At 38.2% G+C, this 57,671-nt stretch carries 55 protein-coding genes, 1 pseudogene and 1 riboswitch; of the genes and pseudogenes, 5 read left to right on the top strand and 51 right to left on the bottom strand.

The genetic code is table 11. The features are described from left to right. Positions 1-93: 93 nt before the first annotated feature. The 5 genes and pseudogenes from J2Z40_RS14530 to J2Z40_RS14550 all read right to left on the bottom strand — a co-directional run. Positions 94-567 (bottom strand): annotated as a pseudogene (locus J2Z40_RS14530) (SulP family inorganic anion transporter); the annotation flags it as partial. 444 nt (positions 568-1,011) lie between these two features. Further along, entirely contained in the window at positions 1,012-1,422 is a 411-nt protein-coding gene (locus tag J2Z40_RS14535; protein ID WP_066400384.1) for a VOC family protein, read from the bottom strand. A 127-nt stretch (positions 1,423-1,549) separates the two neighbouring features. After that, positions 1,550-2,413: an AraC family transcriptional regulator gene (locus J2Z40_RS14540; RefSeq protein ID WP_066400381.1), complete on the bottom strand. Its 864-nt coding sequence runs from the start codon at positions 2,411-2,413 to the stop codon at positions 1,550-1,552. A 77-nt stretch (positions 2,414-2,490) separates the two neighbouring features. Next, positions 2,491-2,913, bottom strand: a complete 423-nt coding sequence (gene fosM / locus J2Z40_RS14545) for a FosM family fosfomycin resistance protein (protein ID WP_066400379.1) — start codon at positions 2,911-2,913, stop codon at positions 2,491-2,493. Positions 2,914-2,916: 3 nt separating this feature from the next. Continuing rightward, complete coding sequence (locus J2Z40_RS14550) at positions 2,917-3,390, bottom strand: GNAT family N-acetyltransferase (RefSeq protein WP_066400373.1); 474 nt, start codon at positions 3,388-3,390, stop codon at positions 2,917-2,919. 133 nt (positions 3,391-3,523) lie between these two features. On the opposite strand from J2Z40_RS14550, the gene J2Z40_RS14555 reads away from it, so the two are divergent. Next, entirely contained in the window at positions 3,524-4,084 is a 561-nt protein-coding gene (locus tag J2Z40_RS14555) for a GNAT family N-acetyltransferase (protein WP_066400370.1), read from the top strand. A 397-nt stretch (positions 4,085-4,481) separates the two neighbouring features. Here J2Z40_RS14555 and J2Z40_RS14560 read toward each other — a convergent pair whose 3' ends face one another. The 16 genes from J2Z40_RS14560 to J2Z40_RS19855 all read right to left on the bottom strand — a co-directional run bounded on the left by J2Z40_RS14560 (position 4,482) and on the right by J2Z40_RS19855 (position 18,173). Then, complete coding sequence (locus J2Z40_RS14560; RefSeq protein ID WP_157087899.1) at positions 4,482-4,655, bottom strand: hypothetical protein; 174 nt, start codon at positions 4,653-4,655, stop codon at positions 4,482-4,484. 141 nt (positions 4,656-4,796) lie between these two features. Further along, the gene (locus J2Z40_RS14565) at positions 4,797-5,405 is read right to left on the bottom strand and encodes a histidine phosphatase family protein (RefSeq protein ID WP_066400368.1); all 609 of its coding nucleotides are present in this window, start codon (positions 5,403-5,405) and stop codon (positions 4,797-4,799) included. Position 5,406: 1 nt separating this feature from the next. Beyond that, positions 5,407-6,117 (bottom strand): ATP-binding protein, encoded by a 711-nt coding sequence (locus tag J2Z40_RS14570; protein ID WP_066400364.1) that lies wholly within the window; start codon positions 6,115-6,117, stop codon positions 5,407-5,409. Next, on the bottom strand, positions 6,114-6,608 hold the full coding sequence (locus tag J2Z40_RS14575; protein ID WP_066400362.1) for an ECF transporter S component: 495 nt from the start codon (positions 6,606-6,608) through the stop codon (positions 6,114-6,116). The genes J2Z40_RS14570 and J2Z40_RS14575 overlap by 4 nt, the downstream gene beginning before the upstream one ends. After that, on the bottom strand, positions 6,609-7,193 hold the full coding sequence (locus J2Z40_RS14580; RefSeq protein ID WP_066400358.1) for a cob(I)yrinic acid a,c-diamide adenosyltransferase: 585 nt from the start codon (positions 7,191-7,193) through the stop codon (positions 6,609-6,611). A 15-nt stretch (positions 7,194-7,208) separates the two neighbouring features. Next, positions 7,209-7,643 (bottom strand): bifunctional adenosylcobinamide kinase/adenosylcobinamide-phosphate guanylyltransferase, encoded by a 435-nt coding sequence (locus J2Z40_RS14585; protein ID WP_066400355.1) that lies wholly within the window; start codon positions 7,641-7,643, stop codon positions 7,209-7,211. Beyond that, positions 7,595-8,209: a histidine phosphatase family protein gene (locus J2Z40_RS14590; RefSeq protein WP_066400353.1), complete on the bottom strand. Its 615-nt coding sequence runs from the start codon at positions 8,207-8,209 to the stop codon at positions 7,595-7,597. The genes J2Z40_RS14585 and J2Z40_RS14590 overlap by 49 nt, the downstream gene beginning before the upstream one ends. Then, positions 8,167-8,958: an adenosylcobinamide-GDP ribazoletransferase gene (gene cobS / locus J2Z40_RS14595; protein ID WP_066400349.1), complete on the bottom strand. Its 792-nt coding sequence runs from the start codon at positions 8,956-8,958 to the stop codon at positions 8,167-8,169. The genes J2Z40_RS14590 and cobS overlap by 43 nt, the downstream gene beginning before the upstream one ends. Continuing rightward, positions 8,945-10,459 (bottom strand): cobyric acid synthase, encoded by a 1,515-nt coding sequence (locus J2Z40_RS14600; RefSeq protein ID WP_066400347.1) that lies wholly within the window; start codon positions 10,457-10,459, stop codon positions 8,945-8,947. The genes cobS and J2Z40_RS14600 overlap by 14 nt, the downstream gene beginning before the upstream one ends. Then, positions 10,453-11,040, bottom strand: coding sequence for a bifunctional adenosylcobinamide kinase/adenosylcobinamide-phosphate guanylyltransferase (locus tag J2Z40_RS14605; RefSeq protein WP_066400346.1), 588 nt, complete (start codon positions 11,038-11,040; stop codon positions 10,453-10,455). Before J2Z40_RS14605 ends, J2Z40_RS14600 begins: the two co-directional genes overlap by 7 nt. Next, on the bottom strand, positions 11,007-12,098 hold the full coding sequence (cobD, locus tag J2Z40_RS14610; protein ID WP_066400344.1) for a threonine-phosphate decarboxylase CobD: 1,092 nt from the start codon (positions 12,096-12,098) through the stop codon (positions 11,007-11,009). The genes J2Z40_RS14605 and cobD overlap by 34 nt, the downstream gene beginning before the upstream one ends. Next, positions 12,073-13,038 (bottom strand): adenosylcobinamide-phosphate synthase CbiB, encoded by a 966-nt coding sequence (cbiB, locus tag J2Z40_RS14615; RefSeq protein WP_066400341.1) that lies wholly within the window; start codon positions 13,036-13,038, stop codon positions 12,073-12,075. Before cbiB ends, cobD begins: the two co-directional genes overlap by 26 nt. Next, on the bottom strand, positions 13,035-14,507 hold the full coding sequence (locus J2Z40_RS14620; protein ID WP_066400337.1) for an adenosylcobinamide amidohydrolase: 1,473 nt from the start codon (positions 14,505-14,507) through the stop codon (positions 13,035-13,037). The genes cbiB and J2Z40_RS14620 overlap by 4 nt, the downstream gene beginning before the upstream one ends. Positions 14,508-14,510: 3 nt before the next feature. Further along, positions 14,511-15,488: a FecCD family ABC transporter permease gene (locus J2Z40_RS14625; RefSeq protein ID WP_425351422.1), complete on the bottom strand. Its 978-nt coding sequence runs from the start codon at positions 15,486-15,488 to the stop codon at positions 14,511-14,513. Between the two features lie 46 nt (positions 15,489-15,534). Further along, positions 15,535-16,512, bottom strand: coding sequence for an ABC transporter substrate-binding protein (locus tag J2Z40_RS14630; protein ID WP_066400330.1), 978 nt, complete (start codon positions 16,510-16,512; stop codon positions 15,535-15,537). Positions 16,513-16,628: 116 nt separating this feature from the next. Beyond that, positions 16,629-16,826, bottom strand: a riboswitch (cobalamin riboswitch). Positions 16,827-17,396: 570 nt separating this feature from the next. Beyond that, the gene (locus tag J2Z40_RS19855) at positions 17,397-18,173 is read right to left on the bottom strand and encodes a hypothetical protein (RefSeq protein ID WP_066400328.1); all 777 of its coding nucleotides are present in this window, start codon (positions 18,171-18,173) and stop codon (positions 17,397-17,399) included. Positions 18,174-18,381: 208 nt separating this feature from the next. Here J2Z40_RS19855 and mgtE point away from each other — a divergent pair, with 208 nt between their 5' ends. Further along, the gene (gene mgtE / locus J2Z40_RS14640; protein ID WP_157087898.1) at positions 18,382-19,740 is read left to right on the top strand and encodes a magnesium transporter; all 1,359 of its coding nucleotides are present in this window, start codon (positions 18,382-18,384) and stop codon (positions 19,738-19,740) included. 147 nt (positions 19,741-19,887) lie between these two features. Next, positions 19,888-21,072 (top strand): FtsW/RodA/SpoVE family cell cycle protein, encoded by a 1,185-nt coding sequence (locus J2Z40_RS14645; RefSeq protein ID WP_066400326.1) that lies wholly within the window; start codon positions 19,888-19,890, stop codon positions 21,070-21,072. 57 nt (positions 21,073-21,129) lie between these two features. Here the strand turns inward: J2Z40_RS14645 and J2Z40_RS14650 are convergent, their stop codons facing one another. Further along, complete coding sequence (locus J2Z40_RS14650; protein ID WP_066400324.1) at positions 21,130-21,999, bottom strand: sulfite exporter TauE/SafE family protein; 870 nt, start codon at positions 21,997-21,999, stop codon at positions 21,130-21,132. A gap of 181 nt (positions 22,000-22,180) precedes the next feature. Between J2Z40_RS14650 and J2Z40_RS14655 the strand changes: the two genes are divergently transcribed. Both J2Z40_RS14655 and J2Z40_RS14660 read left to right on the top strand, forming a co-directional pair. Further along, positions 22,181-22,618 (top strand): Dps family protein, encoded by a 438-nt coding sequence (locus J2Z40_RS14655; protein ID WP_066400321.1) that lies wholly within the window; start codon positions 22,181-22,183, stop codon positions 22,616-22,618. Between the two features lie 152 nt (positions 22,619-22,770). Further along, positions 22,771-23,397, top strand: coding sequence for a pyridoxamine 5'-phosphate oxidase family protein (locus J2Z40_RS14660; RefSeq protein WP_066400315.1), 627 nt, complete (start codon positions 22,771-22,773; stop codon positions 23,395-23,397). A gap of 426 nt (positions 23,398-23,823) precedes the next feature. On the opposite strand, the gene J2Z40_RS14665 is transcribed toward J2Z40_RS14660, so the two are convergent. The 29 genes from J2Z40_RS14665 to J2Z40_RS14805 all read right to left on the bottom strand — a co-directional run bounded on the left by J2Z40_RS14665 (position 23,824) and on the right by J2Z40_RS14805 (position 57,344). Continuing rightward, a complete protein-coding gene (locus tag J2Z40_RS14665) occupies positions 23,824-24,051 on the bottom strand; it encodes a hypothetical protein (RefSeq protein WP_066400312.1) in 228 nt (75 codons plus the stop codon). Between the two features lie 321 nt (positions 24,052-24,372). Next, positions 24,373-25,410 carry a siderophore ABC transporter substrate-binding protein gene (locus J2Z40_RS14670; RefSeq protein WP_066400309.1) on the bottom strand — a complete coding sequence of 346 codons (1,038 nt, stop codon included), beginning with the start codon at positions 25,408-25,410 and terminating at the stop codon, positions 24,373-24,375. A 272-nt stretch (positions 25,411-25,682) separates the two neighbouring features. Next, positions 25,683-26,450, bottom strand: coding sequence for an iron ABC transporter ATP-binding protein (locus J2Z40_RS14675; RefSeq protein ID WP_066400307.1), 768 nt, complete (start codon positions 26,448-26,450; stop codon positions 25,683-25,685). Further along, entirely contained in the window at positions 26,447-27,403 is a 957-nt protein-coding gene (locus tag J2Z40_RS14680; RefSeq protein ID WP_066400303.1) for an iron chelate uptake ABC transporter family permease subunit, read from the bottom strand. Before J2Z40_RS14680 ends, J2Z40_RS14675 begins: the two co-directional genes overlap by 4 nt. Continuing rightward, the gene (locus J2Z40_RS14685; RefSeq protein ID WP_066400300.1) at positions 27,390-28,346 is read right to left on the bottom strand and encodes an ABC transporter permease; all 957 of its coding nucleotides are present in this window, start codon (positions 28,344-28,346) and stop codon (positions 27,390-27,392) included. Before J2Z40_RS14685 ends, J2Z40_RS14680 begins: the two co-directional genes overlap by 14 nt. Positions 28,347-28,616: 270 nt before the next feature. Next, positions 28,617-29,405 (bottom strand): serine hydrolase, encoded by a 789-nt coding sequence (locus J2Z40_RS14690; protein WP_245350115.1) that lies wholly within the window; start codon positions 29,403-29,405, stop codon positions 28,617-28,619. Between the two features lies 1 nt (position 29,406). Next, positions 29,407-30,417 (bottom strand): ABC transporter ATP-binding protein, encoded by a 1,011-nt coding sequence (locus J2Z40_RS14695; protein WP_066400299.1) that lies wholly within the window; start codon positions 30,415-30,417, stop codon positions 29,407-29,409. A gap of 17 nt (positions 30,418-30,434) precedes the next feature. Beyond that, complete coding sequence (locus J2Z40_RS14700; protein WP_066400297.1) at positions 30,435-31,349, bottom strand: C40 family peptidase; 915 nt, start codon at positions 31,347-31,349, stop codon at positions 30,435-30,437. 60 nt (positions 31,350-31,409) lie between these two features. Next, positions 31,410-32,489, bottom strand: coding sequence for a dipeptide epimerase (locus J2Z40_RS14705; RefSeq protein ID WP_066400296.1), 1,080 nt, complete (start codon positions 32,487-32,489; stop codon positions 31,410-31,412). Positions 32,490-32,511: 22 nt separating this feature from the next. After that, the gene (locus J2Z40_RS14710; RefSeq protein WP_066400294.1) at positions 32,512-33,432 is read right to left on the bottom strand and encodes a S66 peptidase family protein; all 921 of its coding nucleotides are present in this window, start codon (positions 33,430-33,432) and stop codon (positions 32,512-32,514) included. A gap of 58 nt (positions 33,433-33,490) precedes the next feature. Then, positions 33,491-35,131 (bottom strand): ABC transporter substrate-binding protein, encoded by a 1,641-nt coding sequence (locus J2Z40_RS14715; RefSeq protein ID WP_066400291.1) that lies wholly within the window; start codon positions 35,129-35,131, stop codon positions 33,491-33,493. Positions 35,132-35,199: 68 nt separating this feature from the next. Next, entirely contained in the window at positions 35,200-36,198 is a 999-nt protein-coding gene (locus J2Z40_RS14720) for an ABC transporter ATP-binding protein (RefSeq protein ID WP_066400289.1), read from the bottom strand. Between the two features lie 5 nt (positions 36,199-36,203). Further along, a complete protein-coding gene (locus J2Z40_RS14725; protein WP_066400286.1) occupies positions 36,204-37,157 on the bottom strand; it encodes an ABC transporter permease in 954 nt (317 codons plus the stop codon). Then, a complete protein-coding gene (locus tag J2Z40_RS14730) occupies positions 37,157-38,089 on the bottom strand; it encodes an ABC transporter permease (protein WP_066400284.1) in 933 nt (310 codons plus the stop codon). The genes J2Z40_RS14725 and J2Z40_RS14730 overlap by 1 nt, the downstream gene beginning before the upstream one ends. Before the next feature lie 13 nt (positions 38,090-38,102). Further along, positions 38,103-38,927 (bottom strand): M55 family metallopeptidase, encoded by an 825-nt coding sequence (locus tag J2Z40_RS14735; RefSeq protein WP_066400281.1) that lies wholly within the window; start codon positions 38,925-38,927, stop codon positions 38,103-38,105. Positions 38,928-39,163: 236 nt separating this feature from the next. After that, complete coding sequence (locus J2Z40_RS14740; RefSeq protein WP_066400279.1) at positions 39,164-39,475, bottom strand: DUF3870 domain-containing protein; 312 nt, start codon at positions 39,473-39,475, stop codon at positions 39,164-39,166. Between the two features lie 147 nt (positions 39,476-39,622). Then, on the bottom strand, positions 39,623-40,822 hold the full coding sequence (locus tag J2Z40_RS14745) for an alanine--tRNA ligase-related protein (RefSeq protein WP_066400276.1): 1,200 nt from the start codon (positions 40,820-40,822) through the stop codon (positions 39,623-39,625). Further along, on the bottom strand, positions 40,812-42,167 hold the full coding sequence (locus J2Z40_RS14750) for a D-serine ammonia-lyase (RefSeq protein WP_066400274.1): 1,356 nt from the start codon (positions 42,165-42,167) through the stop codon (positions 40,812-40,814). The genes J2Z40_RS14745 and J2Z40_RS14750 overlap by 11 nt, the downstream gene beginning before the upstream one ends. Positions 42,168-42,444: 277 nt before the next feature. Continuing rightward, complete coding sequence (locus J2Z40_RS14755; protein ID WP_066400271.1) at positions 42,445-44,145, bottom strand: methyl-accepting chemotaxis protein; 1,701 nt, start codon at positions 44,143-44,145, stop codon at positions 42,445-42,447. A 440-nt stretch (positions 44,146-44,585) separates the two neighbouring features. Next, positions 44,586-45,554 (bottom strand): agmatinase family protein, encoded by a 969-nt coding sequence (locus tag J2Z40_RS14760; RefSeq protein ID WP_066400269.1) that lies wholly within the window; start codon positions 45,552-45,554, stop codon positions 44,586-44,588. Positions 45,555-45,556: 2 nt separating this feature from the next. Continuing rightward, a complete protein-coding gene (hutI, locus tag J2Z40_RS14765; protein WP_066400266.1) occupies positions 45,557-46,816 on the bottom strand; it encodes an imidazolonepropionase in 1,260 nt (419 codons plus the stop codon). Positions 46,817-46,819: 3 nt separating this feature from the next. Then, entirely contained in the window at positions 46,820-48,493 is a 1,674-nt protein-coding gene (gene hutU / locus J2Z40_RS14770; RefSeq protein ID WP_066400263.1) for a urocanate hydratase, read from the bottom strand. Between the two features lie 354 nt (positions 48,494-48,847). Beyond that, a complete protein-coding gene (locus J2Z40_RS14775) occupies positions 48,848-50,338 on the bottom strand; it encodes a response regulator transcription factor (protein ID WP_066400261.1) in 1,491 nt (496 codons plus the stop codon). 195 nt (positions 50,339-50,533) lie between these two features. Continuing rightward, positions 50,534-51,790 (bottom strand): murein hydrolase activator EnvC family protein, encoded by a 1,257-nt coding sequence (locus tag J2Z40_RS14780; protein WP_083954049.1) that lies wholly within the window; start codon positions 51,788-51,790, stop codon positions 50,534-50,536. A gap of 355 nt (positions 51,791-52,145) precedes the next feature. After that, on the bottom strand, positions 52,146-52,457 hold the full coding sequence (locus tag J2Z40_RS14785; RefSeq protein WP_066400258.1) for a hypothetical protein: 312 nt from the start codon (positions 52,455-52,457) through the stop codon (positions 52,146-52,148). A gap of 28 nt (positions 52,458-52,485) precedes the next feature. After that, a complete protein-coding gene (cuyB, locus tag J2Z40_RS14790; protein WP_066400256.1) occupies positions 52,486-53,193 on the bottom strand; it encodes a cysteate racemase in 708 nt (235 codons plus the stop codon). Positions 53,194-53,268: 75 nt separating this feature from the next. Next, the gene (locus tag J2Z40_RS14795) at positions 53,269-54,774 is read right to left on the bottom strand and encodes a Mur ligase family protein (RefSeq protein ID WP_066400252.1); all 1,506 of its coding nucleotides are present in this window, start codon (positions 54,772-54,774) and stop codon (positions 53,269-53,271) included. Positions 54,775-54,805: 31 nt separating this feature from the next. Next, positions 54,806-55,969: a carboxylate--amine ligase gene (locus J2Z40_RS14800; RefSeq protein WP_066400251.1), complete on the bottom strand. Its 1,164-nt coding sequence runs from the start codon at positions 55,967-55,969 to the stop codon at positions 54,806-54,808. A 484-nt stretch (positions 55,970-56,453) separates the two neighbouring features. Further along, positions 56,454-57,344 carry a helix-turn-helix domain-containing protein gene (locus J2Z40_RS14805; RefSeq protein ID WP_066400249.1) on the bottom strand — a complete coding sequence of 297 codons (891 nt, stop codon included), beginning with the start codon at positions 57,342-57,344 and terminating at the stop codon, positions 56,454-56,456. Positions 57,345-57,671: the final 327 nt, after the last annotated feature.

Below are 57,671 nucleotides of genomic sequence, written 5' to 3' on the forward strand. Positions count from 1 at the left end.
CAACTTTATCCTACCATATGAAGTGAGGTTTTTTTAATACCACGCTTGAAGCTCTTTAGAACCCCCGGCATAGCCAGGGGTTTTCGAACCCATAATAATAGCTAACGCGCCGGCTACCATTGCATACATTCCCCAAGTCGCATCAACAAACTGCTCAAGCTGCGCCATGAAAATTAAAATAGCTAATGCATTTACGAAACCGACCATGACAGATCTCGGTATAAACTTCATAAATCTAGCAAATTTAAAAACACCAAACAAAATTTGTAGTATTCCTGTTAAGATTGTAGCTGCAAATAAATATTGTAAGCCATAATCTGCTACAAGTGTCACCATTAGCAAAGCCATTGCTCCTGTAGCAGCTGAAATCATACCCGGTCTACCGCCCACGATGGCAATTGTAACAGCAATACAGAATGATGCATACAACCCGATCATCGGATCCACACCAGCAATAATCGAAAAAGCAATTGCCTCTGGAATAAGCGCTAGCGCAACGACAATTCCTGCAAGAATATCTCCTCTTATATTGCCGAACCATTGTTCTTTCGTTGTCAGTACTCTCAAATGAACACCTCTATTTATTATTTTTCTCCGATATACGCCGAAACCGAAACTGCAAATAAGTAATTTCCCCATAAAAAAACGACTTCGAACTCTCATCAAAGTCAGTGGCCGTGAAAAACATATAGAATCATAACATATTTACTAAGAATAGCAAGATTCGATGAAAGCGCTTATTTTATTCCTTTTTTCCATTTTCCTTTGTTTTTCTCCCTCATACTATATAAACAATGTAAATCGAAGACAAAAAAAGACACTTAATCGTGTCTCATTAGAAATAATTTAAGTAAGTGTTTAACTAGCTTGTTGAACTGCCTATTAATCCGTCAGCAGATTACTGAGAGAAACCACTCAAACAAAACTTACAAATGCTTTATTCCGAGCCTTAAAGTAACAATCGATTATCTCTTCAATGTATTGGATTCTTCCCTCTCCGCCCACTAACGTTCAAATGTTAAATTTCTTTTTAAACTCAGAACTTAACTCACTCCAAACATCAAATCGATTGCCATCTAAATCACTAAATACAAAGTTCTTTCCTGTATGGCCACGATCCACTATATCTTCAACCTTTATTCCACTTTTAATAAATGCCCGATGTAATTCCTCTAAAGCAGATATCCCATTGACTTCGAACGTAAGAGAAAATCGTTCCTGATTATTATGATCAAAGAAATTAGCCGTTTCATTTGCTTTTGCCTTTATTAGAAAAAAACTTTGGTTAGCAAAATTAAGAATAGCTTTATCTTCATCTTTAAAACTAAGCTCAGCCCCTAATTTACTAACATACCAACAGGATGAGCGTTCAACATTACTAACTGGAATATAGGTTGTGCCTACTCTTAAAATTTCCCCCATCCATCTAAATCCTCCTATTAAGATTGACCTCTTTCATAGTTCTCTATTTGAAACACAAAAACCTTTTTTAGTCATATAAAAAGACTGCACTGTACACCAGGCAGCCTCTTTATAGCTCTAGTAATAATTATTTTAAAGGGATCCAAATCTCAGAATATAAATCTAGACTTGAAGGATCTTCATCTGTATACACCTCTAACTCAGGGGTACCAGCATGCTCATATTGATTTGAAGGGAACCATTCTGAAAATATTTGTTTCCATACCTTAGGCATTGCGTCTGGCATTGGTCCATGAACTTCAAATACGCCCCATTTCGATGCTGGAATTTCTAGTGTAAGAAAATCCTCCGTTCCCTCTCCTTTATGTTCTGTAGCTACCCAGTAATCAATGGACTGCACGGATTGATTGATTCTTTTATCTACACAAACACCCAGAATCCCATTTATTTCTCCATTGTTCAGCTTGGCTAAACGGTCAATCGTGCCATCTCCATTCACCATATCCCACATTTTAGGAATTCCCTTTACATTTTCCTCATTTTTAAGAGAGAACTCCTGTTTAATTCCTACTACTTGAAAACGATCTCGTTCCACAATTTTATACCTCATTGGTTCCGCTCCTTTCAAATTCACCTGGATGACCAGGCGATTATAACAATTTAATTTTCCAATATTCTTTCTCGCCTCACTAGGTGTAATCCCATGCTGTTTTCGAAATGCCTTTGAAAAAGCCTCAGGAGTGTCATAGCCATACTTATAGGCAAGGTCAATGATTTTATGATCTGTATTAGATAATTCTTGTGCAGCTAATGATAGTCGTCTTCGTCGAAGATATTCACCAACAGAAACATCTGTTAAAATCGCAAAGGTACGCTGAAAGTGAAATTCGGACGTGCTTGCCTGCCTTGCAATTCTTTCTATTGATAGATCATCTAATATGAATTCCTCCATAAAATCGATTGCCTTCTGCAATGATTCAACCCACCCCATATCGCTCACTCCCTAATGAAATAATACCAATCGTACTTTATTACATCCTGTCAATTTATGCTTTATTAAAACTGTTTTCAATCGAAAAACTCCATATGCTTTTTTTCCTGCCGATAATAAGCCAATCGATCTTGTAATGTGCCTGTATGCAATTCAAATTTATGACCATCTGGATCCGTAAAATAGATCGATTTCTTATCTTTTATATCTCTTTTACGACCTGAAAGAATATTTACGTGGAACCGTTTTAATTTTTCATGCATTTTCTCAAAATCACCTTCGTCTATCGAAAAAGCAATATGTGTATAGGAATGGTGAATTTCATTGCGAGGAATATCCTTTTCTTCATTCAGCGCAAGCCACATCCCATTTAGATCAAAATAGGCCGTACTTCTTCCTTTTACAAGTAGCTTTGCTTGAAAAACATTTTCGTAAAATTTGATCGATTTTTCTAAATTTGAAACTGAAAACAAAAAATGGTTTAAACCTTTAATATTCACTAATCACCTCGTAACCGGAAAGCTGAAAATCAATTGTTCCCCGATCCTCCCCATCTTTCTACGGCCAGTATCATTGTAACCAACCTTTTCATACAGCTTTTGGGCAGCAATATTTCTTTTATTTACCGCTAGTACAATTTCATTACACGATGGAAATGTCTCAGTCACAAAGTCTTTTATTTGCTCCATTCCCTTTTTAGCAAATCCTTTTCTCTGATGAGAGTGATTAATTGATAATGCTGTTAGTAACATCGCCTTTCGATTATCTGAATACTCCTTTACCCGGTCACTTGAATGGAGAACAAAAAATCCAACCGGTCCATTATTGTTTAGAATCACAATCGGATGCCTTTCATGTGTTATTTCTAGCGAATGAATTGGTAAGGCGGTATATTGTTCCTGATCTTCAGGTAATTCAAATTGATTTAATGACTCGAAGTGTTCAGATTGATAAAGCTGCAAATTAATCTCATTCATAAAAAATCCTCCTACATCTATCCTATACTCCTTATTTTATCATGGGAATGTTTGTTCGGGAAGTGATTTTAATACAAATATTTATAACATTCAAATAAAAGTTGATACAATAGGTACAGATAGGAGTGATAATATGACCAACATACTTATAGGCAGAAAAGTTACTATCCGTCCGATTTTGGATGAGGATTTAAAAACAATATGGGACTACGTTTATGGAACGAAAAATCCTGAATGGAAAAAGTGGGATGCACCCTATTTCCCTCTTGAATTTAAAGAATATGGAGATTTTAAAAAGGATTTTGTTAAGCATCCTGACAATGATGATCCAGTATCAAGAATGGCAATAGAAGCCGATGGAAATATAATCGGAACAATCGGTTACTATTGGGAGCATCGGGAGTCCAATTGGCTAGAGGTGGGAATTGTTATCTATGATCCACAGTATTGGAATGGCGGCTACGGAACGGATGCCCTTTCTCTTTGGGTTCAACATCTCTTCGCTTCACTTCCACTAGTAAGAGTCGGGTTGACAACATGGTCGGGCAACAAAAGAATGATGCGTGCTGCTGAAAAAATAGGGATGAAGCTCGAAGCCCGCTTGCGAAAATGCCGTTTGTATAATGGAGAATACTATGATTCTATTCGGATGGGGATTTTGAGGGAGGAATGGGAAGAGCAAATAGATAAGTAAAGGATAGATCCTGATAATTTTCCAAATTACTTCTTTTTTTAATTTCCAATCAATGGTCATCATGAACTACTAGCTATGACTACTTTTTCTATTATTTGCTATTACAAACTTCCAAAACACCGTAAGGCAATCGTTTTTTTATTACTGAAATTTTGTGTGCCTTGACTGCCTCTTGGCTACCGATTTTTGCTTTTTACGACTTTTCGGGCGTCATGAACGCTTCATAGCTACTGATTTTTCTTCCTTTTGAAATTTCGGGCGTCATGAATGCTTCTTGGCTACCGGTTTTTCTTCTTTTTGAAATTTCGGGCCTCATGAACGCTTCATAGCTACTGATTTTTCTTCCTTTTGAAATTTCGGGCGTCATGACTGCTTCTTGGCTACCGGTTTTTGCTTTTTACAACATTTCGGGCGTCATGAACGCTTCATAGCTACCGATTTTTCTTCTTTTTGAAATTTCGGGCGTCATGACTGCTTCTTGGCTACCGATTTTTCTTCCTTTTGAAATTTCGGGCGTCATGAACGCTTCTTGGCTACCGATCTTTCTTCTTTTTGAAATTTCGGGCGTCATGAACGCCTCTTGGCTACCGATTTTTCCTCTTTACTAGATTTCGGGCGCCTTGAACAGTTCTTAGCAACCAATTTTCCCTTCTCCGCTTAAACAGTCCTAACCTTTTATATAAAAAGAAGCTCGCCCGAATTACGAGCGAGCCTACTGACAATGGGCCATGCAGCCTTCCAACAGAAGCTCCTTTTCACCATCATGGAACTTCACTATTGTCAGGCTTGTTCCATGCATAAAGGGAGGGTCCCATAATTGATCAATTACCGTATTCCTGCAGATTAGGTAGAGTGTTTTTAGGACAACCCCATGAGTAACAACAAGCACATTACCAGATGGAGTTGAATCTATTAGCCCTTCTAAAAAGCTTTCAACCCGATCCATCACGTCTATAAATCTTTCTCCTTCTAGATTTTCATACATCGAAGGATGGTGCCAGTATAAATCGTACTGTACAGGAAATAGTGCCTTGATTTCATCCTCTGTTTTCCCTTGCCAAGCTCCTAAAGCAATTTCCATTAAGCGCTCATCCGTTTCTATCGGAATGGGCCTTTTTCCACGAACAAGATCAGCAGTATCAACCGCTCGCTGACTTGGCGAGGATATAATCCGCTCGAAAGTTGTATCTTTCAGCCTCTCACTTAATCGCATTGCATCCTTCTTGCCCTTATCCGTTAACTCCGAATCGAACCGACCTTGCATTCTTTTTTCTGTATTCCATTCTGTTTCGCCATGTCTAATAAAATATAAATTCAGCATACTATCTTACCCTAATCTCATAAAAATATCGACCCGCCAGTGACATCACTTCAGCCATTTTCCCTTCAGAGAAAGCCACAATAAAACAAGTAGACGGACCAGACGACTTAAGAAGATCCACGCTCGTATGAATTTCAGATGCACTAAACTGTTTATTCGAAAACAAACCATTCAATTCGGATAAAATGCCCTTTGAACCAACTGGAATCGTAACGACATCTGGCAAGTCGCAAATTTGCTTAAACAAAGATAACGGTGCAGCTTCGATTTCCCTTTCAACCAATTCATTTCCTACTAATGGAACACCGATTACAGCTAGCTTCATTTGATCTGAGAACATAGGAATGTCCACTTCTCTCTTCATTTTTCCTAGAACTGTCATGCCTATTGCTGACTGGTTCAAGCAGAAATTACTTTCTGTACTTCCATTAATTGGAACCCCATCCAGTTCAAGTTCAGCTAATCCTTTCTTAATTCCATCCACTAACGCTCGCCAAGCCTCATCCCCACAAAAATTCTGCAATGTAACAGCAAACGGATCCGCTCCAACCGCCATACATTCCATCACTGCCACTCGAAATGAATAATAGGAAACCATCTCATAAGGAACCTTAACAGCGTCATCCATTTTCATCCCAATAGCCCCGCTATTATCATTTGCAATCACAATGGATTCTTCTTGATTAAACGGGATATGCAGAACATCCCTCATTGGCTCATTCGCTCCTTAGAAATCATTAACTCTATTATCGGAGATAGCCTTGGAATAATAACTAAAGCGATGACCGTATTTACAGCAGAGCCAATAAATAGGGATGGAACGATTGATAAATAAAAAGCTTTACTTATCAAAAATAAAAATGGCAGTGGTGCAGCAAATGTATTTCCTAAAATAAAGAGAATCCCCGCTTGCCATCTTTTTCCGGTTCGATAAAGATAAGCAAAGACAATCGATAAGAATGCCATTTCAATAGCAACTACAAAATGAAGCGGACCAAGCGGCATTCCGCCCAGCAATGCAGATAACAAATGCCCCATTCCTCCAACAACCGCTCCAGCTGGACCTCCTAAAAGAGCAGCCGCAAGTAAAGCTGGGAATGCATCTAATGCAATACTACCAATGGGAGCAGGAATCTTTATAGCAGCCCCAATAGCAGTCAGCGCAACGAGCAGGCTGATAAAAGCCATTTTCTTTGCTCTCATTTATTTATCCTCCTTACGCTTCCCCTCACGAAAAACCTTAGCGCTGCGGATGTACTCGACATCTTTTTGATTCATACGAAAGTTAATCACTCGCGCTAGAGCAAAGAAGTAATCAGATAAGCGATTGATATACTTTAACGATGTTTCTGAAACTTCAGGATCAGCCTTTACTAGGGAAACAATTAATCTTTCTGCTCTTCTTGTCACTGTTCTAGCTATATGAATGGAAGCAGATGCAGGAGTCCCTCCTGGAAGAATAAATCTTTCAATCTTTGGTGCCTCTTCAGTAAAAACGTCAATTCTTTTCTCTAAATACTCCACTGCTTCCATCGTTAACTTCAGTTGGCGATTTTTTGTTACATTCGCTAAATCACCGCCACAATCAAATAGCTCATGTTGGATTTTTTCTAAATCAGCCAAAACATCCTGGAAAATAGCTGGATCTAATTGTGCCATCGCTTGCCCAACAAAACAATTTGCTTCATCAACGGTCCCGTATGCTTCTACCCGAATATCATCCTTATCTACTCTTCCGCCTATAATGCTTGTTTTTCCTTTATCCCCAGTTCGTGTATAAATTTTCATTCGTCTTATCCCCTTTTATTTTATTTTTTGGCTGATTCCATACCAGATTAAGTCGAATTTCTCTGCTGACGCTGCCACATCCTGATAAACCCAGCCAGTTACATCCCGCCATTTACGTTCTTCGGCAATCATCGGGACAATTCCTTTTGATAGATCCGTTCCAATCAAAATTAATTTTCTCTGCTCGGATTCCTTCTCCCATTTCAGCCAAATTTGCAAGAAGCTTCGCCAATTCTCCCTTACCTCATGACTACTTAACTGACTGCTCCATTCCTGTATCCATTTTTCAAGCCCTTCAAGAATGACAATATCTATCCAATTATCTGTATGTGCAGGAATGGACATGCCCTCATAAGCGGAAATCCACAAATAGGTTGGATCATTTAGCTCATAATGTTCGATCACCCATCTGGATTTTCCGTTAAAGGCACCTCCCGTAATAAAGTGCATCGCTCACCCCTCCTCAACCGATCAAGATGCCAAATCAACTCATACCCCGTATCGTGTGGAACCTTCCATTCCCAGAAATCTTTCATTTGAGGGGCATACTTTGTTAATAAATATCGGATCACTCCCCCATGAGATATTACTGCAGCCTTCTGTATTTTCCCCACTAGTAATCGATCGACTACCTTTTCCCAGCCACTATCCACTCTTCGTGAAAATTGTGCAAAGGACTCCCCATTTGGCGGTTTTACTATGAAGGGGGAAGTCAGCCACTTCTGATATATGGGATCTTCCTTCAATTGATCAAAGGTTTTCCCTTCCCATTCGCCAAAATGCATCTCACGCAGTTCACTTATGGGTTCTAGATCATTATTCGGAAAAAGAATCTCAGCCGTCCTAAGGCATCTGCCAAGATCACTCGAAAACATATGCTCATAGCTTCCTTGAAGAGCTAACTCCATCTTTTCACTAAAATAAAGCGGTGAATCTGTCCAGCCGAGATAGGCATGCCGCTTATTGGCTTCTGTTAGCCCATGGCGAAATAATGCAAGAACCACAGTGTCATCCATAGCAAAAGTTCCATCCCTTCTACACTTGCACCAAGTACATCTCCTGTCAGTCCGCCAAACCAGCTAATGATTTTTCGCTGCACAATGAGTAGAGCAAATACAGAAACGATCATAAAAATAATGATCCCTAATAGCACTTGATTCCACCATATGCCAGCTGCAGCAAAAAGCAAGATAATATATACAGGATAAACAATAAGCGTTCGCTCATTTGATGCATTTTTAAATAACGTGCCAAGCCCTTCCTTTTTAGCTGCCTTCACCTTTAATAACAGAACACCCATAACCATTTTGCTGAAAAAGGGGATGAGCGCAATATAAAGGTATGTAGAAGGATGAATCATTTGAGTGATTTCATATATTAAGAAAAACTTCATCGCGAGCAAGACAATGACTGATAAAACACCAAATGCACCTGTTCGCGGGTCCTTCATAATTTCTAACCTTTTTTCCCGATCCTGATAAGAGAAAAAAGCATCACTCGCATCCATCCAGCCATCAAGATGAATCCCGCCTGTTAAAATGATGCTTGAAAGCCAAAGCACAAGCGCCGCTGTTAAAGCAGAGAATGGAGTCCAGTGAAGAAATGCATAGAAAAGAAATGCGTATATTCCTCCTTGAACGATGCCTAGGAGCGGAAAGGTTTTAATTGCCTTTTCTAGGTGACTTTTATCCATCGGTAATGCTACCGGAATGGGAATTGAAGTGAAAAACTGAAAATTAATGAATAACCCTTTAATCCATTTCATGATGGACTCCCCAATTAAAAATAATCTCTTTCAGCTTTTTCCAATCCAGATGTGCTACTAGTTGTGTTGCCAGCTCATCATACTTTCGATCCTTTAATTGGCTAATATGAACCGTTTCCTTTAATGGTAGCCCTCTAACTTGACGCAGTCTATTCAACCACTCGCCTCTCCACTCATCATTATGAAAAAGATGATGCAAATACGTGCCGATGATTTTGCCATCCTTTCCATAGTAACCTTCTGCTTTGCCATTGTTTAAGAGGAGAAAATGTCGATCCTTCCCATCATCCATAACCGTTTCACCTAAATGAATTTCATAGCCTTTAATCGGTTGCTGAATGCCTATCTCTGGATGCAATATCCCTTCAACTCGAATTGTAACCTTTTCACGATGAAAAGTAGTTGTGGCCGGAATGAGACCGAGTCCTTCTTCTTCCGTATTTAGAATGCCGGTATCTGAACCTTCCTGATCAACTAATTGCTGACCAAGCATTTGGTACCCACCGCATATCCCAACAATATGACCGCCTTTATCCGCATATGTACGCAGCCATTCACCCAATCCCGCCTTTTTAAAAAACTGCAAATCTCGAATCGTACTTTTAGTACCAGGCAAGATAACGGCATCCGGCTCTCCCATTTCTGATAGCTGGCTACCCCACCGAACAGAGACATCCTCTTCATAGTAAAAAGGCTCAATATCGCTATAATTCGAGAGATAGGGCGGCTTAATGACAACAAGATCAAGAAGGCTCTCGCCCTCTTTTTTTGATGAAGCCGGAATAGATAATGAGTCCTCCCCATCAATCATATGATTGTCTATATGAGGAAGGACACCAAGTACCGGAATCCCCGTCCGCTCTTCAATCCACTTGACCCCATCTTCAAACAAGGAAAGATCGCCACGAAATTTATTAATAATTAGTCCCTTTACTCGCTCCCTTTCCTCAAGGGCCAATAGCTCCAATGTACCGATAATGCTAGCAAACACACCGCCTCTATCAATATCGGCTACAAGAATAACAGGTATATCCGCCATTTGGGCAACCTTCATATTCACAAGCTCTTTCTCTTTTAAATTTATCTCTACCGGACTCCCTGCACCTTCCATTATAACCACATCAAATTCCTGATCTAATTGATCGAGAGCTGATTGAATCGCTTCCAGCCCCTTCTCATAAAAGGAATCTCGGTATCCTTTTCCTGAAAGTGTTTCAGTCGCTCTCCCGAATAAAACTACTTCTGAATGCTGATCAGACGTCGGCTTTAGCAAAATGGGATTCATCCATACGGTTGCTGCTGTTTTTGCTGCCTCTGCTTGAATCCCTTGTGCTCGGCCAATTTCCTTTCCATCGATCGTGACATAGGAATTATTAGACATATTTTGTGACTTAAACGGCGCAACTTGAATTCCTTCATTAGCAAAAGCGCGGCAAATAGCGGTAGCAACCAAGCTTTTCCCTACATCAGATGCCGTCCCTTGTATCATGACTCCTAGCATATCGCATCCACTTCCTTCATTAATATAGGAACCCCTGCCTCAACGAGATAAGCTTGCTTTGCAATTGCTACTACATGCTGATGGAGCTCCCCTAGCATTTTGCTGTATGTAACCACAAGCTCATTCTCCCCAATCGATTCATTAAGGACTTCATTGCTAACTACAATGAAAGCTCGGCAGCATGTAGTGATTTCTTCTATTCCATTCATAATGGAATCCATCACCCGCTCCTGAAAGCTAGCATTCTTCCATTGTCCATCTACAGCAAAAAATTCATTGTTTAATAGGGTTGTTAAACAATCAAGCAATACAATATCTTTTGTCTGAAAGGCTCCAGAAAGTGCCTTTATATTTATAGGCTGCTCCCATGTTGTCCAATTAAGGCCACTCGCTAAGCGATCCTTTTGGTGACGGATAATTCGTTCCTTCATTTCTGGATCACTTGCTTGTCCAGCAGCTATATAATGAAGATTTCCTGCCGTCCGCCTTGCAATGTCTATAGCCAGCCTTTCTGCGAAACTGCTCTTCCCGCTTCGTACGCCTCCACTTATAAAGATGAGAGACGATTGTTCTTCCGCCATTCCATCAACGCCTCCATTAATTGATCATTCGCATCTGGCCCCTTAACGGCAAACCGCAGCCACTCGCCTTCAAGCCCTGGAAAGTTCATTGTATGCCTCGGAATGATGCCCCCTTCAATTAAAAATTGAAATAATGGGAGCTGATCTTTTAAAGAAAGATCCTTTAATAAATAAAAGTTAATCTTGGATGGTGAAACTTCGAAATGCCATTCTTTATAGAAAGCAAATAGCCTTTCTCTTTCTGTTTGAATAAGTTCCCTTGTTTCATTTATATATGTTCCACTTTCGAGACACCATTCACCAGCTTTTAATGCAAGGGCATTGATGCTCCAATGAGGCTGGAGAGTCGAAAGCTGTTCGATAATTAAAGGATGAGCCATTATATAGCCAAGCCGCAGCCCTGGGATGGCAAACATTTTTGTCATTGATCGAAGAATGATTAAATGGGGATTCTTCTCTATATATGGAACGATTGATTCATAGTTTAGAAGAAAATCATAAAATGCCTCATCCATAATAAAGAGACAATTGGTTCGCTCACATTCCTTGATTAAATGTAATACTCGTGTTTTTGAATAAAAAATCCCTGTTGGATTGCTCGGATTACAGAAAAATAGGACATCTGCCTTTTGTAGCTTAGCTAGAAAGCCATCATCATCCCATTCCCAGCTGTTTGACTCCAATTGGTGATAATCAATTTCACAACCATTCATTCGGCACACTTCTTCATATTCTGAAAAGGCAGGCTGGACTATCAAGACATTTTTTCCTGCTAGCATTCTGCCAAGGAGGGAAATCAACTCCGATCCGCCATTTCCGATTAAGATTTGATTTTTATGAATTCCTTCCCTTTCAGCAAGCTTTTGCTTTAAGAGGTCACCTTTTGGATCTGGATAATCTGAGACCACATCCATAAGCTGATGCCAATTCTTCTTCAATAGTGGCGGTGGCCCTAACGGATTAATATTCGCACTGAAATCAACCTTCGTGTCAGGCATCGTTATTTCCATTGCTTCATATAAATATTGCGGATTAGATCCATGTACTGGCCATTTCAATGAGCATACCTCCTAACCAAAGCAATAATAGAAAAATAAGTATCGTACGAGTCACAATTTTATTCATTTTAAGAATATGACCTTTATCTAGTTGAATGAGCGGATCACCCATCGTCGCCCGATTGGAAACCATGCCTTTATAATAATTAACACCGCCAAGCTGCACACCAAGAATAGCGGCTACAGCTGCTTCCCCCCAGCCACTATTCGGACTTGGGTGCTTCTTCGCATCTCGGAAAACGATGCGGCTCGCCTTAGAAAGGCTTATATATTCAGGTCGATTCCCTATTAGCATACAAAGAGCAGTCAATCTACTCGGAATCCAATTCACAACATCATCCACTCGAGCAGATGCCCAGCCAAATTGTTCATATCGCTCATTTCGATAACCAACAATTGAATCACAAGTATTGATCACTCGATACATCAATGCCAACGGTGCTCCACCGACAAGCGCCCAGAAAAGTGGAGCAGTAATTCCATCACTCGTATTTTCAGCAACCGTTTCTACCGCTCCTCTGACGATTTCCTGTTCATCCAGCTGATCTGTATCTCTCCCAACAATATAAGATAGCTTTCTCCTCGCCTCTTCCATTTCCCCCTGTTCTAAAGGGATGTAAACAGTAAGTCCAGCTTCCTTTAAGCTTTTCTGTGCAATTGCTGTCGAGATCAAAATCCCCTCTGCGAAGATACCAGCCACTGGATGAATTAGGTAAAACAGATCAACAATCAGAACAGAAATTCCTCCGACCACAGCTAATACGGTTAGTAGCATACACATTCCCTTGGATTTCTTAGAATTTCCTTTATTCCAGCTTTTTTCAAGCTTATAAATTAGTGAACCCATCCAGCGAACAGGATGTGGCCAATTCTCAGGATCTCCAATAATCTGATCTAGTACATAGGCGAGTGTAATAGCAATGAGATGATGGATAATCATCGCTTTATCCTTTTTCTAGACTTTTGGATCGATGCCTTCGTACATTCATAAACACCTTTACCGATGACTTTTCCGAGCGGAGTAATCGTTCCAGCATAATCAAGCTTTTGTCCTTTTTGAGTCGCTGCGATTAGAATGCTGTCAGTCGAAGTGCCCGTTGCAATCGTTCCCGTAACCGCATCCTTAACATCAAGGTCGTACATCGCCTTTGTCTTTGCTTCAGTAGCAGTCATAATACTTTGAATGAAGGACTCTTCATTTAATTCTCCACTAATAAATACCCATGTGTTAATTGTCCCAGGCGTCATCTGAAAGGAATGCTCCTCACTTCTTGAAGCATCAATCGCATTTCCTACACCAGCTGTGACAACAATAAAGACAGAGAAACCTTCTTCTTTATAAAGTTGAAAGCTCACATCCTCAAGCACTACTGCCGTCATCATTCCAACTGTTTCACCTGGTTCAAAGCCTTGAGTTTTTAAGTAATCCACCATTTCCTTGCGATGGTCACTGCAATCATAATTCTTATTTACATGCCGATTCACAAAAATCTGATGCCAGCCTGTTCCTGGACCAACAACACCTGAGGACATTGTCCGAAGTGGAATTGGGCAATGGAGAGCAATATATTCATCAGTGAATGTTAAGAGGGATTGGTCAATTGTTAAATTCTCTGTCTCCTCCTCATCAATTGCTTCTGGTAGAAGGACCATCTGTGGTGCTGGCACTTTTGGATGGGGCTGCTTTTGAATGTTCGTCTGATAGACCTCTCTAATCCTATCCTCACGCAGGACTTCATTCGGAACATGATTGATGTTAATTTCGCCATTTTCCAAAAGAAGCAGCCGATCACAATACAAGCCTGCTAAATTTAGATCATGAAAAATCGAGATTACAGTCAGTCCCTTTCCTCGTGTCCAGCTTTTCAACAAATCGAGTAACTCTTTCTGAAAAGATAAATCTAGATGGTTAGTTGGCTCATCTAACAGCAAGATCTCTGGTTCCTGTGCAAGTGCCTGTGCAAGAAATACCCGCTGCCTTTCTCCTCCAGACAATTCATGTATCGAATGATTTTCAAAATGAGCGACTCCTGTTTGTTCCATTGTTTGCATGACGATCCTGTCATCTTCATCAGACCATGTTTGAAACCAGCCTTTTTGATGAGCATATCGACCGAGTGCTACCGTTTCCTTCACGGTATAAGAAAATGACTGTGAGGAGTGCTGGGATAAGACTGCAATGATCGTTGCCATTTCCTTCGGTGTATACATTTTTAGGGATTTTCCTTTTAAAAAAACATCGCCACTAGAGAACGGAAGGATCCCGCTGAGCATTTTCAATAAGGTTGTCTTTCCACTGCCATTTGGGCCTAATATGCCGAAGAGCTCTCCTTTTTCTAATTCAAAGGAGACATTCTTTAGAACAGCTTCCCCAGAATATCCACCTGTTAATTCCTGTACACTTAGCATGATTTATCCTCTTCTTTCCTTTCTTCTATTGATTAAAATAAGTCCAAATACCGGCGCACCAATTAAAGCAGTTATCACACCTATTGGTAATTCAGTAGGTGAAATAAGCGTACGGGCAACTAAGTCAGCCAAAATAAGAAAGCCTCCTCCAGTTAAAATGGAAAGCGGCAATAAATGTCGATGATCTGGTCCCCATAAAAGCCTCGTTAAATGCGGAATAACAAGCCCTACAAAGCCAATCGTTCCAGATACGGCAACCGCTGCCCCTGTCAAAATAGAACCAGCAATGAGAATAATCATCTTTCGCTTTTGGACATTCACACCGATATGCTGTGCCCTTTCTTCACCAAAAGACATCGCATTTAATTCCCTTGAGTTGATAAGCAGGAGAAATGAGCCAATGATAAAGAATGGAAGAATGATTTTGATATATGCCCAGCCCCTCATTGATACACTGCCGAGAAGCCAGCCAATAATCTGTCTTAGCTCTTCTCCTGTAAGAGCAATAATCATCGAGATGATTGATCCTAAAAAGGAGCTAAAGATGATCCCTGTTAATATAATCGTTTCTACTTTCATTGATCGATCGATTTGACGGGCAAATAGCATAACGACAAAGATCGTAATAAAAGCAAATAAAATACTAAGCAATGGTAAGGTTAACAGCCCAACAAAAGGAATCGAAATACCGAAAAACATCGTTAATACCGCACCAACAGATGCACCAGAAGAGACGCCTAGTGTATAGGGATCTGCGAGCGGATTCCTTAATAAACCTTGAAAGGCGGCTCCCGCAATTGCGAGAGACGCCCCAACTAATCCTGCTAAAATAACCCTTGGCAGCCGAATATTTAAGACAATATTCGTATACATGGGATCAATCTGTTCATTTGGTGACAGGCGAAAAATTTCTGCGCCAATTATTTTCAGAATATCTATAACAGGAACGGAAACCGTTCCAATTGATATCCCGAGCAGCATCGCAACCAATAGAAAGATAGCGGCAATTAAATAGGCGATCCCTTTTTTATTTAAATATTTCAGGGTAAATAGCTTTTGCAAGTTCCTCTACTCCTTCAACAAGCCTTGGGCCTGTACGGGTAACCATATCAGAGTCTACATCGACCACTTGCTTATTTTTCACAGCAGTGATGTCTTGCCATCCATCTCTGCCCAGAACATTTCCAATCGGATCTTCTGTATAAAACCCATGAGTCGTAATAATAACATCTGGATTCCGCTCAATAACTGCTTCTGAGTCCAACTGCATCCATCCAGCTTCAGTAACAACGTTATCAGCATGAATGATGTGAAGCATTTCATTCATAAAAGTATCAGATCCAACTGCAAAGATTTCCGGTGCTGGTGATACTTCAACAAAAACCTTTTTACGTTCTTCTGTTGTAATATCTGCTGCTTTGGCTATAATCGCTTCCAGCTTTTCTTTCATGTTCGCTGCAAGCCTCTCAGCCTCCTCTTTCTTTCCTGTTGCCATACCAATCATAATGATTGTTTCAAATACTTGATCAAAGTTTTCCACATCATTTACGATGACTACAGCAATTCCTGCATCTCTTAGCTGCTGCAGCCCTACTTCCACAGCATCAGCAGTTGATTCATGTGCAAGAACAAGATTCGGGCTTAATGAAATCACTTTCTCAACATTAAATTCCTGTCCGCCGACTTTTTCCTTTTCAGCCGCTTCAGCAGGATAATTATCAAAATCATTTACACCGACAATTTGCTCACCTAATCCCAATTCAAATGCAATCTCCGTATTACTTGGAATAAGAGAAACAATTTTCTCCGGTTTTGCATCGATGATGACCTCATTATCGAGAGCGTCCTTTATCGTAACGGGAAAAGCAGACTCTTCCTTGACTTGTTGCGTTTCTTTATCTTTCGTATTCGCATTTTCATTTGGCTCTTCCGTATTTCCACCACAGCCTGTCAATACACCGGCAGCTAGAAACAGTGCGAATAATACTGAATATAATTTTTTCATCTTATCTTTCCTCCCTAAATTAAAAAAACATCCCCACAGTTGATATGGAAATGTTTGAATAGGCATACTTTCAAAAAATATGAATCCAGTCAAACACCCCCTATCCTCGTAGGCTTGTGGTGCGCAAAGATTCGGCAGGTTTCCTGGCTTATGATCATTGCTTTCCTGCGCCTTCCCATACAAAACATGCTTGTACAGTGGCAATTGCAGTAAGCTCCCATTTACAGTGGCGGGACCGCGTTGGAATTTCACCAACTTCGCTTTTTAAGTCTTCAAAAAAGTTTTTGAAAGACACCTAATCTTCGTATGTATGAAATTTTCCGCTAATTCCGATTATACACGATTATGTTCAAAATGGAGTATTCATATTTATTATTTTCTGGATTGGCGAATAAATGTAGATTTTGTCCAATATCTGCTTGAGGACGGCGAATATATGCAGATTTTGTCCAATATCTGCTTGAGGACGGCGAATATATGCAGATTTTGTCCAATATCTGCTTGAGGACGGCGAATATATGCAGGTTTTGTCCAATATCTGCTTGAGGACGGCGAATATATGCAGGTTTTGTCCAATATCTGCTTGAGAACGGCGAATATATGCAGGTTTTGTCCAATATCTGCTTGAGGACGGCGAATATATGCAGATTTTGTCCAATATCTGCTTGAGGGCGGCGAATATATGCAGGTTTTGTTCAATATCTGCTTGAGGACGGCGAATATATGCAGATTTTGTCCAATATCTGCTTGAGAACGGCGAATATATGCAAATTTTGTCCAATATCTGCTTGAGAACGGCGAATATATGCAGATTTTTGTGAATTTAGTTAATAAGTTCAGCGGGTAGCGTGGGATCGAAACAAAAAAAGCCGATAATTTAGCATTTACCGGCCGTAAACTTTCCATTCTCGTGACTTTTTATCAAAAACCAGCTTTGCCTCACATGGATCATTAACAATATTTTTATATTCCTCGTACATATCATCCATATCAGAAAAGTCACCAATTACCCAAATTGGGATTTCCATTCTCGCCCGATTTTGCTCGATATCTTTAATTGAAATGAGAATGCCTTCTTTCATCAATGGCTTCAAATGTCTCAGGATCTCACTCGCGATATTTGGATATGTCCTTTTTTTCTTTAAACCAAGTAATGATTTCTCAACCTTTGTCTGTCCCATCTTTACAGGAATAACCTCCCCTAGCATTCTGTAAAGATCATTAAAGTCCCGATAATAGGTCTTGTTAAACCAGCCATCATCATGAGCCAAATATACATAGCGGTTGCTTAAGTGATTATAGAATGGAAGCTTTAAGTGCTCCTTCAAATGACCAAGATAGAGCAGCTCTGCAATCGCTTGACTTGGAAGCTCATTTAATGCCTCTTCCTCTTCAAAATCGATCCAGCAAAAATTCCCATATCCATACACATTTTCGTTCATTACTTTCTCGAGTTTGTCATTAGGAACAAACTCATGTAACGTATGCATATTAAAGTCGCCATCTTCGAATTGATGCTTTAATAAGAGAAGATGATTGATTGTATCAAACAAAGCCTGAGTAAACTCAAAAAATTCAATGCCATAAGTGATTGTATAGTGTTCGCGCTCATTTATATGAAGGTAAATAATATCACGAATTCCTTGATTCTTTCTTTTCAATGGTGAACCCTCCGAATAGTAATAACTATAATAAATATATCAAAGTATTGTACATTAGAAATAATTATACAGTTAAAACAGTCACTAATTATAAAATAATTTTTCTCTACTTTCACCTTAACACATTCCAATCAATCATAAAATTTTTTATAATGATCGTGGCATTATAATATAGAGATTCATTTTCAATGAAGGGAGTGAAAGACATTTGATTCAAAACATGACAGAAAATCAGATAACTCTTCACATTATAAAAACATTAAAAGAAAATAAAAAGCCTGATTTTGAACTAACTTTAGATGAGTTACAACCTTATGATATTGCTCAAATATACGAAAACCTACCAGAGAAGCACAAAACACGCTTTTTACTTTTTATGAATCCCGATCAATTAGCAGACTTACTTGAGGAGTTAAACAAGGATATTCAGCTAGAGGTACTAAATAAATTAGGCATTGAAAGAACAGGGAAAGTCCTTGATCTAATGGATAACGATGATTTAGCTGTTCTCCTAGAGGAGCTGTCACCAGAAAAGATTACCTCCCTCCTTTCTGGGATGAAAAAAACTGAATCTGCCATTGTACAGGATATTATGAAGTATCCGCCAGAAACGGCAGGTAGATTAATGACAAACCGTTTTGTATGGATAAGGGATTACTTCACAGTCATTGAAGCTGTTGGAAAACTGAAGTCCTTTGCAGAATTCGCAGAAACAATCAATTATCTTTATGTGATTGATCAAGATCGTAAGCTCGTTGGGGTCGTTTCCTATCGAGACCTCCTTATCGCAGAACCTAATGAAACGATCCGTCATGTCATGTATGAGCGTGTCATCGCCGTTTCCGTTACAACAGACCAAGAAGAAGTAGCAAGACTCGTTGAAAAGTATGATTTCCTCGCCATTCCAGTTGTGAATGAGGAGAACGTTTTAATGGGGATTGCAACCGTTGACGATATCATTGATGTTGTCATACAGGAAGCAAATGAAGATATCGAAAAGCTTTCAGCAACTGGAAAATCGATTGATTTTGAAACAAAGGCTTTAGTCGCTGCCTACCGAAGACTGCCTTGGTTAATTCTACTATTATTCATCGGTTTAATTTCAGGAAGTATTATTGATGGATATAAAGAAACGGTCCAAAAAGTTGTAGCACTTACATTTTTCATGCCAATGATCTCAGGGATGACCGGAAACACCGGAACACAATCTTTAGCGGTCGTTGTTAGAGGGCTTGTATCCAATGATATAGATAAGAAAGTCATACTCAAGCTGATCATGAGAGAATTTGGTGTAAGCTTAATTATCGGAACCATCTGCGGAATATTAATTTCACTTATTGCTTTCTTCTGGCAAGGAAACGCCATATTAGGTCTTGTCGTTGGAAGTTCCCTATTCCTTACATTAATTATTGGCACATTAGCTGGAACGATTATTCCGCTTATTCTATATCGTCTTAAGATTGACCCAGCAGTTGCATCTGGCCCGCTAATTACAACTTTAAATGATATCTTTTCACTTATTATCTATTTCGGAATTGCAACGATGTTCATCAATCAATTGATGTAATATTTATTGTTTATTGGAAACTATTTCTCTTTACATTACGTCTTATATTCGATGTTTCATTTCTCTCAATGAAATACATTGAAAGGGCCATTTTTCTTTGTTACGATGAAAATATAAAGGAAATGAACGAAAATAGGTGCATGGAAGATGAATAAACCGAAAAAAGTTGCCGAACGATTTGATTGGACATTGTGTTTGCTGTTATTTTTATTTTTTCTCATTAGTTGTGTGGCCATTTATAGTGGGCATTCAGGACAATATGAAGGAAACTTCGTTCTGAGCCAAATAAAAAATTATGCAATCGGAATCTTTATTGTTGCTGTTATGATGTATTTTGACAGCGAACAAATTAAAAAGCTATCTTGGATTTTTTATGGATTAGGGATCCTTTTGCTTATTGGATTATTTGTTCTGCCGGAATCCATTGTCCCCGAAAAAAAGGGGGCATCCTTATGGTATGTCATACCAAAAATTGGACAAATTCAACCATCTGAGTTTGTAAAGGTCTTTCTCATCATTGCACTAAGTAAAGTGATTGTTCAACATTATGAGAAATATGTAAATAAAACAATCAAAAGTGATATTTTTCTATTGATTAAGCTCGGCATTGTGACAGTCGTTCCCTTAGGACTGATTATCGTTGATGATCTTGGCACTGCTCTTGTGATCATTGCTATCTTTGCTGGAATAACATTGGCTTCGGGCATCACATGGAAGGTGATTGTTCCTATTTTCGGAACAGGTGGAATTCTCGCAGGAGCTATTCTTTTTCTAGTCCTCCGTGCACCAGAATTTATCGAGAAATATGTTGATACGTACCAATTACTACGTATTTACTCATGGCTTGATCCCGTTGGACATAAGCAAGGTGCAGGATTACAGCTCTATAATTCATTATTGGCTGTTGGATCGGGCTTAATTACGGGAAAAGGCTTCGGAGATCGTCAAGTATACATTCCTGATAGTCATACAGATTTTATTTTCAGTGTAATCGGAGAAGAATATGGCTTTATTGGTGGCAGTATCGTTATTAGTTTATATTTTATCCTCATTTACCATTTAACAAAGATCGCACTTGATACAAAAGAGCCTTTTAATACGTATATTTGTGTAGGAATCATCAGCATGATTACCTTCCACGTTTTCCAAAATATTGGGATGACGATTCAAGTGCTTCCGATAACCGGCATTCCCCTTCCTTTTATTAGTTATGGGGGAAGTTCATTAATGGGAAACATGATGGCAATGGGGCTTATCTTTGGAATTAAATATCATCAGAAAAACTATATGTTTTCTTCGGAGTCACAATATGTTGCTAAAAAGTCCAGTTAAAAAGGAGAGGGGATCCCCTCTCCTTTTTACTATTTGATATAAGTCCCTACGATATGTCTAATTATCTGTTACTTTACTTTTCGCCATTCTCATTTTCATAATAGCTCGAATAAAGAAGAATAGAACAAATAATCCGATTAGAGTAAGCCCAACGTAACTTAAATTAAATAGCTTTAAAGCGACACTAGTTAATGTAGCAATGTATAAACAACCTAGCATCATACTGATCTCCTTATTTTCAAAGAAGCGAGTCAATCGAGCACCGAATTGTGAGCCAATCAATCCACCAGCTACTAATAATAATCCAATTCGATAATCAATCGTAACTGTGAAGGCGTATGAAAGGAAGCCAACAGAAACGATAAGTAACACTGCAAATAAACTTGTGCCCACTGCTTTTTTAGGCATGATCCTTAAGAAAGCAATGGACAGAGGAACGATAATAAATCCGCCTCCAACACCTAATGTCGTTGAAATAAAACCAGCAAATAGACCAATTAGAATCATTTGAATGACTGATGGCGAGGATTCAGATGATTGTTCATTTGCTTGCTGTTTTTTCCCTTGTTTAAACATAGTCACTGCAAAATATGAAAGAAGAATAATATAGAAAATCGGAATAGCCACTTCATCCCAACCTCTATTTTCTAAAAAAAGAACAAAAGGACGAGCGATTTGCGTTGCTCCCATTCCACTTAGACCGAGAATTAGCCCCTCTTTCCAAAGAATATTCTTAAGCCGAAAATGTGCAGTGATGCCTGAAATAGATGTTCCTATTGTAAATAGTAAACTTGTCGTAATTGCCTCAATTGGTGAGAAGCCAATCAACATAAGTATCGGTGTTAAAATAAATCCGCCTCCAACACCAAAAAAGCCTGACAGAATACTTATGCAGCCTCCTAATAAGAAAAATAATCCGAATTCCATATAAACTCCTAACTTGAACGTTTTCTTTCTATTGTAACTTATTTTCCTTCTCACTATGTATATGAAAATTTTATCTTAGACTATATTAAATTTTTATTTATAATAATTATAATTTAATATTGATTTTAATTTTATATTTGTTATAATGAGTATAGAAAGTTAATTTGAGGAGGAATTTATAATGGAAAAATTATATTCAGCATTAAATACGCAAGTAGCTAACTGGAGTGTTCTTTATACAAAGCTTCACCGTTACCACTGGTTTGTAAAAGGACCTTTATTCTTTACACTACATGAGAAATTCGAGGAATTATACAATGAATCTGCAGCTGTCGTTGATGAAGTAGCCGAACGTCTTCTCACAATTGGCGGAGAGCCTGTTGCAACAATGAAAGAATATTTAAGCATCGCAACAATCGAAGAAACGAAAGGTGAAACAAGTGCAAACGAGATGGTTGCGACTCTGATTGAAGATTACAAGCATCTAAAAGGCGAATTAAAAGAACTTGTTGAGCTTTCAGAGCAATATGACAATGATTCAATCAATGATCTTGCTGTTGGCCTGCTTGTCAAACTAGATACACATATTTGGATGTTAACTGCCTACTTAGGAGAATAATAGAAATAGAGGAAAAAGTCAGTGAAAATAGTCACTGACTTTTTCTTATGTTAAGGTATAAGGAAAATAGACTCGTAAAAATCATGTTCCTAGCGCTGCAGAATATAATAGAATGAACAAGAAGAATAACGAATGGGAAGGAGAAATATCTAATGGATTTTAAGTTAACTGTCACTTCTGAGGATGAACTCCGCACATTATTAGGCACACCTAGTAAGACTGTCGAAAATAAAACGATTGATCATTTAGATGTTCACTGTAAGGAGTTTATTTCAAAAACGCCAATTGTATTTATCTCCACTTCAGACATCTCTGGAAATTGTGACACCTCACCACGCGGAGATGAATCTGGTTTCATACATATCATCGATGAGCATCACTTTGTCATCCCTGAAAGACCTGGCAATAAACGAATGGACTCACTTAGAAATATTTTAGCGAATCCCCATATTGGTCTTCTTTTTGTCATTCCAGGATTAGAGGAAACATTAAGAATCAATGGGACGGCAAAAATAATAAGAGATGCTTCGATTCTTGAGGAGATGACGTCTCATGGAAAGACACCATTACTTGGCATCGCTGTGCAAGTAGAAGAATGCTACATTCATTGTGCAAAAGCATTTAAGCGTTCAAAACTTTGGCAGCCAGACTCTTGGCCACAAAAGTCTGCTCTTCCCTATCCGCCTAAAATTCTTGCTGATCATGTCAATTTGCCTAATGTTGACAGTGAATCTATAAGGGCATCGCTAGAAGAAAGTTATTCCAAGCGGTTATATTAAGTAATGCATAAGCAGGCTTGTTTACCCCCAAAAAACGCAAGACATGATATTAACTGGACTCACATTCCGCTATTTGCAAAAATAATGGTGTTTTCATATTTTTATCGGACATACGTTCCTTTATTTATCTAATAAGACGTTAATTTTGCCTAGTTATTAGTTAATAACGTACTCACTGTCCGAAAACCCTCCAAAATTGCATGATTTATGATAATAACGTACTCACTGTCCCCGAAATGAAATGAATTCAATCAACAAACAAAAACGCATAGATTTCCACACTGAAAATCCATGCATTTTTGTTTGTTATTTTTCAATTGCTTATTTCGCTGTGAGTTCTATTTTCTCCACATTATCGGAACTACCTGTTTTAAGATCAACAGCTTTTTTAACTCCCCGTTACACGAAAAAGTAATTGGTGTTCCCCTAATGATTTTCCATTATACCCCAGCAATATAAAGAGAATATAAACCCGATTATCAAACATATAATCCAAACAATAAATAACTCAATAACAACCATTTCATTTCTAAATGATTTAATAAGAAATTTAATTAAATAGTAATCAAGAACAAGCGGTATTGATAGGACCAGGCTAGAAGTTAATACAAATCTTTGTTTTCCTTTTTCTCTTATTTGTCCCCAGCTCATCATAGTTATCCTCCCAATCATCCATTGACACTCACACCATACATATGACTATTTAAACCAAATAATAACTATACCCACTTCGTTACAAAGGCTATTTTTGTTAGGTAATCTTCTATAAGAAATTCTATTCGATTTCCAAAAGACATGAAATAATTATCATCAAAAGAAAAGCGTGAATTCGTATTCGAATTCACGCTTTAATCTAATTGTGATTTACATTTTTTCACGTTTCGCAACCTGTAAAACTACAAGTTTGGTTCTTTTTCTGTCATTATCATTACAAGTTTATTAGAACAGCTTATTCTATGACTTACACAATTTTTCTTATTTTAATTCTGCTAAAATTTCTTCGATTTTTGCAAGCTCAGATTGTAAACCGCCACCGCTTAAATACCATAGTGGACCATCTAAGTATACAATACGATTATTTTTGTAAGCATCTGTTTTCTTAATAATTTCATTTTCCATATCTTTTTCGATATTAGATTCTCCGCCTGTAGCTGCAGTACGGTCAATTACAAGTAATACTTGTGGATCAAACTCTAGAATTGCTTCAAATCCAAAGTTAGAACCGTGAGAAGAAGACTCGATATCTTCTGTAACTGGTTTGAAACCATAGATGTCAAAAATGTAGCCAAAACGAGAGTTTGTTGAGAAACCAGATAATTTTCCTTCATTGTACATCGTAACTAATGATGTATCATATTTGCCAGCCAATGCTTTAACTTCTTCTAATGCTGAATCGAATTTAGCTGTGTACTCTTCCGCTTCTTTTTCTTTACCGAACATTTCAGCAGCAATATCTACTGAAGCTAAGAATGTATTCCAGTAATCATCTTGAGAAGTACCAACGAATACGACAGGAGCGATTTCTTTTAGTTCTTCATAGAATGTAGATTGACGACCTGAGATAAAAATAACATCTGGGCTAAGTTCAGCAATATCTTCAAGTAGTGGCTCCTTTAAGTTACCAATACTTACATACTCATCAGCAGTATAGGCTTCAAGGTGAGAAGGTAAAGAAGAATCTTTAGCAACCCCTACAACGCCTTCTACACCAAGTGCATCTAATGTATCTAAGAAACCATAATCAAATACGGCAATTTTTTCTGGCATTTTTTCAAATGTAACATCTTCATAGCTGTATTTCTCTCCACTATCTTTACTCTCAGATGAAGCAACTGTTGAAGAAACAGTCATTGGATATGCAGCACTTTGCTCTTCTGCATTATTTTCCTTCGCCTGATCCTCTGCTTGAGTCGTATCCTTTGTTACTTCGTTTGAAGCCTCTTCATCCGTCCCACAAGCAGTTAGCATTAAAGATAAAGCTAATAGTGCACTAGCAAACTTCCATTTTTTCATGTGTGTTTCTCTCCCTTTATGTACTAATATTTTCTTTTTATTAATGACTATGATTATCATTATCACTGATAACAATTCTCATTATAGGGCCTTTAATTACTCTCGTCAATACCATTCTATAAACTTTTTTTGTAATTTTTTAAAATGATTACCATTTTCATTTAGTAAGATATTCTTACACTTATCGTTTTTCTCTCAAAAAAACACCTAGAGGAAATAATTAAACTACTAACCTTTTCCTCTAGGTAATACTTAGGACTTATTTTATTTATTCAGGCATGTGAATTGAAATATACACAAATGCGGCATCCATTTTGTTCTTGAATTGGAATCTCCATATCGTAAATTTCGCGCAGAGCATCTGAATTTATAATCTCATTTGTTGGTCCATTTTTCACTAGTCTGCCGTTCTTCAATGCAACAATCCGATCTGAATAGACAGACGCAAAATTAATATCATGCAAGACAATGACAACTGTTTTACCTAGATCGTCTACAAGCTTACGCAGTATCTTCATGATCTGTACTGAGTGCTTCATGTCTAGATTATTCAAAGGCTCATCAAGTAATACATAATCCGTGTCTTGCGCTATAACCATCGCAATAAATGCACGTTGTTTTTGTCCGCCCGATAATTCATCTAAAAGCTTATCTTGCATCTCTATTAAATTCATATAACCGAGTGCTTGGTCAACAAACTTTTCATCCTCTGTGGAAAGTCGTCCTTTCGAATACGGATAGCGCCCAAATGCAACAAGCTCACGAACCGTCAATCGAACATTAATAAAGTTTGCTTGCTTCAAAATCGAAACGCGCTTCGCAAATTCAGATGACTTCCACTTTTTCACATTTCCTTTATCTAGTAATACTTCTCCAGTATCTGCATCTAATAATCGACTAACCATTGAAAGAAGTGTAGATTTACCAGCTCCATTCGGTCCGATAAACGATGTAATTGTCCCTGGCTCAATCGTGACAGATACATCTTCTACAACAGGTTTTTTGCCAAATCGCTTCGTTAATCCCTTGATTTCAATCATCCTGCTGCCCTACTTTCTTTTAATAATAAGTAAATAAAGTAAATCCCACCGACAAAGTTAATAATTACACTTAAAGTTGTACGCAATTCAAAAATATGTTCAACAAGGAACTGACCACCGACTAATGCGATAATACCAATTAAACTTGCACCTAAAATTAATGTTGTGTGCTTATAGGTAATTAAATATTGATAGGATAAATTCGCTACAATTAAGCCAAAGAATGTAATCGGACCAACTAATGCAGTCGATGTTGCAATTAAAACCGATGATAAAATCAAGATTTTCATTACCATACGATCATAATTAACGCCAAGATTCATCGCATTTTCACGGCCAAGGGACATCACATCCAGCTTATCCATTAAGAAATAACCATAAATAAATGCAATCAATAAAATACCTATTGAAATATATAGTAAGTCAGCCTTTACGTTGGAAAAGCTTGCAAATAGACGATTTTGCAGACTTAAATATTCAACCGGATCAATCAATACTTGTAAAAATGTCACCAAACTTCCTAAAAGTGTTCCGATAATCATCCCAATTAAGAGGAGCAAATAAATCGGGTGTTTATCCGCTCGGAATAGGAAGCGATATAAAACGAGTGCAAATAATACCATGGCAAGAATCGCTGATCCAAAATTCAAGTATTTATTTAACACCCACACAGACATCGATCCTGCAAAGAAGTAAATAAGTGTTTGAACGACTTCGTACATGGAGTCAAGACCCATTACAGAAGGTGTTAAAATACGGTTATGTGTAATCGTCTGGAACACAACTGTTGAATACGCAATCGCAATCCCTGTAACAACCATTGCTGCCACACGAATCATTCGTCTTGGGAAGGCGTAATCAAAACCACCTTTTATATCATAAAATCCATATAGCAAAATACAAATAATCGCTATTACTGCAAGAATGATTAACTTTGTACTATTTTTTCGCATATGCTCTCCCCCTAAATAGCATAATTAAGAAGATCGCACTACCGATTACTGCTACAGTTACATTAACCGGAATTTCATAAGGGTGAATGATCACGCGTCCTATAATGTCACATATTAATAGGAAGACAACTCCTAATACGGCTGTATGTGGAATTGTTTTTCGTAAATTATCACCTAAATAAAGAGAGACAATATTAGGTACAATTAATCCTAGAAACGGAATAACTCCAACCGTTAATACGACAGTTGTAGAAATAATCGCTACAAGGATTAGCCCGATATTTAACACAACCTTATAACTCATACCTAAGTTCTTCGCAAAATCTTCACCCATGCCTGCGACTGTAAATTTATTTGCATATATATACGCTAGAATAATTGCTGGAATACTTATATATAAAAGCTCGTAGCGGCCAGCAATAATTAGTGTGAAACTCCCCATTAACCAAGATGAAATATTTTGAAGAAGATCTCCTTCGTATGCAAAAAAGGTTGTAATTGATGATAAAATATTTCCGTACATAATCCCGATTAATGGAACAAAAATAACATCTTTAAATTTAATACGATCTAAAATTTGCATAAAAACAAATGTACCTGCTAATGCAAATGCGAAGCTGAAAATGACTTGTTGTGTATACGTCACATTTGTAAAAAACAGCATCGAGATTAAGATTCCTAGCTTTGCTGCATCTAATGTACCTGCAGTTGTTGGTGAAACGAATTTATTTCGACTTAAAGACTGCATGATTAAGCCGGCAATACTCATTCCTGCTCCTGCTAATATAATCGCCATTAAACGTGGCACTCGACTAATTAAGAAAATTTGCGTCTTATCCGATTCCCAGTCGAACAAGTCACTGATCCTAATATCAATGGCCCCAATAAATAGGGATATAAATGACAGGACAACAGCTGCGATCATTAACATCCATAGTCTCATATGTAACCCTCAAATTATGTTTATTCTCAGCATGACAATTGATAATGATTATCATTCTAAGTGAAAATCCAAAAAAAAATTACATCTGCTTTTCTATTATTATCTTAGAATCATTCTAATTAAGAATCATTCTCACTAGAGGCTAAAAAAATATTGATAATGAATTTCACTATCAATTTCAACTTAAATTTACTAAATTATTGGGAAAAAGTCAATTGTTTAAATGATATTCGTTCTCATGTTCACTAAGTATTCACAAAATAGCTGTAACTAACTAGTTAAATATTGTGAGATTAATTGACCAATAGATGATAATGTCTGCCTTCCATCCTTTGGATTTATCAACTGGTCAATTAAGACTGCAGCATAGATGCTTCTTTTCTCGTACTGTATAATCGCACAATCATGCTCCACACCAAAGAGCTCACCCGTTTTATTAGCAACCTTAAATCGGTCTAAATCAATCTGGTCAGAAAGCTTGTTGTTAAATTGCTGATTTTCCAATATATCTTTGGCCATGCTTGCATATCTTTTAGATAAAAACTGATTTTGATCAAGTTCCTTTAAACAAGTAATCATATCAGAGGCAGTTGTATAATTATCTACCCCCTTTTTCCAAGCAGAAAAATCCATCATTTTTCGATTGAGCTCTGTATTTTTCAAATACAGCTCCTTAAAGCCGCAATTAATTTTTTCCATCCCTACTAGATCAATTAATAGATTTGTAGCAAAATTATCTGAAACGATAATCATTAATGTCATCAGATCGATTACTTTTAACTTTATATCGCTTGATAGTGCATGTAAGACCCCTGCCCCCTTTACCTTATTCGATGCTGTCATTGGAATATACTGATCTAGATCCAAAATCCCCCTCTCAGAATGTCTAAAACATTCAATTAGAATAGGGACTTTAATGAGGCTAGCTGAAGGAAATTTCATTTTACTATTTATTTCTATTCGTTTGTTTTCTGATTCTATTAATAATCCTACTCGCCCTTTACAAAGGGATGACCTGCGAATTACTTCTTCACTTAGTGCATCAAAGTCCATCCCCATCCTATTTTGACACCATAGTTTTTGAATGATGAGAATGACTTGCTCTACTTTTATTATATAAATGACAGGCTACGAAATGATTCGTTTCTACTTCCTGCCATTCTGGCTTTATAGTAGAGCAAACATCCATCACTAACGGACATCGTGTTTTAAACACACAGCCACTCGGTGGATTGATTGGACTAGGCAGCTCCCCTTTTAAAATTATTCGTTCCCTATTATCCTCTATATCTGGGTCTGGTATAGGAATAGCTGAAAGTAGAGCCTGAGTATAAGGATGGAGTGGATTTTTATATAATGCAGCACTTGCTGTTAACTCTACAAGATTACCTAAATACATCACTCCGATTCGATCACTAATATGCTTAACCATTGATAAGTCATGGGCAATAAATAAAAAGGTTAACCCTTTCTTTTTCTGTAAACCAATTAATAGATTAACCACTTGTGCTTGAACAGAAACATCAAGAGCAGAAATAGGCTCATCGGCGATAATGAATGCAGGGTCTAATGCTAACGCTCGAGCAATCCCTATTCTTTGTCTTTGTCCGCCACTGAATTCATGTGGATAGCGATTGGCATGATCACGGTTTAAACCGACATCTTCTAACAATTGGTACACTCGTTTTAATTGTTCCTTTTTGTTTGCGTATAATCGGTGGACCTCCATTGGCTCTGAAATAATTTCTCTAACAGTCGATCTTGGGTTCAATGAAGCATATGGATCCTGGAAAATCATTTGCATTTTTCTTTGAAATGCAAAGCGCTCTTTTCCCGTCAGCTCATGAATATTTTTCCCTTCATAGAATACATCGCCTTCGGTACGGTCATACAATCCGATAATCGTACGACCTGCCGTTGATTTTCCACAGCCAGATTCACCTACTATTCCCAATGTTTCTCCTTTTTTAATATGGAAAGTGACATCATCAACTGCTTTTAATACGGTTCCTTTCCCTAATGAAAAGTGCTTCTTTAATTTCTTCACTTCCAGCAATGCTTCATTTCCCATAACATTTCCTCCATTTATCACCAGAATCGTCTAGCCATACATAGTTCCTTTTCGTAAATGGTCTCTTTTAAATCAATGATTTCAATGCTTTTTCCCGTATTTGGCGAATGAATTAACTTGCCCTCTCCGTAATAAATACCTACATGATGGATACTTCCTTTCCCATCTTCATATGCGAAGAACAACAAGTCACCTATCTCTATTTCCTCTAAGTTGACCATCTTCCCCGCACATGATTGATCATGGGCATCGCGAGGAATCGTATAACCATTCGCTTTACACATTGAATAACTGAATCCAGAACAATCATAACCAAAGCTACTCATTCCACCCCATAAATAAGGAAGATGAAGAAATTGCTCCCCAGCAGCAACAATCTCTTTCCCGCTCCCTTTAGGAATGCTTTCTAGTGATCGATGCACATTCACCTCTTCAGCTTTTAAAAGAGCTTCTCCGTTTGGTGTTTGGACTTGAAGAAATTCCCTACTTTCGCTAATAATAGGAAGGGTTGTTTGATAACTTAATAAAAATTGTGGAATGCGCTCATTACTATAAAGGGTTGCTTTTTTCTTCATTACAATTGCGACAGGGCCATTCTTAATTGCCCAATCATCCTTCTTGATTATTTGATCTTTCGGCAGCCAGCCAGGATACCCTCGGTGATCTTTAGAAGTCGATTGACTAGGTACTACTACTTGAACCCAATTCTTACGTTCTTCTAAAACGAGTACTTCTTCTCCAAATAAAACTTGCGACTGAACTAAATTCTTTTCACAAAGTTCTAAGCTCATCTCATAGCTTAAGCCATTGATCCATGAATCTAAGAGAACTGGATTGCTTATTGCACCCTGATCTATTTCTCTAGCTGATTCTAAGGATGTCCATAGAGTAGCAACAGGGACTTGAACTAGCCCTTTATATTGAACAGCCATACGTATGCCTCCTTTGTGATAATACGAATTTCAATAAGCAAGTGCTTTTCATCTGTATAATTAGCGATAAACATTCTTAATTCCTAACCCAGGTTCGTTCGGAAGCGTTATTTTCCTTCCATCATATTTAATTCCACCTTCAATTACTTCTTTCGCTAACATTAATGGTGCATCAAAATCAAAACGAGTAATATTTTTCTTACTTGCTGCAAAATGAGCAGCTGCCGAGATGCCAATCCGCGTTTCAATCATGCTTCCTACCATACATTCCACTCCACTAACTTCCGCCAATTGATTAATAATTTGTGCTTGATAAATCCCGCCAGACTTCATCAATTTAATATTGATTAAATCAGCACTTCTTGACTTAATGACCTCAAATGCCTGCTTCGGTGAAAATACACTTTCATCTGCCATAATGAGTGTGTCTACATGATCAGTCACCTGTTTCAGCCCTTCAATATCCCATGCTTTTACTGGCTGTTCAACTAATTCTATATTTAAATGTAATTCCTCCATTTTACGAATCGCTTGAATGGCTTCCTTCGGCTTCCACCCTTGATTTGCATCGAGCCGAATCTTAATCCGTTTCCCTACACGGTTCCTTATTTCACGTATACGTTCAATATCTGTTAAAATATCATCTTTTCCTACTTTAACCTTCAAAACATCGAACCCTTGTTGAACATAGGAAATGGCATCTTCCCCCATTTCCTCTGGCCCGTTCACACTCACTGTAAAGTCTGTTTCGATCTCATCCTTATGGCCACCCAAAAATTGGTACAATGGAAGCTTACACTGCTGTGCCAAACAATCATAAAGAGCCATGTCTACTGCTGCCTTTGCACTTGAATTTCCAACAAGAATGGAATCAATCCCCTGGAAAATTTGCTCATAGTTTCGTAGATTTTGTTTTACAAGAAATGGGGTAAGCACTTGCTGAATCATCGTTTCAATACTAGAAAGACTTTCACCTGTGATCACAATGGTTGGCGGAGCTTCTCCCCAGCCAATTGTTCCATCCTCACAAATCACTTTAACAACAACGGAATGCGCGATATGAACAGTTCTTAATGCCGTTTTAAACGGCTTCCTTAGAGGGATTGCTACCCTAAATGTTTCGATTTTGTCTATTTTCATTTCGATCCCCCTTTCAAATCCTTTACTGAACCCCACTTTCAATCGTTAGCTGCTTGTTCACCGTATCCATTTCTACATTTACACCAAGTGGCAATGCAATATGCGGGGAGCAATGACCAAATTTAAATCCTTTTAAAGCTGGCTTATTAGCAAGGCGGATATAATGATTGATCACTTCTTCTAAATCTAATGAGGGCTCTCTTTCAGGCACACAATTATTAAAATCACCAATAATTAGTCCTGATGCATCTATGAGTTTGCCAGCCATAAATAGTTGGTTCAGCATGCGGTCAATTGCACGCGGTTCTTCATTAATATCTTCAATGAGCAATAGTTTCTCCTTCGTATCGATTTCAAACTTTGTGCCAATTGTGCTCGTAATCAGTGATAAATTCCCACCCGTCACCAGGCCGCTTACTTTTCCGTCCACTAATGCTTCTAATGAAGAAATTTCACTCGTATATCGAATCGGAGCTGGCGTAAATAATTGATTGAAATATGTCTTTGATATGGAATGCACATCCACTTTCCCAATATCTGAAGCAAGCATTGGTCCATGGAAAGTAATAAGACCTGTTTGCTGCCGTATCGCTGTATGCAAAAAGGTAATATCACTATAGCCCCAAAAGATTTTTGGGTTATTCTTTATAATCGTATAATCGATTTGCGAGGCAATTCGCCCTGTGCCATAGCCTCCACCAGCACAGATAAGCGCCTTTACTTCTCGATCCAAGAACATCCTATGTAAATCTGCTAATCGATCCTTATCCTTTCCAGCTAAATAGCCATATTGATCCTGGACATGATCACCGATTTTTATTTTTAAGCCTAACTCTTCTAAAAATGAATAGGAGCGCTGTAAATTCTCTTGGTTTGGTGGACTTGCAGGTGCAATGATGCCAACCGTATCTCCCTTTTGTAAACGCTGTGGTTTCACTAACATGCTGTCACATCCTTTGTATTTTTTAAAAGGGATGTTCCTTCGAACATCCCCTGCTTTCCTAATTTTTATCTGCCCATTTCAGTTCAATATAACCAACTGGGTGTCGAACAATATCGGATACTGCTTCATTTTGTAAGTACACTTGATTATAGAAATGGATTGGAATGATTGGCATTTCTTCAAATAAAATTCCCTCTGCCTTATACATCATTTCATAACGCTTTCCTTCATCTGCTTCGTTCTTCGCATCTTTAATTAATTGATCATATTCCGTATTGCTCCAACCTGTACGGTTCATTGAATGGCCTGTTTGGAAGTTTTCAAGGAAGTTGATTGGGTCCGCATAGTCAGCAAGGAAAGAACTGCGTGATAGCTGGAATTTCAAAGCGGTTTGCTCTTCTGCAAAGACATTCCACTCCATGTTTGCTAGCTTTACTTCAACACCTAAATTGTCTTTATACATTTGCTGAAGTGCTTCTGCAATTTTTTTATGTGTATCACTTGTACTATAAGTTAGGGTGACTTCTGGCAGTGTTTCATAGCCTTCTTCTTCCATTCCTTTAGCAAGCAATGCCTTTGCTTCCTCAACATCTGTTTTCACGAGATCACCTGCTGTTTCACGGAAATCGTTCCCATTCGCATCATTAAATCCATAGGCAACAAAGCCATAGGCTGGTTTCTCCTTATTTTTCGTGACAAAGTCAACCATTTGCTGTTGATCAACAGCCATCGCAAACGCCTTTCGAATGTTGACATTTTGGAATGGTTCCATCGTTAAGTTAAACCGATAGAAATAATCCCCAGCTTGATCGCCAACCTCTGCTTTTCCTTCTGAGAAAAGCTGTTCACTTAAATCAGCAGGTATATCCGAAACATCTAAGTTTCCTGTTTGATACATTTGATATTCTGTATTCGTATCATCAATAATTGCCCAATGGACTTTGTCTAATTTCACTGTTCCTGCATCCCAATATTGGTCATTTTTCTCCATTAAGAAATGGCTGTCATGCTCCCATTCTGCTAGATTAAAAGGACCATTCCCTACAAATGTATCTGCCTCAGCAAACCATGTTGGATTGTCTGTTGCTACCTTCTCATTGATTGGGAAGAAGGCTGGATTAGTAATAACACTTAGAAAATATGCCTGAGGGCTAATTAAAGTGACTTCAAAAGTCTTAGCATCTATCGCTTTCACCTGCACATCATCAGCTGAGCCCTCTCCGTTGTTAAAGGCTTCTGCTCCTTCAATGAAATAGCCGAGGAATGCAGCTGGCGAACCTGTTTCAGGGTTTAATAGCCGTTTCCAGGCAAATTCAAAATCACCTGCGGTTACATCATCCCCGTTTGACCATTTCGCATTTTCACGTATATGAAATGTATAGATTTTCCCATCCTCAGAGACATCCCAGCTTTCAGCAGTTGCCGCTTCAGGATCGTGGTTCTTCCCTAATCGAGTTAAACCTTCCATTAAGTTATTCAATCCACTCCATGACACAGAATCAAAGCCAATTGGTGGATCAAAAGAAGTTGGTTCCAATCCATTATTTAGATAAAGGATTTTTTCACTTCCCTCTTCTTCCTTCACACCTTCGTCATTCCCCTTAGGCTGTGGATCACTTTGTGTTTCTTGTTTGGCTGTACAGGCAGCAAGCACGAAAATCAATAAACCCGTTAACAATAAAGTGAATACCCTTTTCACAGCATTTCCCCCTTTTTTTATAAATGACAATTCTAGTTTTCGTTCGCATGTAACTGAAACTAGAAAAATTACCTAACATGCACACGCATTTTTATAGCACGTTCGTCCTGGAGCCAGCAATCTACATGATGTTCCTTGCTTAGATGGGTTTTATCAGGATAGGCCCGATCACATACCTCCATGGCATAAGCACATCTTGCAACAAATGGACACCCTGCTGGCGGAGAGAATAAATCGGGTGGGGACCCAGCAATTGGCACTAGCTCTGACTCCTCTAGATCAAGGCGGGGCACTGAGTTTAATAACCCCTTTGTATAAGGATGCTGAGGCCGATAAAAAATTTCTCTTCTTGATCCCGCCTCAACAATTTTTCCTGCATACATGACAACGACACGATTGGCTACTTGAGCAACGACACCTAAATCATGTGTTATAAGGATGATTGATACACCTGTTTTCTTTTGTATCTCCTTAAATAAATCGAGTATTTGCGCCTGAATTGTGACATCTAGGGCCGTTGTTGGCTCATCAGCGATCAACACTTCTGGCTGGCAGACAAGTGCCATAGCAATCACAATCCGCTGCCTCATCCCACCACTGAATTGATGTGGAAAATGCTTTAAACGTTCAAGTGGGTTTGGAATGCCAACGAGATCTAGCATATCGAGTGCTGTTTTTTTTGCTTGCTGCCTAGTCACTGGCTTATGCTGCATAATGCCTTCAATAATTTGCTCACCAATTGTTAATGTTGGATTTAAAGCTGTCATCGGATCCTGAAAGATCATAGAAATGTCTGCACCACGTATTTTTCTTAACTTTGGTTCCTTTAATCTAGTTAAATCCATTCCTTTAAAGAGAACGGATCCGCTAGTAATCCTTCCAGGCGGACTTGGAATCAGACGCATAATGCTTTGGGCGGTGACACTTTTCCCACACCCTGATTCACCAACAATTGCTAATATCTCTCCTTTATATAAATCAAAGGTAACTCCACGGACCGCCTTCACTTCACCGCCATACGTCTTGAAAGACACATGGAGATCTGATATTTCGAGAACCTTTTCCATGCTCTTTACCTCCTCAGCCTAGGATCAAGCGCATCCTGCAGCCCATCCCCAAGTACATTAAATGAAAACATTGTCAGTGAAATAAAGAATGCAGGGAAGAACAATCTCCACCAATGTCCTGATAGAATTGTAGACAACCCATCATTAGCCATTGATCCCCAGCTTGCAAATGGGGGTTGAATGCCTAATCCGAGAAAACTTAAAAATGCTTCTGCAAATATTGCTGATGGGACGGTCAATGTCATTTGTACAATAATTGGACCCATCGTATTTGGAAGTAGATTCTTCTTAATAATTCTTGAGGTTTTCGTTCCAAATGTCTTTGATGCAAGCACAAATTCATAGTTTTTTATTTGAAGAACCTGGCCTCTAACGATCCGAGCCATCCCTACCCATCCTGTAACAGATAAAGCAAAGATAATCGTGAATAATCCAGGTCCCATAACAACACTTATAAGAATGACGACTAGTAAATAAGGAAGGCCATACAATATTTCTACGAATCTCATCATTAAATGATCTGTTTTACCGCCTTTGTAACCAGCTACACCGCCATAGATGACACCAATGATAAAATCAATCAGCGCGGCTACTGCTCCAACAAATAGAGAAATACGTGCACCCAGCCATGTTCTGGAAAAGACATCACGCCCTAACTCATCTGTCCCAAACCAATGCTCACTTGAAGGAGGCATATTTTGATTAGCTAATCTTTGTTCCTCAACAGAATGAGGGGAAATAAGCGGTCCAAAAATCGCCATAAAGATTAAAAGGATTAGAAAGATTAATCCTGCCATTGCTAATCTATTTTTCAAAAGGCGGCGCCATGCATCCTGCCAATAAGATAGGCTTGGTCTAACAACTGCCTCCGCTTCATTCTCGTTCTTTGTTTTCTGAACAAACCATTCATCAGAAATTTCCGATGCTGTATAACGATGGTCTCTTTTTCTTAACTCCATCAGCTCCCCTCCTTCTTATGCAGTTTGATTCGAGGGTCGAGGATGCCGTATGCGATATCGACTAAAAACAGCAGCATAATAAGAATTGCGCTGTAAAAAACAGTTGTCCCCATAATAACCGGGTAATCACGCTGATTTATGCTCTCCACAAAATATTTCCCCATCCCTGGAATTGCAAAAATCTTCTCAATCACAAACGTTCCTGTCAGAATACTTGCTGCAAGAGAACCAAGCACGGTGACAACAGGCAGCAAAGCGTTACGTAATGCATGTTTAAAGACAATTTTTACAGGGGAAAGACCTTTAGCCTTCGCTGTGCGGATATAATCTTGCGTTAGCACTTCAAGCATACTTGAACGGGTTAGTCTTGCAATAATCGCCATTGGCCCAGTAGCCAATGCTAATGTAGGAAGAATCATATGCTTTGGACTGACCCATGTAGCAACAGGGAGAATCCCCCAATTTACAGCCACCTGTTGAATAAGTAGCGTTGCCATGACAAAATTCGGGATTGAAATTCCAAGAACCGCTATTGTCATTGCCGCATAATCAATGATTCCGTTATGCCGGAGGGCAGCAATCATTCCAAGCGTAATCCCTGAAATGACAGCAACAAGTAAGGTAACTATCCCTAACTCAAATGAAACAGGAAAGCCTCTTCCAAGCATATCATTCACCGTCTGAGATGATTTTTTTATCGATGGGCCAAAGTCAAAGGTGACCACTGACTTTAAGTACAAGCCATATTGAACAATGAGTGGTTTATCCAGATGATAGAACTTTTCTAAGTTTTTCTGAACGGTTTCATTTGTCGCTCTTTCTTCATTGAATGGCGAGCCTGGCACCGAATGCATTAGGAAAAAAGTAAGTGTAATAATCAACCATAGAGTGACAAGCATCGCAATAAGCCGTTTTATAATATAGGCCGTCATAAGATTACACTTCCTAACAAAATGAAGTTCTCATTGCTAATTCAATCATGACAAGCATGGCACGGTATGCCTCCAGAATATCTTTTGCTTGATAGCGCACGATCGTCGTATTTTCTTCTATCTCCGTTCCTGGCATTAAATGAGCCCATTCTGCTTGCCCATAGTTCGCAAATTCAATTCGTAAGATTGGATGATTTGGTGGGGTGAGTGGTTGGATCTGATCTTTATTTTTTAATGCAAGTGCTGTTTTTTCCTTTAGGAGCTCTCCTGCTTTTATTGGTGTTAATGATTTGACAGCTGAACGGGAAATCGTTTCTTTTACAATTGCTGTTGTGATATTTGGGATTAATTGCTCTGCTTCCATTGCTGCCCGGTCATCCCCAGCGACGAGTAAGACAGGTACACCATAATATCCAGCAACATACGCATTAAACCCCATTTCCCCAATTGGCGTATCATTGATATACATATTTCGTACACCGAAGATCATCGAATGGGACATCACTCCTGGCATAGAGGCTCTTGCATGATAGCCAATAAACATGGCACCTGTATACGTTTCATCCAATCCTTGAACCATTGAATATGGCTTCACATCCCCAACAATCAGCTTTGTCTCTGGATGCAGCTTTTCAATTAACAAATTATTCATTTTTGAATGGCTGTCATTCACTAATACTTCTTGACACCCTTCATGGAAGGCTGTTGAAATCACTTGATTCGCTTCTTCTGTCATAATCAGCCGGCTTCGATCGTAATTATGTTTGGACGAATCAACATGTGTATGATCAGCAAGCCCTGTAATTCCCTCCATATCCACTGATATGTATAGCTTCATTAAAATCCCCCCTATTATTTCATATACGATTTTCGTAGATTCTATGCCGATAAATTCAATGATTCTATTAATAAAAAGTATCGATGTATAGATGGTGTTGCTTGCTGAAGAAATGATGAATCTAACCAATCCTTTAAATAGTCTTCTTGTCATAAAAAAATCCAGCTGTTAGAGAAGATACACACTCTCTAACAGCTGGATTTAATCTGCGTTTAACAGAAAAAGCAGCTTACTTATTATTTTATTTGTAAGTATTTAATATACGCATTTTTACAAGCGACCATTAATGCTTTTTGAGAGGAGCCGAAATAACGCTGTTCAATCTCCCAAATTAGCTGTTCAACATCCAAGATTGACTTACCTACGAGTATGGATTGAACGAATCTCGAAGTTAAATCAATAGTCGTAGAGCAATCTGCCTCAATGATTTTATCTGTTTCTCTATCAATCACAAGTCCGACAAAGAAAGCTTTATATTGTTGCATAATTGGATTGTTAGAAGATGTCTTACTATCTCCAATAACATAAACAGTACCTTGCTGAAACATGAACATGCCTCCTACAGAGCAAGGATATTACATGAGGTGTCTATGTGACAATCACAAACATTCAATGTAATGCATAGCCCTTAATAGGATTGTAATACAACAAGGACAGTCTGACAATATATTTATTTGACTTTTCTAAATATTATATTATCTCTCGATCCATTCTATTCCTTTAGAAAGGAATTGTCCTGCCGTTAGGAGCCTCTCTCCGCCACCTTGTGTAAATGTATCACTGCCTCCACCTTTTCCATTAATAGCAGAAAGAAGTTCACTCGTTAGCTCCTTCATGCTCATAGTTGGATTGGAGCCTCTTGCACACACAAATTGGAGCCTTTCTTCCTCTTCATTCACAAGGAATACAATGACATCAGTTGATAAAGAAGTAATTGATCTCGCAAGCTTTTGTAGTTGCTGGATATTTCTATTTTGGAAGATTTCAGCTACAACTAGATATGCGTCTAAAGATCTTCCGTCCGATAAAAGTTTCTTTGCTTCATATTCTAAAAGAGATCCTTGCATTTCCTCCATTTGCTTTTCTAACTCTTTTCTTCCATCAAGCAGCTTCTGCGCTGTATTTGCAAGATTATGCTCGGGGGCATTTAATATTTTTGTTAGTTTTTTAATTTCTCGTTGCTTTTGATGGAGCTGCATCAAGACACGTTCGCCACAGATAAATTGAATACGGACTTTCTTTCGCTGCTTTTCCCAATCTAATATTTTGATCGCTCTTACTTCTCCAGTTGATCGAGGGTGTGTCCCTCCACATCCGTTATAATCAAACTCAGGAATAATAACGAGACGGATATTATCAGTGACGGATAACTCCTTCCGAAGAGGATAAGAAGATAACTCATCTGTCGTTGCCCATTTTGTTTCGATCGCTCGGTTTTCCAAAATCATTTGATTGGCTACATGTTCCGCCTCATTCGCCTGTTCCTCTGTTAACTCCTCAATATTTAAATCAATAGTTAAATAGTCACTTCCTAAATGAAAGCCGACAGTTGAAAACCCGAAGCATTCTTCAAAGGCTGCCGATAAAATATGCTGTCCTGCATGCTGCTGCATATGGTCGAATCGTCTTCCCCAATTAATTTCTCCTGTTATTTGTGAAGACAACTCTAATGTGTGCTCTAAATAATGCCGGATTTCCCCGTCTACTTCCTCAACATCCATCACTTTTACCCCATTCAATGCCCCTGTATCATGTGGCTGTCCCCCGCCTGTAGGATAAAAGGCTGTTTCCTGCAATACCGCATATACTCTTCCTTGCTCATCCTTTTGCTGATTTATGAGTTCAGTTTTAAATAACTTTAAGTACGCATCTTGATAATATAGCTTATTTTCCACTAGACCTGCCTCCTTTGCCCTTTTCGTAATATTTTTTCATCTCTTGATCAGGTACCATCCCTCCACCAGTTCCCCAGACGATATGTGTCGCATTTTTCATATTTAATTGATGCTTCTTTATGTAGTCCTTTCCTTGATCTGATTTTTCTATATGGACAGGTCCTAGAAACCCTGCCAGCGCAGATGGTTCAAGGAGTTTCCCTTCCGTATCAGCTAGTATAGTCAACAATTCAAATAATTTATCATCTTCAATTGTATAGATTCCACTGATTACCTTCTCAAGTAATTTTCCTACAAAGCCAGATGGCCTTCCAACAGCTAATCCATCTGCTTCGGTTTGATTATCGATACCAAAGTCTTGAACAGATACTTTATCATGTAAACCAGTCATTAGACCAAGGAGCATCGAAGGGGAATGGGTAGGCTCCGCAAAAAAACAGTGCACATGATTGCCAAATATTTGTTTTAGACCAAATGTAACGCCACCTGGCCCCCCTCCTACTCCACAAGGAAGATAAACTAAAAGTGGGTGTTCCTCATTCACTTTCCTATTCATTTCCTCAAGCTGCTTCTTTAAACGAATAGCCGCAACAGAATAGCCAAGAAAAAGATGCTCTGAGCTCTCATCATCAACGAAATACATATTCGGATCCTGCTCCGCCTGCTTTCTCCCCTGCGCAACTGCTTCACTGAAATCTGAAGCATGCTCAATAACTACTACACCTTTTTCCCGCAGCAAGTCCTTTTTCCATTTCTTCGCATCTGCTGACATATGTACATACACTTTAAAACCAAGCTTCGCACTCATAATCCCAATGCTTAAGCCTAAATTTCCTGTTGATCCTACTGCAATTGAATAATTGGAGAAAAATGTTTGAAACTCCTTATCTGCTAGCTTCGCATAATGATCCTCTTTCACAAGGAGGTCATGTTCCATCACCAACCTCTCAGCAAATTGCAATACCTCATAAATACCGCCCCTTGCTTTAATTGACCCTGAAATTGGCAAATCGTTATCACATTTTAATAATAATCGTCCTGGAAAATCTAGTTGATATATTTCTTGAAGTCTATTTTGCATATTCGAAATTGGTACGAGCGGGGATTCAATCATTCCGTTATCCCTTTCAGTCTCTGGAAAAACCTTAGCGATGTACGGCGCAAACCTTGCTAATCTCTCTTCTGCATCCTTCAAATCAGAAAAGGATAAAAAACTCTGCCTTCGTGCTGTTTGATAGATTGGATTTGTCCAAAACAATTCATTAAGTCTCGTAATATCATGAATTTGCGGAAATAATTCTGCCCATTGCAATATTGTTTTTCCATTAATGAGTGAATCTGTCATGTTACCCACCTCCATTTTCTTACTTATCATTATATTAAAATTCGTTGACTCCTTCCTGTTTTTCAGCACAAAAAAAACGATTGGTCATTAGTTATCCCAATCGATTTTGTTTGAAAAGTTATTTTCACTATTTTAATTATGTCTTACTGCTCGTGCGGCTTGTCTTTCATGTAGCTTCATCATTGCAAATCTAGCAATTAGCCATTCATTCAAAAAAATCAATTTCTTGGCCAAATAGGAAAGAGATTTTGTAAGTGGCCAAGAACAACTTACCCTTTTAAATCTTAAATCGATTTGCTAACTGTTCCAACTCATTCGCTGTAGAAAGAAGGATGTCGATGGATGCAGATACTTCTTGCATAGATCCAGTCTGGTGCTCAGATGCAGCTGCAACATCCTGCATTTGATTTGAAATTTGTTTCGAGATTGAAGTAATTTTATCTATTTGCTTATTTGCCAATTCAACATCTTCTTGAATATGAACAGTAGATGAAAGGATTTCTTCCACGTCTTCACTTAAACTTTTCGTTGACTGTTTAATCGTATTAAAGACATTGTCTGCATTTCTTACTTTCTCAATTCCTGTCTCAACAATTACATTTGCCTGATCCGACAGAGAAACGGCTTCTGTTGTTTTGCTTTCAATCTCGAAAACAATTGATTTAATGTTTTCAATGCTTCTAGATGTCTCTTCCGCAAGCGTACGAATTTCTTCCGCCACAACAGCAAAACCCTTGCCTTGTTCACCTGCTCTTGCACTTTCTATCGAAGCATTTAAAGCAAGTAAATTCGTCTGCTTTGAAACATTCATGATTATATTTAAAATATCCTTTACCTTCACAGATCGATCTTTAAGCTCATGCATCGTTAAAGATACATTAGCTGAGCTCTTTCGAATATGGTCCATTTGAGTAATGGACTCTCCAATAATTACACTGCCATTCATTGCAAGACTTGATACCTCATGTGAATTTTTTGTTGTCACTTTTATCCGATCAGCAATTCCATTCGTTTGTTCGAAAATATGCTGAAAAGTATTCTGTATATGCTCTGCTTCTGAAGCCTGATAATTAGCTGATTCTGCAACATTTTGAAAAGTAACAGCAGTTTCTTCAACAATATTTGCAACTTCAGTAGAATTGACTGATAGCTCCTCCGTCGAAGATGCAACATCTTTAGATGTTGAAGCAGTTTGAATAAGCGCGTTCTTTAAGTTTTCAACCATGAGATTAAAGTTTTCATTTAATATTTGTATTTCCCCTGTTGCTTTTATTGTGGATGCTTCCTTACTCAAATCACCTGCTGAAATTTGCTTTGTATATTCTGTCAAATGCTTTAATGGCAAGATTGTTTTTCTTACATATAAAATAATAATGATTCCCGCAGTAACTAACGATAGAATTCCAACAATGATTGTAGAGGAAACCATGCTCCATGTTCTTTCAGTTAAAATTTCTGCATCAAAGTCAATAACACTGAACGCAACAATCTCACTGTTTCCATCATGATTATTAAAAATTGGTGCATAACCTGTTAACCGTTTCATCCCAGCATATTCATAAACATCTGAATAAACGGGCTGCCTTGTTTCAAGCAGTGAATTCAATAATTCTTGATCAATCGGAGTTTCTTCTCCTACACGAATTCCTTGCTTCTCTGAGTTTGTATCTGCAACAATTACTTTTCCATCAATTGATATCAAATATTGATTTTCAAAAATCGGCTTATGTGCTGTAGTCCAATCAATTTTTTCTCCAAGCTCCGCTGCTTCTTTTTGAGAAAGAGACTGTAAACGATCAATATCATCTATGGTCAAAAGCCCTGTGGTAATATTTGCACATCCAATTAATTCAATCCCAGCTGATTCTTTTACTTTTAAGTATGTCATGCGGTAATTTGCAGTTGAAATAATCGATAAACTAATAAAAATGACGATAGACACAATTCCGATCAACTTAGAAAGAATCGATCTTTTCAATTTAACCCTCTTTTCTGTTTTTTCAATAGTAATTTTTTCCTATGGTGATTATAAATGATATATTTTTATCGAACTGTTAAAAAAATCACTACTTATTAGAAAAAAGTCGATAAATGCTGGATTTGTTCAGCATTTGTCGAAAAATTTCGTCAAACTATAAATGTTTTTAAGATTTTTATAAAGAAGGTTTTTAGTTTAATTGTGTAATTGCTCAATAAACTAATAGAGGATTATTTATCAAATGAAATTTAGGAGAATGTAAATAAAGTTAAATTTGGCCTTTTTCCTAAGATGATGTATTTAGCGAATACAGACTAAGGCAAACGACCACATACATCAAAAAAGGACAGCGATTTCGCTGCCCTCTTTTCTTTCTACATTCATCCAATGTATTATACAGTTCAAAACGATTTGCTTTAATAACTCCATCTCTAGCTAAATTATAATTGGAGACTTCGACCTGTTATAAATTGCAGCCATGCGTACACACCGGTTTTCACTGTTTCCGCAACAGCTGAATCCTTACTTGGATCGAGACAAACAAAATCAATATGGCGGACAGCTGGACTCTTTCCAATTTCTAATAGTGCATCGAATAATTCTGTTGCTGTGAGACCGCCTGGAGTGGATGCAGGTACTCCTGGGGCAACAGATATATCAAGCACATCCATATCAACAGTGACATAAATGCGATCAACTTGGTTTGCTAGATGGCTCAGTGCTTCCTTAATCGTTTCAATGATGCCCTGCTTGCGTGCTTTTTTTAAGGTAACCATCTGAATCTGATGCTCTTTCGCATAATCAATTAATGGCTTAGCATTGAAATACCCGTGCAAACCAATATTTATCACATGCTCACCCTTAACGACATTTCCGTCAATCAGCTGCCTGATCGGCGTTCCATTTGCTGGCCCTAATTCAGCCGGGTCTCTGACATCTAAATGGGTATCAAGCTGTAAGATCCCTATTGTTTCATTAGGCTTAGCACTTTTAACTCCGCGAACTGCACAAGCAGTCGTAGAATGGTCACCACCAATCATACAAGTTGTTGTGCTCGGATAGTCAGCAACTAAAGCCTCAGTTGCTTCCTGAATGTGGTGATGGGAGAGAAGAATATCGGTTGTGTGCATTACTACATCCCCTGCATCCGCTACTTGGAATGACGCAAGGTCAACATCTTCATCTAAGTTGTACGTCGCAAACCCCTTCCACATCCGACGAAATTCAGTTGGGTAAAGAGAGGCACCCGAAACACTAATCGATGAGCGAGAAATAGGTGCTCCGTATAGGATCAGATCCGGAGCATTTTTCATTTCATCTAATGGCTGTACCCATTGATGTACGTAAGTTGGTTCACTTTGACTTACATTCCATGACCATTCGGGTTTTTGGAGCCAGTTCTTTTTCATCGTTAGCTCACCACCTGAACGCCTTTTTTCCAAACGGCTTTGACATGATTCACACCAAATAAATATTGCAGCTCTTGATAATTTTTCACATTCCATAAAACAAGATCCGCTTGTTTTCCAACTTCAAGTGAACCTACTACATTTTGGCGATTAATCGCACATGCAGCATTATACGTTGCAGCTGTTAAGGCTTCTGCCGGAGTAAGGCGCATAGAAATACAAGCTAAATTCATAACGAGTGGCATCGATGTCGTTGGGGAAGATCCCGGATTACAGTCTGTTGAAATAGCTACTGCAACACCTTCATCAACCATTTTTCTGCCTGCCGCGGCATCTTCTCTTAAATAAAGCGCGGTCGCTGGCAGCAAGCAAGCAAGTGTTCCAGCCTTCGCCATTGCCTGTATTCCCTCATCGGAAGCCTTTAATAAATGCTCAGCTGAAATTGCTCCAACCTTTGCAGCTAATTCCGCTCCACCGTATGGCTCAATTTCATCTGCATGAATTTTTGGTGTCAAACCAAGCTTTTTACCAGCTTCTAAAATTTTTTCTGACTGCTCTGGCGTATACACACCTAGTTCACAGAAAACATCATTAAACTCTGCCAATTTCTCCTCAGCAACAATCGGAAGCATATCATTAATAATATGGTCAACAAATTCATCTTCTCTTCCTTTAAACTCTGGTGGCACCGCATGCGCACCCATAAAGGTTGGTACTAGATCAATAGCATGTGCTTCCTGCAATCGCTTCATCATCCGCAATTGCTTAAGCTCTGTTTCCAAATTCATGCCATAGCCGCTTTTCCCTTCCACTGTTGTTACACCATGCTGAAGAAAGGAATCCAGTCTGCGAGTCGTTTGCTCAAACAGTTCTTCCTCTGTTGCTTCGCGTGTCATACGGGCCGTTGCATGAATCCCACCGCCTGCGTTCATAATATCCATATATGTCGCACCTTCAAGGCGCATTTCGAATTCACGCTCACGGCTTCCTCCATAAACGACATGTGTATGAGGATCAACTAAACCAGGTGTTACTAGATGGCCTGTTGCATCAACGATTTCTGCTTCCTGTATTCGATCAGCATACCGCTCTGATAGCTCATCCGTTGTCCCAACAGCTTGAATCTTGCCATCTTCTAGCCATAAACTGCCATCTTCAATTAATCCTAGGTCTGACATCGCTTCCTTTGAACGCGGACCCTTAACATCAGAATTAAGAGTAGCCAGTTGCGAAATATACTTAATCCAAATTGGTTTCTTCATCCTTTACTCATTCCCTTTGTTTAGCATTGGGATGTTAACCCCTTTTTCGATTGCTGTTTTCTCTGCCAATTCATAACCTGCATCTACATGACGAACAATGCCCATTCCTGGATCTGTTGTAAGCACGCGTTCAATCCGTGCTTCTGCTTCTTTCGTTCCGTCTGCAACAATAACCATACCGGCATGCATTGAATAGCCCATACCTACTCCGCCACCATGATGTACAGATACCCAAGTTGCTCCACCAACTGCATTAATCATTGCATTCAAGATCGGCCAGTCTGCCACTACATCTGAACCGTCCTTCATTGCTTCTGTTTCTCTATTTGGTGAAGCGACAGAGCCTGAATCCAAGTGATCACGGCCAATGACAATCGGTGCCTTCAATTCCCCTTTAGCTACCATGTCATTAATAATTTTTCCGAAGCGTGCACGTTCGCCGTAACCAAGCCAGCAAATACGAGAAGGCAGCCCTTGGAACTCAATTTTTTCTTGTGCCATGCGAATCCAGTTGCATAAATGCTCGTTATCACTAAATTCACGTAGGATCACTTCATCTGTTTTATAAATATCCTCTGGATCACCTGATAGAGCTACCCAACGGAAAGGACCTTTCCCTTCACAGAACTGTGGGCGAATATAAGCAGGAACAAATCCAGGGAAGTCAAATGCATTTTCAACCCCTTCATCCTTCGCAACCTGACGGATATTGTTGCCGTAATCAAATGTGACAGACCCTTTTTCCATCATTTCTAGCATTGCCTGAACATGCTTTGCCATGGAAGCCTTTGAAAGTTTCACATATTCTTCAGCATCATTTTTCCTTAATTCTGCCGCTTCCTCAAGTGACATTTTCGAAGGAACATATCCATTTAACGGGTCATGTGCAGAAGTTTGGTCTGTTAAGACGTCTGGAATAAAGTTTCGTGCAATCATTTCAGGAAGAATGTCAGACGCATTGCCAATTAGACCAATAGATAGCGCTTTACCAGATAGTTTCGCTTCCTGCGCCAAACGAATTGCTTCATCAAGCGAATCGGTTTTCACATCTGTATAACGTGTTTCAATTCGGCGATCTATACGCGTTTCATCCACATCAATACCGATACATACTCCACCGTTCATTGTTACGGAAAGCGGTTGAGCACCACCCATGCCACCAAGCCCTGCTGTGACAGTAATTGTATTTCTAAGTGTACCGCCAAAATGCTGCTTCGCTAATTCAGCGAATGTTTCATACGTTCCTTGTACAATCCCTTGAGAGCCAATGTAAATCCAGCTTCCAGCCGTCATTTGTCCGTACATCATCAGTCCCTTTTTGTCGAGTTCATGGAAGGTTTCCCAATTGGCATACGCAGGGACAAGATTCGAATTTGCAAGCAGGACTCTTGGTGCATCTGCATGTGATTTAAAAACTGCTACTGGTTTTCCTGATTGAACAAGCAATGTTTCATCATCTTCTAATTCCTTCAATGACTTTACAATCGCATCAAAGCACTCCCAGTTACGTGCTGCCTTACCGATTCCACCGTAAACAACAAGATCCTCTGGACGCTCTGCTACATCAGCATCCAAGTTATTCATTAACATACGAAGGGCAGCCTCTTGCAGCCACCCCTTTGTGTTTAACTCTGTTCCGCGGTAACGTACAACTTTCTCACTTGAAATTGTCTTCATTCTTATTCCCTCCTTTTTCTATATTTTTATTTTATAATGAAATTTCGGATAATTAATTATAAATTAATGTTTATTTTATAATTAATTTCATTTAATATTAGAAAAATAACTATTTTTATAAAAAGATTCACATTTTTTTAATGTATACTAAAATAACTCTCCATACAAAAAAATGAACTGCTTATCACCAGTTCATCAAGTGCTCACTTTATATTAAGATATCCTTTCATGCCGAAGCTTTAATAATTCCATTTCCTTTGCATACTTCATTCCAGCTTTTTGTTTCATATCCACAATCCTGTCATAGAGCAGTTTAACAAAAATAACCGTGTATTCACGGCTATTCTGTATGCATTAAATATGCGATTTGCCACGTTCAATTCCTGTGCGATAGGCGGAGGGCGTGCAGCCTTCAAGCTGTTTGAATTTAGAATTAAAGTATGTTTGATGGGCATATCCAGTTAATCGAGATACCTCGTCTAATGATAAATCTGTCTCTAGCAAGAGACGTTTCGCTTCACGGATTCTTACTTGATGAAGAAAAATCCGGAAGGTTTGGCCTGATTCCATTGAGAATCGCCTGCTAAGCGTACTCTTATTTATACGAAGTGCCTCAGCACATGCTGCTAAATTCCATCCAGCATCCCAATAATTCAATTCAATCATTTCCTGTACTTTCTCTACAAGTGACTGAGGTCCATCTTTAATTTCCTTCTGAACTTGTAGAAGCAATTGCTGGATAAATGTTAGCAGCTCCTTAACAATCTGATAAATAATAGATTGATGAATAATTTGCTTAAACACCTCATGATAGCTTGCTTCAAGGGATACACTTAGTAGATTATACGATTTCATATGTCTGCGAATTTGTGCGAGTACGCTCGTAAGTCGGATTCGTACCATTTCGGGGTCTGGGTATGGTCGTTCATACGTTAGAAATTCGCGCTCAACCCACTCTCTTATCGCCTTTGTATTCCTCGTTTCAAGCATTTCAATCCATTGTCGCTGCTCTAACGGTGTAAGAAAGGGGTCCATTTCTAATGGCTCCATTTGCTTATTTCCCTCTAAAATAATATCATATCCCTCAAAAAAGACCGTTTTCGTTAATTGCCTTGTTTGCTGATACGTTTTCTTTAATGATTCTCTCGAAGTATTATTATGAATGACAATCGCTAGCGGTTCATCCATTCGCTCTTTCCACCTCGATAGAAAAGAATGATAGACTTCCCTAATCGATTCAATTTCGGCATTTTCCTGTACACATAAAATAAATTCGGATAACGCGAAAATCTGTTGCTTACCTGGAAAGGAATAACTCTGTAATGCTTCATAGACATATTGTAGGGATTCAGTATTTGGTGTCAAAAAAGCGACCATTGTTATCGGAGAGGCTTGATAATTATCTGTCAAAAATAGATCTGGGTAATCAAGCATTTGGGCATCTGCTTGATCGAAACTACTTTGCATAAAAGAATTCTTATCTTGTCGTGACTGGTAACGAATTTGTTGAATCGGTTTTTTTAAATCCTCAGGTGAAATGGGGCGAAACAAGACATCCTCTGCACGATATCGAAGGGCACGGTATGCCGTTTGAAAAATACGTTCCGATGAAATCCCAATCCACTGGATTTTCCTCTGATGAAGGATCTCACACAATTCACCTCCACCATTTTCCCACAAATCCATATCAAAAATAACTAAGTCTGGACGATGCATCCCCATTGCCTTTATAAAATCATCTGTTGAATCCCACAGTGTTACATTTATGCCTGTTAAATGAGATTCCAATACCCATCTTATTCCTTGAGCTTCTAACAAATCCTTTGCCATTACATGAATGTCCAAAATTCATCCACCTCTAGTGAAGTCATATAAACGAATCAAACATAGGACCTACGTTCGCCTTTTTTCATTAATCAAACGTTTGATTAAGACCTATGTTCGCATCTTTTTATTAATCAAACGTTTGATTAAATTTTGAATTCGCCTTAAAGAGAAAATGGGCACTCTACCAAAGTGATAGAGTGCCTTATTTATATCTTAATAGTTTACATATTTAAGTGGGTTCACAGAGTTTGATCGGCTTCCATTCCATGGTCCGTTGTGAATTTCAAAATGTAAGTGAGGACCTGTTGAGTTACCAGTATTGCCCATATACCCTAGTTGTTGGCCTTTTTCTACTCTTTGTCCATTTGATACAAATAGAGTTTCTAAATGACCGTAAACGGTTGTCATTACTTGTCCATCAATAACATGAGTTATCATAACCACATTTCCATAGCTTCGATCAAAATTCGCCTTAATTACGATTCCAGCAGCTGAAGCAACGATTGGAACATTTTCCGTTCTTCCACCTTTGCCAATATCAATTCCTGAGTGAAGTCTGCCCCATCTTTGTCCATAATGAGACGTCAATCTGCCTGTTGCTGGATTCATGAAAGTTCCATTTGTTACTGCTGGTGCTGCTCCAACACTATTATTGCCTTGTTTTTTCCTTTGTTCTTCTAGTTCGCGCTGTTTCTTTTTCCATGCGGCAATCTCAGCATTAATCGCTTTTTCCTGTGCTGCTAAGATTGCTTCTTTATCTTCAAACTCAAGAAGTTCCCCATGCATATGCTGTTCTTCTTGCTCTAGCTCTTTATATAATCTATTTTGTTCAGCTTTTTGCTCTCCTAGCTTCTTCTTCATTCCTTCAAGCTCAGCCAACTTATTATTTAATTCTTCTAATTGTTTCTTTGCTTCTGCTTCCTTTTGATCAAGCAGCGCTTTATCCTCCTGATGCATTCGTAGCAAATCTCGATCCGCTTCCATAAATGAGGTAACCGCGCTTACACGATTAATAAAATCTCCAAAGCTTTGAGCACCTAATAATACATCCAGATAGTTAATGACACCGCCGTTTTCTTGGATGGAACGAATACGCTCCTTCAAGAGCTTGTCCCTTTTTTCAATTTGTTCCTTTAGTGCTTGTATTTCTTCTTCTAAACGTTGGATTTCCAGCTTTGTATCATTAATCTGCACTTCTTTTTCTTTTATTTTGCTTTCTGTATCAGCAATCGAAAGCTCAATTTTATCTATTTCTTTCTCAACATTGGATTTTTCTTCACCAATTTCCTCTAATTTATCCTTTGCTTGATTAATCTCTGATTGAATATTTGAGCGATTTTCTTGAATGTCCTTCTTTTTGTCCTCAAGCTGTTTGTTTGTGACTGCATAAGTAGTACTAGATGTTGACATGAGCAAACTGCTGCAGCCCAAAACAATGCCAATTCCTAGAGTGAGAATTTTTCTTTTCAATTTGATAAGTCTCCTCTCTATGTATTAGATAGATTAAAAGTAGTATATTGACCTCTTTTGTCTAGTTTTCGTGGGATTTAATGTATAAACTATGAGGTAGTTTGTAGAATGCTGTATGCTTTTTTGGAAGAATAACACGGCTTTAGTCAAATTTTGTTGTATACACACATATTTTATATTATAGCACTGTCGACTGGAAATTTAAGTACGAAAATTATTACATTTATATTTCAATAGATTCCAATACTTGTAAATTAGTTAGTGTTTCATAAGCTAGGCGCATGTATTATTTAGTAAGCTTCGTTTTTAAACAAACAAAAGCCGCCTAGTATTTACTAAGCGGCATGTTGACTTCTTATTTTCTTTTCGTAATGGTCATTGATCTTCTTAAAATGTCTATTTCTTGTTTTAGCTTTATATTTTCCTGTTTAATTGCCAGAATCTCATCGTTTTGATCTGGATTGATTGCGGGGAGGAGAGCTACTTTGTACCAGGCTTTGCCATCTTTCATTTCTCTATGATGGCTTTTATTAAAACTTGCTTCTGGATAGCTTCTTTTAATATATTCTGCTTCTTCATTAGACAATCTCAGTTCCCTAATGTGTACACCATCACCGAAGGAATCTGACAAAAACTTCTCAAGCTTTTCGACTTCTTCAAGTTTCAATTCATACCCCTCCCTTAGCTTTTGCCAATCAACTTTTCACGATTCCACCTGAGTATTCAATGGATCTCTCAACTAGGACATCCATCGCATCTATACAATATTTTGCTGCTTGATCATCTAAGTCTAAACAAGATAATTCAGTGCAAGCTAGAATCACACAGCTGCAGCCTTCATTATGAACGAGGTCTTCGATAATCTTTTCTATTACCTTCGTGTCTACTTCTAGATCACTCTTTACATGATATATTGTATTCATAATTTGCTCTTGGTAGACCTTGTTCGGCTTGTAAAGCTGCATATTGTAGGTATTACAGCCTTTTTCATAAATGCCGCTGCTTATCGTTCCAGTTGTAGCTAATACACCCACTTTGCTATGATCTCCATATTTTTGATGAATAGTCTTACAAGTTTCATCAATCATATGGATAATATTAATGCTCGTCATTTCCTGCATTTTTTCATAGAAAAAGTGTGAAGTATTACAAGGGATAGCAATATTAGCAACACCTGCGAATTCAAGCAGCTTAAAATCATTTTTAATCGCATCTAAAAAAAGTTCTTCCCTTTTATTCAATATGACACTCGTTCGATCTGGTAGGGTTGCATGATTAAGAATCATCATATTGATATGATCTTGATCAGAACTGGCTACCGTATTCTCAATCACTTTTTCAAAAAAAACAGATGTGGCCATTGGGCCCATTCCGCCAATTACACCTAAGCTTTTCTTTTCCATTTTCTACCCTTCTTAATAAATGACTTAATACAATCATTATATTCATAATGACAGCGAACTTTCTATTTTTCTGATTTATTCAAGGATTTCCAGACGGACAAGATTCTTTTCCTTTAGTAATTGAAGTGCAATTTCTGCTCCATGGTCCATTCCCTGACATCCGGCTAGCAAGACGAGATCTCCATCCTCTGCTTTTGAGAGTGCTTTAGCAATCGCATCAGGTAATTCCTTATATAAATCAACCTTGATCTTCGCTTCAGCCATTACTTCCTCAAACACACGCTGCTCTTCATCTGTTACTGTATCCTTTGCCGTCACATGTGAGATGCTCTTAGTAGCAATAATCTCATGCAAAGCAAGCTTATCAGCCCAGCCAACAATTGCTTCAGCATTTTCTCTGTTAACTGTCGGACCACGTTCTCCTCTGATTGCATAAACAATATGTAGTTTGTTGTACTCCATATACTTCAATGTTTGTAAAGTGACATTAATATTTCCTGTATTAGCGAAGTGGTCATCAATAATTTTAATATCCTCTTCGTAAATAAATTCAAAACGACGTTCTACTCCAGCAAAATTCTTTAATGTATGCTGAATTGTTGATACAGATACCCCAGAAAGCAATCCCACGATAATTGCAACCATTGAATTATAGACTGAGTGCAAACCTGGAACAGAAAGCTCAACATCGAATTCACCTGGAATATACTCGGTTCCATTTACTTTAAATGCCTTTAAAATCTCAACGGTAAATTTCGCTCGACCTGTTGTTAAATCTAAGTTCTTGCAATGAATATGACCTTCTTTGCTTTCCACACCAAATGTAATTACTTGTGCCTTTGTTTGGTTCACAAGGGAAGCCGAATATGGGTCATCTAAATTCAAGACCGCATAGCTTTTTTCACTTGCATTTCGAATGAGACTTGATTTTGCTTCAAAATATTGTTCAAATGAACCATGTGAATCAATATGCTCACGGCTAACATTGTTTAAAGTAACAATATCATAATCTACGGTCTCTACACGATGAGTTTCCAGAGCCGCTGACGATACTTCCATACATACATGGGAAACATTTTTCTCTACCATTTGATTTAGATAATATTGTAAATCCAATGATTCAGGAGTAGTCAGCTCAGCAGGAATAGAAACGTCATCCATTTTTATCGATACCGTCCCAATTAAACCTGTTTTATGTCCTTCATTCTCAAGGATCTCATTAATCATATAGGAAGTGGTTGTTTTCCCATTTGTTGCTGTCACACCAATCATCTTCATCTTTTCAGAAGGTTGATGATAAAAAGCTGCACCTAAGCGTGCAAGTGCAATTCTGCTGTTTTTCACAACATATTGTGGAATTTCGACTCCCTCTTGCACTTCCTCCACAACAGCAGCAACCGCACCATTTGCGATTGCTTGAGGGAGATATTTATGTCCATCTGTTTTATAGCCGCGAACACAAACGAAAAGATGGCCTTTTGTAACCTTTTGTGAATGATAAGACACTCCACTTATATTCATTTCCCTATCATTATAAACTTGCTCGACCTCAATCGAATGTAGTAATTTTTCTAATTGCATCGTTTACTCCCTCTTTTCTCGTGTCCATCGATTATTTTCTTTTCAGCAGCTTTCTTTTGAAAAAGGTCATTCCGGGCTTTGGATCCTGCCAATCCCAAATCGCATAAGCCTTTTTCTTAAATAACGATTTAACTACTTCTCCCTTTGTAAGCTGACCTGTTCGGATATAACCCTTTATCGCTAACATATCCTCATATGCATACCAAAATACACGGTTCTTATCCTCCTTCACTGCCTTCGGTGGAAGTGGGGAGCCAGTCAGCTCTCGATAAGTAATATAAGGAAAGTTCACACCAACCTTATATAATAAATTGTTCAGATTCGTAATTCTTGCATTAATTTCGATTAAATAGTACTTCCCTGTTTCCGCATCCTTTTTAAATTCAATCTCCGCAAACCCTTTAAAGCCAATCTCTTCTAAAAATTTCGCCCCGATATCATACAGCTCTGGAACATATTTTTGCTCTGTATAGACAGAAGCACCGAAGTTAATTGGGTATTGGCGATGCTTCTGGCAGGTTACCCAATGAGTAACCTTCGATTCTTGATTTAAATAGGCATCAAATGTATACATATGATCATCAAAACCAGGAATAATTCGCTGAACAATGACTTCTAAGCCAGCCTTTTCTGCTTTTTCTAAAGCTTCTTCTAATTCCTTTTGATTATGGACCATAAAGATTTTCTTTCTAAAAGTAGCAACAAAGGTTGGGGAATCAGTCGGCTTCACAATACAAGGATAGTTAATAATCGTATCGATTTTTTCAAAGAAGTTCTCTTCATTGACTCGCACCGTTTCTGGGACGAGCATTCCTTTCTCTACGGCTAATGCATGTAGAGCTTCCTTATTCATCACCTGTGAATAAAGGCCTTTCTTCGTCTGCGGGATCAGATAACATTCCTTCAGTTCATCCAAATATTCATCAATTACTTCTACATATGAATCATGACAAGGAATTAGCACCGGTGTTTCGTTTTGTTTTTTTGCATAATCAATTAAAAATTGAACAAATGCTTTCATTTCTTTTTTATAATGAGGGGAAACCAATCGCTCCGAACAATACTTCGATTCTGCCCCATATGTATCTGCACCAGCATAATCCACTGCCACCGTATGAATCCCATTTACACCTAGGCACCGGATTGTACTTAATCCAATATAGTAATTACATCCTAAAATAACTGCTTTATTCAACCTTTTTCATCTCCTCGAATATCTATCACAGCGACATTCATCAATATATAGATATTGACATAGAAATATGTTTCCTTGCAAGAGATAATAAGGAATTTCGGACAAATAGCATAGGGAATTATTGGGCTGGAGAAACAAATACCGAAAAGTGCAAGTAACGTATCTTTCCCCCTACAATAAGTAAGAATATACTAATAAGTAAGATAAAAAAAGAAGGAGGTTCACTAAAATTTATAGTTGATGATAACGGAAATACTAAGATAGAGGTAATAAAGCGCAATACCATCCTAGATTTATTTGGATCAATAGAGGCCAAAGACGATACAAAAGATTTTGAAAAAATAAGGCTGGATACAAGAAAAGAGAGAATGGAACAGATTGACCAAACTCATACCTACTTGCAACTAGAAAACTAAACACCCACAAAAAAACTATTTTCAGACAAATAGCTTAGAAAATGATTAGGGGGAATATAGAACTTTCTTTAATTGACTATAGTTAGATTTGAGATTCTTTTCTGTATGTATTCATTAAAGCGATGATTTGCTTTAATGCTAAATATTTCTAAAGACTTTTTATAGAAATCTACTGCTATTTCCTTATGATTCATTAACTCATAATTGTAACCCAACTGGTAAGTAAGTTCGCCGTATAAATACATGCTGTTCATTTGAATACATTCATTTATTCCATCATTGCATAACTCAATTGACTCCTCATGCCTACAAAGTCTCGTTAGCACCTTTGTCATATTATAATTAACTCTTATTAATATCCTTTCATCTTTTAATTGTTTGCTTGTAAGGATTTTTTTTGCCTCATTAAAATAGTTAAATGCTGTTTCATGTTTATTTATCTCCGAATAAATGACAGCCAAAGTATTTACAATTTCAAACTCTCTTTCTGAATACAAATTAATATTTTCTGGCAAAGAGTTATTAAGTTTCAATGCCAGGTTTAATATTTCAATCGCTGCTGATGGATCGTTATCAACATAGTATAGAGCAATCCCTTTGTGCCATAAAAGAAATTGCTTTAACTCATCAAAACGATTAAAAGTAGGATTTTTCTCCTCTAATAGAACCAGTTCTTTAACCGTAAGATAATCCTTTTTTTGAACTGCTTGTCGAATCGTATTAAACGTCTCTTTTACATACTCATAATTCTCCATATGTGCATGCACGAAAAAATACTCCATATCCACATGCAGCTTTTGAGATAACTTATACAAAATGGGAGCAGAAGGGTATGTTTCTCCTTTTTCTATTTTGCTTAACATCGATTGGTGGCAAATGCCTTCACATAATTGTGCTTGCGTAATTCCTTTTTCAAGTCTTAGTTTTTTTAATTCTACGCCTATTAAATTTTCATACATTAAATTCACTCCAATTTGTACCCTTTCCATTCATTTAGAAAGCAACCCTGTCCCACTTGAATGAAATTGGACCCTAAATAGATGATCTCTATACATGCTACATTTAGAGAAATATTCCTATATTCATAAAATATATCGAAACCTTTAAATAAATGAAGGTAAGATTAGTTAAATCTAGTATTAACGTCAAATAATATAGAAACTACAAATAGAAACTTCTTGTATCATATAATTAAAGAAAAAAACAAAATTAGTATATCAATTTAAATTCTAGAATCACATATTGATAAATCATTATTGGACTGCTCGAGGCTATTGCGAATTTGA

The sequence above is a fragment of the Cytobacillus eiseniae genome (genome assembly GCF_017874625.1).
GTDB lineage: Bacteria > Bacillota > Bacilli > Bacillales > Cytobacillaceae > Cytobacillus > Cytobacillus eiseniae.

Coding starts and splice junctions, on each gene's coding strand:
- J2Z40_RS14535 (WP_066400384.1), bottom strand. CDS start 1,422: ATGGGGGAAATTTTAAGAGTAGGCACAACCTATATTCCAGTTAGTAAT.
- J2Z40_RS14540 (WP_066400381.1), bottom strand. CDS start 2,413: ATGGGGTGGGTTGAATCATTGCAGAAGGCAATCGATTTTATGGAGGAA.
- J2Z40_RS14550 (WP_066400373.1), bottom strand. CDS start 3,390: ATGAATGAGATTAATTTGCAGCTTTATCAATCTGAACACTTCGAGTCA.
- J2Z40_RS14555 (WP_066400370.1), top strand. CDS start 3,524: ATGACCAACATACTTATAGGCAGAAAAGTTACTATCCGTCCGATTTTG.
- J2Z40_RS14560 (WP_157087899.1), bottom strand. CDS start 4,655: ATGACGCCCGAAATTTCAAAAAGAAGAAAGATCGGTAGCCAAGAAGCG.
- J2Z40_RS14565 (WP_066400368.1), bottom strand. CDS start 5,405: ATGCTGAATTTATATTTTATTAGACATGGCGAAACAGAATGGAATACA.
- J2Z40_RS14570 (WP_066400364.1), bottom strand. CDS start 6,117: ATGAGGGATGTTCTGCATATCCCGTTTAATCAAGAAGAATCCATTGTG.
- J2Z40_RS14575 (WP_066400362.1), bottom strand. CDS start 6,608: ATGAGAGCAAAGAAAATGGCTTTTATCAGCCTGCTCGTTGCGCTGACT.
- J2Z40_RS14580 (WP_066400358.1), bottom strand. CDS start 7,193: ATGAAAATTTATACACGAACTGGGGATAAAGGAAAAACAAGCATTATA.
- J2Z40_RS14585 (WP_066400355.1), bottom strand. CDS start 7,643: ATGCACTTTATTACGGGAGGTGCCTTTAACGGAAAATCCAGATGGGTG.
- J2Z40_RS14590 (WP_066400353.1), bottom strand. CDS start 8,209: ATGGATGACACTGTGGTTCTTGCATTATTTCGCCATGGGCTAACAGAA.
- cobS (WP_066400349.1), bottom strand. CDS start 8,958: ATGAAATGGATTAAAGGGTTATTCATTAATTTTCAGTTTTTCACTTCA.
- J2Z40_RS14600 (WP_066400347.1), bottom strand. CDS start 10,459: ATGCTAGGAGTCATGATACAAGGGACGGCATCTGATGTAGGGAAAAGC.
- J2Z40_RS14605 (WP_066400346.1), bottom strand. CDS start 11,040: ATGGCGGAAGAACAATCGTCTCTCATCTTTATAAGTGGAGGCGTACGA.
- cbiB (WP_066400341.1), bottom strand. CDS start 13,038: ATGATTATCCATCATCTCATTGCTATTACACTCGCCTATGTACTAGAT.
- J2Z40_RS14620 (WP_066400337.1), bottom strand. CDS start 14,507: ATGCTAAGTGTACAGGAATTAACAGGTGGATATTCTGGGGAAGCTGTT.
- J2Z40_RS14625 (WP_425351422.1), bottom strand. CDS start 15,488: ATGCTGCTCGGGATATCAATTGGAACGGTTTCCGTTCCTGTTATAGAT.
- J2Z40_RS14630 (WP_066400330.1), bottom strand. CDS start 16,512: ATGAAAAAATTATATTCAGTATTATTCGCACTGTTTCTAGCTGCCGGT.
- J2Z40_RS14645 (WP_066400326.1), top strand. CDS start 19,888: ATGAATAAACCGAAAAAAGTTGCCGAACGATTTGATTGGACATTGTGT.
- J2Z40_RS14650 (WP_066400324.1), bottom strand. CDS start 21,999: ATGGAATTCGGATTATTTTTCTTATTAGGAGGCTGCATAAGTATTCTG.
- J2Z40_RS14655 (WP_066400321.1), top strand. CDS start 22,181: ATGGAAAAATTATATTCAGCATTAAATACGCAAGTAGCTAACTGGAGT.
- J2Z40_RS14660 (WP_066400315.1), top strand. CDS start 22,771: ATGGATTTTAAGTTAACTGTCACTTCTGAGGATGAACTCCGCACATTA.
- J2Z40_RS14665 (WP_066400312.1), bottom strand. CDS start 24,051: ATGATGAGCTGGGGACAAATAAGAGAAAAAGGAAAACAAAGATTTGTA.
- J2Z40_RS14670 (WP_066400309.1), bottom strand. CDS start 25,410: ATGAAAAAATGGAAGTTTGCTAGTGCACTATTAGCTTTATCTTTAATG.
- J2Z40_RS14675 (WP_066400307.1), bottom strand. CDS start 26,450: ATGATTGAAATCAAGGGATTAACGAAGCGATTTGGCAAAAAACCTGTT.
- J2Z40_RS14680 (WP_066400303.1), bottom strand. CDS start 27,403: ATGCGAAAAAATAGTACAAAGTTAATCATTCTTGCAGTAATAGCGATT.
- J2Z40_RS14685 (WP_066400300.1), bottom strand. CDS start 28,346: ATGAGACTATGGATGTTAATGATCGCAGCTGTTGTCCTGTCATTTATA.
- J2Z40_RS14690 (WP_245350115.1), bottom strand. CDS start 29,405: ATGGGGATGGACTTTGATGCACTAAGTGAAGAAGTAATTCGCAGGTCA.
- J2Z40_RS14695 (WP_066400299.1), bottom strand. CDS start 30,417: ATGGGAAATGAAGCATTGCTGGAAGTGAAGAAATTAAAGAAGCACTTT.
- J2Z40_RS14700 (WP_066400297.1), bottom strand. CDS start 31,349: ATGGCTGTTCAATATAAAGGGCTAGTTCAAGTCCCTGTTGCTACTCTA.
- J2Z40_RS14705 (WP_066400296.1), bottom strand. CDS start 32,489: ATGAAAATAGACAAAATCGAAACATTTAGGGTAGCAATCCCTCTAAGG.
- J2Z40_RS14710 (WP_066400294.1), bottom strand. CDS start 33,432: ATGTTAGTGAAACCACAGCGTTTACAAAAGGGAGATACGGTTGGCATC.
- J2Z40_RS14720 (WP_066400289.1), bottom strand. CDS start 36,198: ATGGAAAAGGTTCTCGAAATATCAGATCTCCATGTGTCTTTCAAGACG.
- J2Z40_RS14725 (WP_066400286.1), bottom strand. CDS start 37,157: ATGGAGTTAAGAAAAAGAGACCATCGTTATACAGCATCGGAAATTTCT.
- J2Z40_RS14730 (WP_066400284.1), bottom strand. CDS start 38,089: ATGACGGCCTATATTATAAAACGGCTTATTGCGATGCTTGTCACTCTA.
- J2Z40_RS14735 (WP_066400281.1), bottom strand. CDS start 38,927: ATGAAGCTATACATATCAGTGGATATGGAGGGAATTACAGGGCTTGCT.
- J2Z40_RS14740 (WP_066400279.1), bottom strand. CDS start 39,475: ATGTTTCAGCAAGGTACTGTTTATGTTATTGGAGATAGTAAGACATCT.
- J2Z40_RS14750 (WP_066400274.1), bottom strand. CDS start 42,167: ATGACAGATTCACTCATTAATGGAAAAACAATATTGCAATGGGCAGAA.
- J2Z40_RS14760 (WP_066400269.1), bottom strand. CDS start 45,554: ATGAAAAAGAACTGGCTCCAAAAACCCGAATGGTCATGGAATGTAAGT.
- hutI (WP_066400266.1), bottom strand. CDS start 46,816: ATGAAGAAACCAATTTGGATTAAGTATATTTCGCAACTGGCTACTCTT.
- hutU (WP_066400263.1), bottom strand. CDS start 48,493: ATGAAGACAATTTCAAGTGAGAAAGTTGTACGTTACCGCGGAACAGAG.
- cuyB (WP_066400256.1), bottom strand. CDS start 53,193: ATGGAAAAGAAAAGCTTAGGTGTAATTGGCGGAATGGGCCCAATGGCC.
- J2Z40_RS14795 (WP_066400252.1), bottom strand. CDS start 54,774: ATGCAATTAGAAAAATTACTACATTCGATTGAGGTCGAGCAAGTTTAT.
- J2Z40_RS14805 (WP_066400249.1), bottom strand. CDS start 57,344: ATGTATGAAAATTTAATAGGCGTAGAATTAAAAAAACTAAGACTTGAA.